This window comes from Acinetobacter apis (genome assembly GCF_900197575.1).
Taxonomy (GTDB): Bacteria; Pseudomonadota; Gammaproteobacteria; order Pseudomonadales; family Moraxellaceae; genus Acinetobacter; species Acinetobacter apis.
The window spans coordinates 1-41,292 of sequence record NZ_FZLN01000007.1 but is presented as its reverse complement, the minus strand read 5'-3'; the positions used below and the strand labels follow the sequence as shown (position 1 = coordinate 41,292).

The window sequence follows — 41,292 nt, the reverse complement described above, 5'->3', positions numbered from 1 at the left end:
TAAATTTCTATTTCTAGTCACCAATGATTCTTATATTCATTGGTAACAATCAACAAAAATCCACACAAGTTGTTCTTCATTGCTTTTAATGATTTCTCATTGATTCGTCATCAATGAGCACAAATGCTTTAAAATCTTAGTCTTAAACTAGAATTCGTATCGCATATTGCGTTGGAATGATGTGCATTATAGGGAATATATTTTGTTTGGCAAGCACATTTTTAAAAATTATTTTCAGGTGAGTGCTAATTAATCAAAACCACCTTAAAAAGGTAATCAAATTTAAGGCTAGGTTGTTTAATTTAGCACCTAAAACCACACTTTAAAATAATTTTTACTTTAAATACAATACTATATTACAATATACTTTTTATTAATTTGTTATTTAAATGAAAACCTTACAGCCTTTCTTTTTTATATCACTCATGATTCTCATACTTTCTGCATGTACTTCTAACAATACACCATCGACTGCACCCATCAGTACATTTAAAAATACAGAAGAATATTCAACCCAACTTATAGACATAATTTCAAATGAAAAAAATTTTGCACTGAAGAAAAATAGTATTTTTCGTGATGATTTAAGGTTTGATATTCGGGCGATTGATGATCATCAAGAATTAATTACTGTCACTGCTTATAAACCTGAAAATAATGAACCAGACCCAATTGGAAAAATCAAAGTTAATAAAACTGAACAGACAATTAGAAATTCTACATTTGGCGATATAGCAGCACTCACAATTAAATTGGGTGAACACACTCATTTTATTGCAGATTGCTTTTAGTTATTTAATCGACAGTGACTTGTAGCAAATCTTCAATAGGTGTAACTATACTTATATTGCCAATCGCTATGTGTAATTGAAATTTGGTTATGCATAGTAGGTTTTAATCAATATAAAACCATTTAATAATTGTTATATATAGCACGCTGCAATAAAGTGAATATGTGTCATAACCTTTAAGTCAAAACAACTTTTCCAAGTGCTTTTAAGAATTCTAAGTTTCTTTCTCTGTTGTTAAAGCGATTAATCAATAGTATAGATTGAATTGCACTCATATTTAGTATGTAACTCAATACGCATTAAACATGTCCTGACAGCACATTTGAAAATATGAATGATGAGTTAAAGATCATTCAACCTTTAATTCTGCACTATCTATTCGCATCCAACCTAAACTACCAACATATATAGATAAACTTACTGATTTGAGCCTTAAAACAACTATGCCCTTTTACTCTTTATAGAATATTCACTTTTGGTGTCTATCCTTCCGATAAAGCCAAGCCGTTTTATTTGTTTTTCACTGTCATTTTAGTAATGATAACAGGAGTTACTGGAACATTTTGATAGCGTCCTTGGGAGGCTGTTGCAACATGTGAGATCTTATCAACAATGTCCATACCTTGAGTCACTTTGCCAAATACAGCATAGCCTGTGTCATACGGGTTTTTATTTAATGCAGGATTGTCTTCAAGATTAATAAAAAACTGTGAGTTAGCAGAATTGGGATCGTTGGTTCTTGCCATAGCTAATGTGCCACGAGTATTGGTCAGCCCATTATAAGATTCATTAATAATCGGCTGACCAGCTGTTTTAGCTTGCATTTGAGCATCAAAACCACCGCCTTGTATCATAAAGCCAGGAATAACACGGTGAAATGTTGTGCCTTGATAAAAATTAGACTTCACATATTGAATAAAGTTTTTACTTGAAATAGGTGCTTGCTTGCTAAAAATCTCAACTTCTATTTTTCCAAGATTGGTGGTGATTTCTACGTAATTATTTGCTAGAGCAAATGGACTAGTACTCAATAATACACCAGCAAGTATATATTTATTCATGGCTGTACTCATTTGATATGGTGGTTCAGTAATTTTATAAACAAACAAGTATAAGTATTTTATTTTGAATAGATAGCAAGAGTTAAGCTGTCTTATTTAAGAATCAATCTAGTCAATTGGTTTTATTATAAATGTATTAAAAAAATGAGCCATCTATGCTGACCTGATTTTGCATAAATGACTCATTGAAACAGCATATAAAGCATGTTTTTAAAACACCTTTCTAATCTCTACATCTGGTGCGTAGTGATCTAATCGTTTTGATAAAATATGTAGCTTTCGTGTTGGTACAGCAGGAAATAAGTGATGCTCAACATGCAGGAACATATTGTAGGTGATCACTCTTTTAATTGGATTTCTAATTGTGCGTGCCATATAAACATGATCTTCAGTGCCATGATGAACAGTCCATACTGCAAAAAAAGCAGTCATACATTGGCCAAAAAGCATTACTAAAACATGGTATTTAAGTACAGTCACATCAATAATAAAGAAGACAAGGCCAATTAGTAAAAGATTTACGATAAGTTCAACAGTCATCCATTTTTTTTGTGTTTTGGTCGCAACTTGAAAAGCTTTTCTGTGTAGTAGTATCGGAAAAAATGGACCGAAGATAAATGCTTTCCACCACACCATTCGAGCACTTTTTGCTTCAACATCCTCTTCGCTCATACAATATTGATGATGGCGTAGGTGATTAATTTGTATTGCATGCATAGAACCTAGCATCAATAGACTGAACAAAAAGATGAAGTAATGTGTTTTTGGTTTACTAAGACCTAGCGCAAAATGAAAAGCATTATGGACTTGTCGAAGACCAGTTAAAAAAAACATAAATGAACACATTAAAGCCAAGACATACCATTGTTGATACGCTAAAAATAATGAGGAAATAAGCCATGGTGATGAGATCAATAATTCTGAGATAACATCTCGAGTATTAAGTTCTAATAAGTCTTTCCATTGCACGTTTTCTAGCATTTGACGATGTGAAGTCATAATTATCTCAAATCATAATAAAATGATATAAGAAAATGAAAGCATCCTTGCTTTTGCTTTCATTTCACCCAAAAACATGATTTAAATCATGTGTTAAATGAAGAATAAAAGAATACGTATTCAGTTATATTACCAAAATATAATATATTAAACATATCACACTATTTATAACTTGTAATGATTATTCAGCAAATTAGATGATTTAATTTTCAACTTAAATTAAGACTTTTAAACGATTATTTATTATTAATTTCATGATAAATATGAATCAAGTTCACTTGGAATTTAGTATGATGATAGAGTGAATACAGACATAATGTTATAAATAGATATCCACATCCAAAAACTATATATAGTGGATAAGTTAAAAGATATCCACAACTAACAACTAGATGTAGTGGATAACTCAAAAGATATACACAGCCTTACTGTGAATAAATAAATATTTTAATTCTGATCAGAAAGATATCCACAATATTCTTGCCAAAACGTGGATAAGTTGATTTGTTACCAAAATCACTCAACCTAATTCATTTCGTGAATTCTTGTTTTAAATAAATTAACAAGACTGAATATTGGTAAGTAATTTGAACAAGTAGTGGTAATCTACCAAAAAAATGTAATCTTCATCTAGGTTTATAAAATGAAAAAAACAAATTTAGTGTCAGTATCTGTTTTATCTGCCCTCGGTTTATTGGGTTTGCCTCTACATGCAGAATTGATCGTTAACAATGGCGCAATACAGCAGCAATCACCAATGCTTACGACGTCGCAACCTTCAAGCCATGACCCTGCTTTTTCAGCATGTTTAGCAAATTTACGCTCAAGTGCCATTCAAGCAAAAGTCAGCCCAAGTACATATGATCAATATACTGCCAATTTAACGCCTGACTATTCGGTACTTGAAAAACTAAATTATCAACCTGAGTTTTCGACACCAATTTGGGATTACTTGTCAGGCTTAGTTGATGATGAAAGAGTCCATGCTGGTCAAGAAAAGTTAAACCAATATCGTGATGTTTTAAATCGTGTTGCTGCAACTTATGGTGTTCCTGCTGAAACAGTCGTTGCAGTTTGGGGGGTTGAAAGCAATTTTGGGGATATCTCAGGTAAATATCCACTTTTACAATCTTTAGGTACATTAAGCTGTGCTGGTCGCAGACAAAGTTATTTCCGCACAGAGTTTTTTGCCACATTACGGATTTTACAACGTGGTGATTTAACTGAAGATCAGTTAAAAGGCTCATGGGCAGGTGCATTTGGGCACACACAATTTATGCCTTCCACATATGAACGCCTTGCTGTAGATTTTGATGGTGATGGTCGTCGTGATCTCGTTTCGAGTACACCTGATGCACTTGCTTCAACAGCCAATTTTCTAAAAAAAGCAGGCTGGCAAACAGGCATGCCATGGGGCTTTGAAGTGAAAATTCCAAATGGATTATCGACTCAAAATCAAGGTCGACGAGCGAAAAAACCGTTATCTGAATGGGTCAATCAAGGTGTTACCCGTATTGATGGAACAGTTCTTGTGCAAGGCAATTTAACCACTGAAACACCTGCTGGCTTATTCATGCCTGCAGGTGCTGAAGGGCCGGTCTTTTTGGTATTTAAAAACTTTGATGCAATCTATAGTTATAATGCAGCTGAAAGTTATGCCTTGGCAATTGCTTATTTATCAGACCGATTAGCCAATAAAGCAAAAATACAAACTGCTTGGCCAACTGAAGATGCTGGAACTTCACGTGCTGAACGTCGTGAAATTCAAACCTATTTATTGCTCAATGGTTATGAGATTGGTAATGCAGACGGTTTAATTGGAGACAAAACTCGCCAAGCTATTCAGCAAGAACAACAAAAAATGGGGTTAAAGGCGACTGGGCGAGCAGGGCAGTTGTTTTTACAAGCAATTCGAGCAAAAAACACCGTACGATAATATCGGAAGATGATACGTATGATATTCATCTACGTATCATCTTTTACTTATTTGGCAGGTGGTGTAAGTGCTGTCAATATATCAAATAATGCAACTGTAATATCTTGACTTAAATCATGATCATTAAAGATTTCTTTTGCTGTAATGGTAATGTCGGTATCGCTTGGTAATTCTTTTTGCTCTTCTTCAATCAAGACTTCAATTGGCTGGACGGTATGTTTGACTTCAATCCGAATTAGATCTTGGTAGTCCACAAATTCATCATCAATTTCAATTGCTTGTTGATTAAGATAAGGTAAAAAAACCAATGTAATATAATGATTTAGATCGTTTGGTTCAATGTTGAAATATTCAATATCGCGTCTTTCTTCAACTTTATTTGTTTCTTCATTGATTTCAATCGTTAGGTGATAATAACTCATATTACAACTCCAAACGTTCATATGGCATCATTCATTAATAACAAATTTTTACCATAGTTTAAAAAAGTAAGCGTCCTATCCATGTATGATAAGAATGATTTTGGATATTTGTTAACTATACTTATCTTTAAGATAAGGTAAAACAAATTGTTCAGTCAATGGAGCAAGGCGTAGCTGTTGTGAATTATTGAAATCAATCCAAGAGATTTCAGCAATCTCAGCCGAATGACAAGGATGACCTGTTATATCGACTTCAAACACATGTGCTTGAAGCTCAAATCCGACTTCATTTGCTGCTGTGGTATGTATGATGCCCAATGAATGTTTAATTTGTGCGTCGACCTGAATCTCTTCTTGAATTTCTCGTATTAAAGCATCTTCTGCTGATTCATACGGCTCAATTTTTCCTCCAACTTGCATATAAAAGACAGTACCATGTTTTCTGACAAGAAGTAATTCTTTGTTTTGATTAATGATAATTGCTGCAGAGACAGTAATCACTTTTTTTTGCGTATTAACCATAATAAGTGATCTCAATGTAATGGCGACTAAGGCTGAAAATTTCGTTATTAATTAACGTATGATTACATTCTCCTATCAAAAGTTAACAATATTCAAAGATGATAAATATCAATGATATAAAATTATTTTGAATATTAATTATACAAATGTACGACATTGGCTACATACGTAATACATAGAGTTTTATACTCTGTGTTTGCCCAACATAATATAAAAAAATAACGAACTAGAATAATAACAAAGCTATAATCAGAGGGTGGGCGACAGACCTCTTTATCTACACGATAAAGAGGTCTGTCACTTTCTAGCGTTTAGTGATTAATTATACGGCGACTCATTGCATCTACACAATACGCAATAATACAGCCAAATAGGCAATATAAAACGCGTAATAATGCACCTTCAAATGTATTGTGAGAGACATCATAGACAGTCACAATTAATAAACCTGATAATGCAATTCCGCAATATTCAATATGATTCAATACAACACAAATTATCGTCGTACAAATAATTCCCATCAAAATCAACCAATACTCTGCGTATATTAATGTATGGTGCATTGATAATTTAGAGATAATTACCCATGCAAAAATTCCTATACTCGATCCAATAAGATTACCTGTAATTTGATTAAAATTTACTTTGCTTTGAATATCCGCCTGTATCGTGAAGAACGCGGTTAGTGAGCTCCATAAGAAAAAATTTGATACTTGAGACTGATCAAAAGCAATTGATAATGCCGTGACAATCAGTGCGCATAAAGTAATTTTAACCACATAAATAAGTTTATCGACATGCTGATATGAATGATTTGGGGTCATAATTTATTCTTTTAGCAGTTCATCAATTCAAACCAAATTATAGACTTTTGGCCATAAAAAAACCGCGCTTATGCGCGGTTTTTTTTGAGATAAAAATTACTTCTTATCGTCTTTTACTTCTTTAAATTCAGCATCAACAACGCCATCGTCTGCTTTTTTGCTACCAGCACCTTCTTGGTTAAATGCATTCGGATCAAATCCTGCTGCACCACCTTGACCGCCTTGTGCTTGTTCATAAGCACGTTGAGTAATTGGCATCAAAATGTTTTGTAAGCTTTCAGTTTTTGCAGTGATTGCTTCAACATCATTTTCTTTCGTTGCTGCTTCTAACTCAGTAACTGCGGTATTTACTGCAGTTTTTTCGTCTTCAGTCACTTGATCGCCTAAATCTTTCACTGCTTTATTCGCACTTGAGATTAAAGCATCTGCTTCATTACGTGCTTTAGCAATTTCTTCAAATTTGCGATCTTCTTCTGCATTCGCTTCAGCATCTTGAATCATCGCTTCAATTTCAGCATCAGATAAACCTGAGTTTGCTTTAATTTGAATTGATTGTTCTTTGCCTGTGCTCTTGTCTTTTGCTGATACTTTTAAAATACCATCCGCATTAATGTCAAATGACACTTCAATTTGTGGTACGCCACGTGGTGCAGGTGGAATATCGCCCAATTGGAAGTTACCTAGCAATTTGTTTTGCTGTGCAATTTTACGCTCACCTTGGAACACTGAAATATCTACAGCAGGTTGATTATCTGCTGCTGTTGAGAATACTTGCGATTTTTTCGCAGGAATTGTCGTGTTCTTTTCGATGATTGCAGTTAATACACCACCCATTGTTTCGATACCTAACGTTAATGGTGTTACGTCAAGTAATAAAACATCTGTTTTGTCGCCAGACAATACAGCGCCTTGAATTGCTGCACCCATTGCAACAGCTTCATCTGGATTAACATCACGGCGTGGCTCTTTGCCGAAAAAGTCTTGTACTTTTTGTTGTACAAGTGGCATACGTGTTTGACCACCAACCAAGATCACATCAGAAATGTCACCATTTGATAAGCCAGCATCTTTTAATGCAATACGGCAAGGCTCAAGGGTGCGTTCTACTAGGTCTGCAACCAATGATTCAAGTTTTGCACGCGTCACATTAATCACTAAATGCTTAGGACCTGATGCATCTGCTGTGATATATGGCAAATTGATTTCTGTACTTGTTGATGAAGACAATTCAATTTTTGCTTTTTCAGCAGCTTCTTTCAAACGTTGTAACGCCAATGGATCGCTTTTTAAGTTCACATCTTGGTCTTTTTTGAATTCAGCAACAAGATAGTCAATTAATGCTGTATCAAAGTCTTCACCACCTAAGAATGTATCACCATTTGTAGATAATACTTCAATTTGTTGGTCGCCATCTAAGTCAGCAATTTCAATGATTGATACGTCAAATGTACCACCACCTAAATCGTATACAGCAACTTTACGATCGCCTTCTTTTTTATCCATACCAAATGCAAGCGCAGCAGCAGTTGGCTCGTTGATGATACGTTTTACATCAAGACCTGCGATACGACCTGCATCTTTCGTTGCTTGACGTTGCGCATCATTAAAATAAGCAGGGACAGTAATAACTGCTTCTGTTACTGTTTCACCTAGGTAGTCTTCTGCAGTTTTCTTCATTTTTTTCAGAATTTCTGCAGATACTTGTTGTGGTGCCAATTTTTTATCGTTGACATCAACCCATGCATCACCGTTGTCTGCTTTTACAATTTTGTATGGCACAAGACCAATATCTTTTTGTACAGCAGAGTCTTCGTATCTACGACCAATTAAACGCTTGATCGCATATAATGTGTTTTTAGGGTTTGTAACTGCTTGACGTTTTGCACTTTGACCTACCAATGTTTCGCCGTCTTTATAAGCAATAATTGATGGTGTTGTACGTGTGCCTTCAGCGTTATCAATTACTTTAACTTTATCGCCTTCAAGTACTGCAACACATGAGTTGGTTGTACCTAAATCAATACCAATAATCTTAGCCATTAAATGTATTCCTTAATTTTTACAAAATCTTTACTTGTTATCTGATATAAGATTCAATCTGTTTTTTTCAAGTATATTTGCGAAAATTCATGCAAATTATCTCGTTTTATTTGGTTATTGACCGACAGTAACCATTGCTGGGCGTAATAGACGTCCTGACAGCGTATAACCTTTTTGAAGAACATTACCAATCACGCCTGCAGCAACATCTGGTGCAATACCCACAGCTTGGTGTAATTCGGCATTAAATCCATTCTCGGTATCCACAGCAACGATGTCATGCTTTTCTAATGCAGATGTTAATGATTTCAATGTTAACTCTACACCTTCAAGTAATGGTGTTTTTTCATCACCTGCAGCTTGAATAGCACGCTCTAGGTTATCGACAGAATCAAGTAGGCTTTTTGCGAACTTTTCTAAAGCAAACTTTTTCGCGTTGTCTGCTTCACGTTCAATGCGTTCTTTTACTTTTTCTGCATCATACACTGCATTGGCTGCACGGGCTTTTTCAAGTTTCAAACTGTCTTTAAGCTGTGCAATTTCGTTTTCTAATGCATCAGTGCTTTTTTCTGCAGCTTCAGTCTGTTCATCAGCTTGAGTATTTTCAACTTGTTCAGCTTCTAATGGTTTCTCTTGAACTGAATCTTTTTGCTCATTCGCCATTGATGATCTCCGTTTAAAAAATTTTTCAAACATGTACAGCCCTCAAAAATAAAATCAGCATGCATAAAGGCTTAACTGAAGTGAACTGTCATGAGCGTCATGAAAGATAAGATTACTTAGGAAGGTCGGGTTGGAATGATAAAATTCAAGAGTAAAGTGCAATTATTTTAGTTTTTTTGCACAATTTTTTAATAAAGTGCTGTTTTGGTATGTAGAAAACAAAAAGCGACTATTGGAAATAGTCGCTTTTTTAAACATGATAGATTAAATATGAATTTGCGTTTCTTTGGTTAATGCCAAAGGTTCTGGCAAAATTTCAGCCAATTGTTGGCACAATGTTGTCAGCATGGCTGGATTTTTTGGCATAAGGGTAATATGGCCAAGCTTCCGACCTTCACGCTCACTTTTGTCATATAAATGAAGATGTGCGCCGTCTAATGCCAACACTGCTGCAACATCTGGGTGTTGTCCAATGACATTGACCATCACTGTTGGCTGAATAAGGTCTGTAGAGCCAAGTGGCAACCCTGCAACAGCACGAATGTGATTTTCGAATTGTGAACATACAGCGCCTTCAATAGACCAATGGCCTGAGTTATGCACACGTGGTGCCATTTCATTGGCATATAAACCATCAGCTGTCACAAAAAGCTCGAGTGTTAATACACCAACATAATCCAAATGGGTCAGTAAGCGTGCAATATACTCTTCAGCAACGGGTTGTAAGTCATCACTTTGTGGGGCAGGGACAATTGAATGAGATAAAATGCCTTCATGGTGATGATTTTCTGCCAATGGCCAAATTTTAATATCTCCATCTTGACCGCGTACAGCAATGATAGATACTTCTCGTGAAAAATTAACAAAGCTCTCTGCAATCAATGATTTTGCAGGACCAAGTTGCGCCCAAGCTTCCTCAATTTGTTCAGCATGACGAATAATAAATTGACCTTTACCATCATAGCCACCTGTTGCAGTTTTCAATACCACAGGTAATCCTAAGTTATCCACAGCAACTCTAAGATTATCCACACTATCCACAGGTAAAAACGGTGCAACTGGAATATCTAAAACGCGGAATAAGTTTTTTTCTAATAACCGATTTTGCGCGATCGCTAAAGCTTCTGCAGGCGGGTAAATTGTTTTATGTTCCATCAGCAATTCAACATCAGCCAACGGCGTGTTTTCGAATTCTAAACTAAATACATCTGCGCTTTGAGTAAATGGAATTAACTCAGGGTCAGCAGATGAAAATACTTTACCGAGTGCTGCAGCAGGACACGATCGGTTAGCTTCATAAAAAGTACATTGAATATTTAAAGGCAGTGCCGCTTGTGCCATCATGCGACCCAATTGCCCGCCACCAAAAATACCGATGGTTTTACTCATGTTTAACCTCGTTTTATAGTTGCCCAGGAATATTTTTACTTGATACTTTTTCAGTTTGTGCCAAACGGAAGTCTTGAACTTTTTGTGCAATGTGCGGACGGGTTAATGCCAAAATTTGTGCAGCTAAAATCGCGGCATTGGTTGCACCTGCATTGCCAATTGCCAATGTCCCAACTGCAATACCTGCTGGCATTTGAACAATCGATAATAAAGAGTCAACGCCATTGAGAATAGAAGATTTAACTGGAACACCAAGCACTGGTAGTTCAGTTTTAGCAGCACACATACCTGGTAAATGTGCAGCACCACCAGCACCTGCAATAATCACTTGAATCCCACGTGCTTTAGCTGTTTCAGCATATTCAAATAAACGATCTGGTGTACGGTGTGCTGAAACCACTTCTGCCTCAAAAGGCACATCAAGTTGTTTTAACATATTTGCGGTATGTTCAAGCGTTGCCCAGTCTGACTGAGATCCCATGATAATGCCCACTAAAGGTTGAACTTCTGCTGCGGTATTCATGAATAATTCCAATGGAGGTTAACAGTAGACGAAAATGTGCCTACTTAATGCGAAATGAAAGAATCTTAAATGCATTATAGCCTGTTTTGTTGTGTTCACTAAATAACTTAATGCACCCATTCACCCCCGTGTTTCAACATCCGTTATCTATTGATGTCTTTTTAACATTGCATACAACAATGATAAAACTACGCATTTAATACGGTATATCAATCTATTTTTAACTACAGTACACTCGAGCGTGTCAATCATTGATCAAATCACGTATATTACATGTGAAGCATATGCGATCTATAAAAAATAATTTTATAAAACAATGGTATAAAAATATTGTTTAGATATTTTTAATACATCAAAGCATCATTTTAAAATGACAATTGTATAGATGACATCATTTCGATGAACCACCATAAGCCATGAGGAAATAACAATGAAATCACGTGCTGCTGTTGCATTTGGTCCGGGGCAACCATTAAAAATCGTAGAAGTTGATGTTGCACCACCTAAACAAGGTGAAGTGCTCATTCGCATGACACATACTGGGGTATGTCATACAGATGCATTTACATTATCAGGTGAAGACCCTGAGGGTCTTTTTCCTGCCATTTTAGGTCATGAAGGTGCAGGAATTGTGGTTGAAGTGGGTGAGGGTGTGACGAGTGTCCAACCTGGAGATCATGTCATTCCGTTATATACTGCTGAATGTAAAGAGTGTTTATTTTGTAAATCAGGCAAAACCAATTTATGTACTGCAGTTCGTGCAACCCAAGGAAAAGGCGTCATGCCTGATGGAACCAGTCGCTTCTCTTATGAAGGACAACCAATTTACCATTATATGGGTTGTTCAACCTTTAGTGAATATAGCGTGGTTGCCGAAGTATCAGTGGCAAAAATTCATCCTGATGCCAATCCTGAGCAAGTCTGTTTGCTTGGTTGCGGCATTACCACAGGTATTGGTGCAGTACATAACACAGCCAAAGTTCAAGCAGGCGATAGCGTTGCCGTATTTGGTTTAGGTGGAATTGGTTTGGCTGTTGTACAAGGTGCTAAGCAAGCACAAGCTGGGCGTATTATTGTCATTGATACCAATCCTGATAAATTTAAATTGGCCAAAGAGTTTGGTGCAACTGACTTTTTAAATCCAAAAGATTATGACCAACCTATTCAGCAAGTGATTGTTGAAATGACGGGCTGGGGAGTGGACCATACTTTTGAATGTATTGGTAATACACAAGTTATGCGTGCTGCCTTAGAATCGGCGCATCGAGGTTGGGGTCAATCCATTATTATTGGTGTAGCAGGCTCAGGACAAGAAATTTCTACTCGTCCATTTCAATTGGTGACAGGGCGTACATGGAAAGGTACCGCCTTTGGTGGTGTTAAAGGCCGCTCACAATTGCCAAAAATGGTTGAAGATGCAATGCAAGGTCACATTCAATTGGCACCTTTTGTCACTCACACCATGCCGCTTGAGCAAATTAACGATGCATTTGAGCTAATGCATGGCGGTCAATCTATTCGTACAGTCATTCATTACTAATTCAAATCGGTCATGATTCAATGCAGTCATGACCGAATTTGGTATGATATCGCCCTAGTTATTCATTTAAATCTAAACTCAAATAACAGTTTGGATTGTTTTGCTTACACCGACCATGCAATACATATGATCTGCAGGTCAACATCGGATTTGGAGTAAAGGTCATTATGCATCTGCATATTTTAGGTATTTGTGGCACATTTATGGGCTCGCTTGCATTACTTGCTCGCGATTTGGGACATCAAGTTACTGGCTCAGATCTGAACGTTTATCCGCCGATGTCAACTCAACTTGAAAATGCAGGCATTACTTTAATGCAAGGTTATGATGCAAGCCATTTACAGCCTGCACCTGACTTAGTGATTGTTGGAAATGCCATGAAACGTGGTATTGATGCCATCGAATATATGCTAAATGCAGGCCTACCTTATATTTCAGGACCACAGTTTTTAGCAGACTATGTGTTACAAGGAAAACATGTGCTTGGTGTTGCAGGTACCCATGGTAAAACCACCACCACCACCATGTTGGCTTGGATTTTAGATCAAGCAGGACTTGCCCCTGGTTTTCTGATTGGTGGCGTACCACAAGGGTTTAAAGAAAGTGCACGATTGGGCGCAGGGCAATATTTTGTCGTTGAAGCAGATGAGTACGATTCTGCATTTTTTGATAAAAGATCAAAGTTTGTTCACTACCATCCTAAAACTGCCATTTTAAATAATTTAGAATTTGACCATGCCGACATTTTTGATGATTTGGCCGCGATTCAAAAGCAATTTCATCACTTAGTACGTACCATTCCAAGTGAAGGTCGTATTATTGCACCAATCACTGAATCTCATATTGATGAAGTCCTTCAAATGGGCTGTTGGACACCTGTTGTGCGTACAGCATTGCAGTCAGATCATTCTGCACATCTATGTTCGACCTTATTGGCTGACGATGGCAGTCATTTTACTGTACATCAACAGCAAGACTGCCTAGGTGAAGTGCAGTGGAATATGACTGGACAACATAATGTTGCTAATGCTTTAGCTGCCATTAGTGCAGCAGAACATGTTGGTGTTCGTGTTGAAGATGCATGCCGTGCTTTATCACAATTTGGTGGAATTAAACGACGGATGGAATTACTCGATACGATCCATGGTATTGAAGTATATGATGACTTTGCACATCACCCCACTGCGATTGCAACCACATTAGATGGTGCAAGAAAACGGTTACCACAACAACGTTTGTGGGCGGTGATTGAACCACGCTCAAACACCATGCGCATGGGTGCACATAAAGCAGGGCTGGCGGATGCTGCACGTTTAGCAGATGACGTTATTTGGTATCAACCTGAAGGCTTAGATTGGGATTTAAGTCCTGTAATTGAAGCATCGAGCAACCGTGCTGCTGTGTTTCAATCTTTAGAGCAGATCATTCATCACTTAAAAACCCATGCTCAAACAGGCGATGCGATTGTAATTATGTCCAATGGAAGTTTTGGTGGCTTACATCAAAAACTCATTCAGGCATTAAAAGCCAAAATATAATTTGCATTCAAAATATGAATCTGTCATTCTAAATAACAGATTGGATGAATTTCATCCAAAACAATATATGCAGTGAACAAGGGGAGTAGCCTCCTCCAAGCTTAACCCGTTTAAGCGTCAGATTGCCGTCAATACGCTTTGAAAAAAGTCGGTATCTGAGCATTACAATCGTGTGTTCTGTAATGTAGGCAAGACCTTGATCATGTTGTTACAGAAGATTAAAAAAATCATCTGGCAACAGGTCAAGGTTTTTTTATGCCTGATGCTAGATGGGGAGAAAATATGGACTCTATCGGAAACATTTGGTTATATCTTGTCTTTTTTGGCATTGTCTTTGTCATGCTATTAATTGACTTTTTAGGATTCAAACAAAAAAACTCAGATCAAGGCACGCAATCTGTATCTATTAAACAAGCTGCGTATTGGAGTATTGCATGGGTCAGTGTGTCATTGATTTTTGCAGGTGGACTGTGGCTTTATTTGAAACAAACCATTGGTATCGAAATTGCTAACCAAAAAACGCTCGAATATTTAGCAGGTTATTTACTTGAAAAATCTCTAGCTATTGATAATGTGTTTGTTTGGTTAATGATTTTCTCTGCATTTGCTATTCCGCCTGCGTTACAGCGCCGTGTATTACTTTATGGTGTACTTGGTGCAATTATTTTACGTACAATATTTATCTTTATTGGCGCATGGCTCATTCAAGAGTTCTCTTGGATTCTTTACATCTTTGGTGCATTTTTGGTTTATACAGGCTTTAAATTCTTAAAAGGACAAGAAGACGACCCAAACATCGAAGACATGGCACTGTTAAAATGGCTACGTAAAAAGTTACCAATTACCTCAACATTACGTGGTGAAAAGTTTACAGTTCGTGATCAAGGCAAATTCTTTTTCACACCACTATTTATTGTTTTAATTTTGGTTGAATTTTCAGATGTGATTTTTGCTGTCGATTCAATTCCAGCCATTTTTGCGGTGACCAATGATCCGTTTATTGTATTAAGTGCAAACTTAATGGCAATTTTAGGTTTAAGAGCAATGTTCTTCTTACTCTCAGGTGCAGCCGAAAAAATGCATTACTTGCCTTATGGCTTAGGTGTTATTTTATTGTTCATCGGCTTCAAAATGCTCATGCTTGATGTGTTCCATATGCCAATTTGGTTCTCATTATTGTTTATTGCTGTGGTGCTTACCATTACCGCTATTTTATCATTCCGTTATAGTAAAAACTTAGAGCAAAAGTAACCGTCTCGATCATGCACCATTTATCAATCTATAAGTGGTGCATCATACAGCACATCATTTTCGTAAACTTCAAAAAATCAGCTACAATTCATCTAAACAGTTAAGGTACATTTCTTATGGCAGACTCATCACAGCCAACCATTATTCGTGGCCGCTTTTTAGATATTCAGCACCTTGTTAGCCAGCCTGCTGAAATTAAAGAGGCTGTCCGCTACATTGAAGATGGTGTTTTAATGACTGTACAAGGCAAAATCGTTTGCTTTGGTGCATGGCAAGATCATCAAGACAATTTACCCTCTGATGTAGAAGTTAAGCATTATCCTGATCAACTGATTGTACCAGGCTTTATTGATACACATATTCATTATCCACAGACTGAAATGATCGGTGCCTATGGTGAGCAACTACTGAGTTGGTTAAACACCTATACCTTTCCCACAGAAATACAGTTTGAAGATCCAAGTTATGCCAAACACATTGCAGCATTTTTTGTCAATCAGTTATTAAAACATGGCACAACCACTGCACTTGTATTTTGCACAGTTCATCCTGCATCAGTTGATGCTTTGTTTGAGCAAGCTTCTGAAATTAATATGCGCCTCATTGCAGGAAAAGTGATGATGGATCGTCATGCTCCAGAAGCATTGTGTGATACTGCCGAATCATCTTATCAAGAATCTAAACAGTTGATTGAAAAATGGCATGGACAGGGGCGAGCTTTATATGCCATCACTCCACGCTTTGCGCCCACATCAACGCATGCTCAATTAGAGCGAGCAGGGCAGTTAAAAGCGGAGTTTCCATCAGTTTATATCCATACCCATTTAAGCGAAAATAAAGATGAAATTGCATGGGTAAAAGATCTGTTCCCGGAGCGCGAGGGTTATTTAGATGTATATCATCATTATGGTTTGACAGGGTCGCACTCTGTATTTGCGCATTGCGTCCATTTGGAAGAACAAGAATGGCAATGTATGCATGATACACAGTCTGCAATTGCTTTTTGTCCGACCTCTAATTTGTTTTTAGGAAGTGGGCTATTTCCATTGCAAAAAACATGGGATAAACAAGTCAAAGTCGGTTTAGGCACTGATGTTGGTGCAGGGACATCCTTCTCTCAATTACAAACAGTCAATGAAGCGTATAAAGTACAGCAATTGCAAGGCAATAAGCTGTCAGCATTTGAGTCGCTGTACCACTTAACTTTAGGTGGTGCCAAAGCATTGAATTTAGATCACCTACTAGGTAATTTTGACGTCGGTAAAGAAGCTGATTTTGTGGTGCTTGATCTTGCTGCAACAGAATTACAAGCATTACGCCAATCTAAACAGAAAAACATTGAAGACAGTCTTTTTGCACTATTTACCTTAGGAGATGATCGCAATGTGCTTGCAACCTACATTGATGGCAAAGAAGCCTATTATAAAGTCTAAGTGGCGTATGATCGGTTCAATTACAGTGATTACAACATGTCTTTTATTACTTAAAAGTGATACACGCACTCACAAAAGTCAAAAGGGCTAAAGTAATCTAATAATGCATCTGTTTGTTTTTTGCTTTAAACTAAAGGTCTAATTTGAGGTGTTGCAACGCAACACCTTTTTTATTCGTAGATTTAGGGTTTTGCGATGACTGTTCAAATGAATGTGATGATTTCTGCAGATGAAATTCAGGCTAAAGTTAAACAACTCGGTGAGCAAATTAGCCAATTTTATGCAAATAGTGATAAAGAATTGGTTTTAATTGGCTTATTACGAGGTTCGGTCATTTTTATGGCAGATCTTTGTCGTGAAGTAGATAAAGCACATGAGCTCGATTTTATGACAGTATCGAGCTATGGGGGTGGCACAGTATCTGGCCGTGATGTCAAAATTCTAAAAGATTTAGATGGTGAAATTCGTGGCAAAGATGTCTTAATCATTGAGGACATTATTGACTCTGGCAATACTTTAAGCAAAGTATTAGAAATTTTAGAAACACGTCAACCACATTCTATTGAGCTATGTACACTAGTAAGTAAGCCATCACGCCGTGAAATTGAACTTGATGTACGCTTTTTGGGTTTTGAAGTCGAAGACCGCTTTATTGTTGGTTATGGTTTAGATTACAACCAAAAATACAGACACCTTCCTTTTATCGGAGAGATTGGTCTTTAAATACCAAATGAGAAGCGGGCATCACCGCTTCTCATTCAACAAAATGCTACATATAATTGCAAAAATAATGCTTTGATTTACTCGAAATCATCTGATAATTAATTATAAATCAAGACACTCAGAATAAAATAATTTTGATGAATTACAATAAGGAGTTTGAACCATGTGGAACTTGATCGTCACCGTATTAATTGGTTTTTTTGCAGGTCTAATCGCTCGTGCTTTACATCCAGGCAATGACAAAGCTGGTTTTATTGTAACAAGTGCTTTAGGTATTTTAGGTTCTGTTGTTGCCACGTATTTAGGGCGTTTTCTCAACTTATATGATGCACACTCTTCAGCAGGATTTATTGCCTCTGTAATTGGTGCCATTATTATTTTGGTTGTTTATAGCTTTTTTACAAAACAAGATTAACAGGCAAATTAGAGCAGTATGAGGCCTTCATACTGCTCAATATTTATTTACTCGCTTGTATCTCTTTTAATGTGTTTTCAATGTCCTGTTTTGACATATAGCCCATACTTTTCATACCATTTGAAAAAATAATTCCTGGTGTTCCATCAATTCCAAGTTTACGACCCAAAGTTAAGTTTCGATCAATTGGATGGCTACAGTTGGCATTTGCTTGAGGTAAAATGCCTTGTGTAATCAATCGATTCCAAGCATAAGCTTTATTTGCACTACACCAAACACGCTGTGCAGGTGCAATTGACTGTTGTCGAATTGGAAATATAAAAGTATAAATAGTCACATCACTGAGCTGTGCAAGCTCTGCTTCCAATCGTTTACAGTATGGGCAGTATGGATCAGAAAAAACTGCTATTTTTCGCTGCCCATTGCCTTTAACTGTTTGAATAGCATCGTTTAAAGGTAGACTTGACCAATCTATTTTATTGATTGACATGCTTAATGCTTTGGTCAAATTCTTCTGATCTTTTAGACGAATCATAGAACCTAAAATGACATATTGCCCTGTGGGATCTAAATAAACAATTTGATCATCTAATGTGGCGCTATAGAGTTGTTTGACTTCAGTTGGCTGAATATTTTTAAAATCTAAATTTGGATACTGCGTTTTTAATTGCTGTGCCAATGTACTGTCTGCTGCATAGGTCGAATGAATTGCCATCAACGTAGCCACAATAGCGCAGAACTTTCCTAAAATTGTTTTTTTCATATCTCACCATGTTAAACATCATCTATGATTTGGCATTTGAACTCATGTGGTTTTTCGCTGAATAACCATAATGTTTCACGTGAAACATCATGGTCTATATCATAGAGTTATTTACCAATACAAAATGAACCAAAGATTTTTCCAAGTAAATCATCAGCTGTGAAGTCACCTGTAATTTCACTGAGCGAATTTTGTGCTAAACGCAAAGATTCAGCCACCAATTCACCTGCTTGATAGTCTGTCAGTTGTTCATGTGCATCAACCAAATGCTCTTGTGTACGACGCATTGCATCTAAATGACGTGTTCTTGCAATAAAGGTATCTTCTTCAGGCTGAAAGCCGACATGATCTGTGATGGTGTTAATCAATTGCTCCATACCTAAACCTTCAGTTGCAGATACTGAGATATGACGATACCCCTCATAACTCCCCACATGAAATGCATCTGTAGTTAAATCACATTTGTTACCAATTAGTATTAAACGAGCAGGGGCTTGATCATCTAAGAAATAATGTTGCGCAAGTAACAGGGGATCATCATCCGTATTTAAGTCATATACCAACAGCAGTAAATCAGCCTGATTAATTTCTTTAATTGCACGGCGTATACCTTCTTTTTCAACAATATCAACAGTTTCTCTTAATCCTGCAGTATCAGTTAAAGTAATCGGCAAGCCATTTAATGTGATTTTTTCATGCAATGTGTCACGCGTGGTTCCTGCAATATCCGTTACAATCGCGCGCTCATTGCCTGCCAAAGCATTTAATAAACTCGACTTTCCTGCATTGGGTTTTCCTGCAATAACAACTTGCAAACCTTCTCGCAGTAACTGACCTTGCCGAGCGGTTTTTTGTACGCTTGAAATTGCGTTTTGTACGCCTTTTAATAAATTTAATATTTTACCATCTGCTAAAAAATCGATTTCTTCTTCTGGAAAGTCAATGGCTGCTTCTACATGCAATCGCAAATGAATAAGCTGCTCTAAAACAGTTTGAATCCGTTTTGAAAAGTCACCTTGTAAAGAGCGTACCGCGGATCGGGCTGCAGCTTGAGAAGTTGCATCAATTAAATCGGCAATCGCTTCCGCTTGCACGAGGTCTAATTTATTATTTTCAAATGCGCGTAGTGAAAATTCACCCGCTTTCGCTGCTGTTGCGCCAAGCTCTAAAACACGCTCTAACAGCGTATTTTGGATCACAGGGCCACCATGACCTTGAATCTCGACAACATCCTCACCTGTGAACGATGCAGGCGTAGCAAAGCAAATAATTAACCCTTCATCTAACACACGTTGCTGATGATCAAAGAACTGACGAAATGCTGCCATTCTTTGCTTTGGCAACGGCTTTTGGGTCAGCTGTTCAGCAATTAAATAGGCTTTAGGTCCAGATAAACGAATAACACCAACACCACCTTTACCTGGCGGTGTAGCAATTGCAGCAATCGTTGTTAGAGTTTTCATTGAACCTTATTCTCATCTACAAAAAAACCGCTTAAGCATACCATGCTCAAGCGGTTTTATAGATGTGCTAAAAATGATTAATCAACTTTCAGCAACAGCTTCTTTCTCTTTTTTAACATTCTGTGCAATAAACCACTGCTGCAAAATAGTAATACTGTTGTTCACAATCCAGTATAAAACCAAGCCTGCAGGGAAGAACAGCATGAATACAGTAAAGATAATTGGCATTAAGCGGAATACTTTTGCCTGCATCGGGTCGTTTGGCTGTGGGTTCAACATTTGCTGTACATACATGGTTACACCCATCAGTAATGGCAAAATAAACCACGGATCCATTGCTGCTAAATCTTGAATCCAACCTAACCATGGCGCATGACGAAGCTCAACACTCTCCATTAACACCCAATATAATGCAAGGAAAATTGGCATTTGTAAGAAAAGTGGTAAACAGCCTGACAGTGGGTTAACACCTTCACGCTTATACAATGCCATCATTTCTTGAGAGAAGCGCATACGGTCTTCACCAAACTCTTCTTTCATACGTTGCATTTCAGGTGCAATAACACGCATTTTGGCCATGGAACGATAGCTTTTTGCGGACAAAGGCCAAAGAATCATTTTAACCACAACCGTGAGTAAAATAATTGACCAGCCCCAATTGCCAAGGAACTTGTGGAACGTTTCTAAACCAAGGAAAAGAAGTTTTGCAATTGGCCATAACCAACCATAATCTACAGTTTGGTTTAATCCAGCAGCTAAATCCTTTAACTCAGATTGAATTTTTGGACCTGAATAGAATGTTGCGTTCACTTCCATTGATGTACCAACAGGTACTGTAATCACAGGGGAGGTGAAGCCAATAATATTCATATTGTCTGGTGATTTACGTGACTGCAAATCAGCTGTATATGGTTTACCATCTGCTTGAGTCAATTTAAGCGTACCTGGAATCCAAGCACTCACAAAATAATGCTGTACAACTGCAACCCAACCGCCTTGAGCCTGTTGGTTTAATTTTTCATCATTAAAATTGCTAAATTTAAGCTTATTGTAATGCTCATCAGGTGTACCCCAAGCACCACCTAAATATGTTCCTAATTGGAAAATACCTTGGCTTGATTTACCTGGATCCACTGAGTCATCACGTTTGATTTGACCAAAGAACTGACCTTGCCAACTCTGTTGGCTACGGTTGATCACTTTGTAGTCAACTGTGATTGGATATTGACCTTGTGTAAATGTATATGTTTTTACAACTTCTACACCATTTGCAGTTTTATACACCATTGGTATGGTCAGTACTTTGACTGCTTGTCCAACAGTTCTTGCCGCAGCTTGTGCATCAACAAGGGTATAACTGTTTTTTTCGACTTCAAATACTGGACGACCACTGCTGCTGCTGTCAGGGCCATTGGCACCAATTAAGCCTGATTGCGCAACATAAGTTCGGTTTTTATCACTTTCAAGCATCACAAAAGGTTGATTACTGTTTTTGCTTGAATCATGATTGAGCAGTTCTAAACGAACAATATCTCCGCCTTTTGGATTAATCCATACGCGGTAAAGATCAGTTTGAACTGTCACTAATTGCTGATTTGTTGTTGCAGTGGTTTCAGCATTTGCTGGCTGATTACCTGCAACATTTGCTGCAGTTGGTACATCTGTTGCTACATTGGTTTGACTGGTTGACACATCAGCGGATACTTCATTTGATACAACAGCCGTATTTTCTGGTGTTGAATTTGTATTGCCGTAGTCTTTTTGCCAAGCCAAAACGAGTACATACGCGGTAACTAATATCGCACCAATAATCGTAAACCTAGCCCATTGTTGCATAGCTATGACCCCAAATGGTTAGAGTAGAGTTGATTCATAAAATGCACACGAAAGGGTACGATAACGTGATGCACTTGAGAATGAATTTGCTGAAATGAAATAAAACGGATTACTTTTGACGATGATGGTACAGGATCATAACCGGAACCACCCCAAGGGTGACAACGACAAATTCGCTTTGCAGTGAACCAACTTCCTTTTAACGCACCATGTTGTTGAAGCGCTTCAATTGCATATTGAGAACACGTTGGGATATAGCGACACTGCGGACCAAGTAATGGACTCATTACAATCTGATAAAAACGGATCAACCAATGTAATATATAAACCATTGGTCATCTCTACTTTGGCGGGGAAACAATCGAAGTGTGTAGCTGCTTTTTTGCCAAGCGTTGTAACTTATTCCATGCAGATTGCAACTGTTTATGTAACTCTTCATTACTCACAGTATCAATCCCTTGTTTTGGCATGACCACAATATCTAGCAACTCAAGATGATTTTGATTCAAGCGAAAACTCTCACGAGTAATACGTTTTATTCTATTTCTTTCATGTGCCCGACGTACTTTCTTTTTTGCAACAATAATTCCTAAACGACTGGTGTCTTGTTTCGAAAAAATTGCCAAAAAAAGAAAATGGGGCTGATGCACTTTAAGAAGCGCATCATCGAATACACATTTGTAATCTGAAGCACAGCGTATTCGTCGTTCAGTGCTAAAGCTATAAAGCCTCATAAAGCCAAAGCTCAAGCCATAACAGTGTGAATTACACTGTTAAGCTATGACGACCTTTTGCACGGCGGCGAGCTAGTACTTGGCGACCAGCTTTAGTAGCCATACGAGCACGGAAACCATGAACGCGTTTACGCTTTAATTCAGATGGTTGGAATGTACGTTTCATATCGAAACTCCTAAAATTGATCTATCTTAAAGGTTCGCGATTTTATGGCTCATTTGAAGAAAAGTCAATCAATTTGTCATTTGTATCCACAATTTTAAATTTAAATTCATTTTTTGTTTTCTCTTTTTTAAATTCATTTTGATTTTTTAAATTCAAATTATGCACAGGTAAGCTCGATCTTATATATAAATTTAAATTTATAAATTTAAACTTATTATTATTAGGGAGGCTTTTTTCTGTGGAAATGTATATTTTTATCATTAAAAACAGTATATTATATTGTGGATAAATATGTTATAAAAAAAATAACAAATTGTGGATAACTTATGGAAAAAATTTATCCACAAAGTTATGATAAAGTTATCCACAGTGGATAACTCCACATGAGATTGCAAATTTATCCACTTTTCTTATGACAGATGTGGATAACTTGGGTAGAATAGCCACCCCTTCTATCGAAGGATAAAAAATTTAAATGAGAGGGAGGTGATCAATGCTTTGGACAGAATGCTTAGCGCGACTCAGGCAAGAGTTATCTGACAACGTATTTGCAATGTGGATCCGTCCATTGATTGCTGAAGATCAAGGTCAGACATTATGTTTGTATGCACCAAACCCTTATTGGACACGCTATATTCAAGAGCATCATCTTGAGCTGATTTCAATTTTGGCAGAACAACTGTCTGAAGGTCGAGTAAAACAGGTCGAAATTAAGATAGATTCGCGTCCTGGCGCCATTTTAAAGGCCAATGAACAGCCAAGTAGTGGGACAGCTGTAAAACGTCCATTACAGCCCACTCAGACACTTGCAAAGAAAGAGAAAGAGCCTGTTACACAAGGACAGCCAGCACGTAATAGCAAACAGAGACAATTGAATCCGTTATTTACATTCTCGCTATTTGTTGAGGGACGGTCTAATCAGATGGCCGCTGAAACTTGCCGCAAAGTGCTAACGCACCTTGGTGCATCTCAACATAATCCATTGTTTTTATATGGACCTACAGGGCTTGGTAAAACGCATTTAATGCATGCAGTCGGTAATGCACTTTTACATGCCAAGCCGAACGCACGTGTGATGTATATGACAGCAGAAAGTTTTGTACAAGATTTTGTCAGCTCATTACAAAAAGGCAAAGTTGAAGAATTTAAAAAAAATTGTCGTTCTTTAGATTTACTCTTGGTTGATGATATTCATTTGTTGGCAGGTAAAGAGGCCAGTTTAGTTGAATTTTTTTATACGTTTAATGCACTGCTTGATGAATCAAAGCAAATTATTTTAACGTCAGATCGTTATCCTAAAGAGCTGACTGAGCTAGATCCACGCTTAGTTTCTCGCTTTTCTTGGGGACTGTCGGTGGGTGTTGAGCCGCCTGATATCGAAACAAGAATAGAAATTTTATTGAAGAAAGCAGAAAGTACAGGGATTGATTTACCGCGAAATTGTGCATTGTTTATTGCACAGCAAGTGGTGGCAAATGTGAGAGAGCTTGAAGGGGCTTTAAACAAAGTGGTTGCTATTGCGCGCTTTAAAGGCTCATTAATTGATCTTGAAATTGTCAAAGAATCCTTGAAAGATGTTTTGGCGATTCGTGCTCGAACAATCAGTACAGAAAATATACAGCGCGTAGTCAGTGAATATTTTAGAGTACCGCTTAAAGAGTTAATTGGTCCGAAAAGAACAAGAATTTATGCTAGACCACGTCAATTGGCGATGGGTATTGCTCGAGAGTTAACAGGCAATAGTTTTCCTGAAATTGGTATGGCGTTTGGCAATCGTGATCACAGTACAGTCATGCATGCATGTGAAAAAGTGGTTAGCTTAAGAGAAACTGATCCAATTTTTGATGAAGATTATAAAAACTTAATGAGATTGCTACAAAGTTAAATTGTTTATTGAATTAAACCAACAAACTGTATTCAAAATATAAACTTTTTCGGTTTATGAATATAATATATTTGCAAACATGCGGCTGAGGATTACATTGTGCGTTTAAGTATCGCAAAAGAAAGTTTATTAAATATTTTATCTCATGTGGTTGGCGTCGTAGAACGTCGTCATACGTTGAACATCTTATCCAATGTTAAGATTCACGCATCACAACAAGCGCTGACAATCACAGGTTCAGATTTAGAGGTTGAACTTGTTGCAAGTGTTCCTTTTGCAGAAGGGGCTTGCTTACAACCAGGTGAAGTGACTGTACCTGCACGTAAGCTCATGGATATTTGTAAATCTTTGCCATCAGCGGCATTGATTGATTTACAAATTACTGAGGATCAGCGTTGTATTTTAAAATCAGGCAATAGTCGTTTTGTTTTAGGTACTTTACCTGCTGAAGATTATCCATTATTAACAACAGAAGGTACGCAAGGTTCACAAATTCAAGTGACACAAAAAGAATTGAAACGTCTTTTTGAAAAAACAGCATTTGCTATGGCTGTACAAGATGTTCGTTTTTATTTAACAGGCACGTTACTTGAAATTGATGAAACTCAATTGCGTACAGTGACTACAGATGGTCACCGTTTGGCATTATGTGAAACCACCGCAGAATCTACGGTAACCCAACCTTTGCAAGCAATTGTGCCACGTAAAGCAGTCGCAGAATTACAGCGATTATTGAGTTTAGATGATCACCCGCTGAATGTCTTTATTGGTCGTGAGCTATTAAATATTACCATTAATATTCCAAGCCGTGATAAAGAGCAGGGCAATGTGACTGTACGTTTTACCACCAAATTGATTGATGGCAAGTTTCCTGATTATAAGCGTGTTATTCCGCGTGGTGGCGATAAAAACGTGGTGATTGGTCATGATGTATTAAAGCAATCGTTACAACGTGTGGCTATTTTAAGTAATGAAAAATTAAGAGGTGTATTTCTTAATTTCTCGAATGATACATTAGAGCTTAAAGCCAATAACCCTGAGCAAGATGAAGCCAGCGAAAAACTCGCAATTCACTATGGATATAGCCCATTAGATATGTCATTTAATGCGCAATACTTATTAGACGTATTAAGTGTTTTAGATGGTGAAGATGTATCAATTACGATGTCTGAAGCCAATCAATCAGTATTGGTACAAGATCCTGCATATAAAGACCAAGTTTATGTGGTCATGCCAATGCGAGTGTAAAATTTAAAATGCATTTAAAGCGCTTACATGTAGAGCGTATACGGAATTTAGAAACGGTTGCAATGAAAGATTTGCGACCGTTTACCGTTTTATATGGTGAAAATGGTTCTGGTAAAACATCTATTTTGGAATCCATTCACATCTTAGCAACGGGTCGTTCATTTCGAACTCATATGGCTAAACACTATATTATGCATGATGCACCAGATGCGATTGTCTTTGCTGAAGCCGTAAACGACAAAATTGGCATTCAAAAGTTTGTATCTGGTGAACAAACAATTAAAGTAAATGGTGATCCGATTGCTACCCAAGGGCAGTTGGCACTGATGTTACCCGTACAATATTTAGACCCACTTAGTACGGATATTATTGATCATGGCTCAAAACCACGTCGTCAACTTTTAGATTGGCTGATGTTCCACGTGGAACCTGATTTCTATTTCACATGGCAACATTACTCACGGGCTTTAAAACAGCGTAATGCCTTATTGAAAAGTAAAAAACAAATCACATTGAATCAAATTGAACCTTGGAATAATTTATTGGCTCAATATGGTGAGTTATTGCATGTGCAGCGTAGTCAAGTAATAGAGCAATGGCGAGAGTTTTTTAATATTGAAATACATGCTTTGTTACCTGATGTTGTTATTCATATGGAATATTACGCAGGTTTTCAGACACAGCATCATTTACTTGATATCTTTATCGAGCAGCATACAAAGGATTGTGATCGCCGTTACACCGAATATGGACCACACCGTGCAGATATTAAACTCAAAACTATGCATGGTTTAGCGGATGTTATTCTTTCTCGTGGTCAAAAAAAGCTGTTAATCACTGCATTAAAACTGTCTCAAATTGCGATGTTGCATGCGAGTGACAAGGAAACTGTGGTATTATTAGATGATCTAACAGCAGAATTAGATTTATCAGCGCAACAGCGTGTATTAGGACGTTTACATGAGCTAGGTAGTCAAGTTTTTTTAACTACCCTAGATCAAGTAGCAGTAGAAAAACACTTATATAATTTGGGTATTTCTTACCAGTTATTTAATGTTCATCGTGGCATGGTGTATTTAACGCGTGAAACAAACCCAACCGAGTAATCATTTTTTATATATCACTAGGGAGAAACCATGAGTTCAGAGTCTCAATCTGCTTCTCAAACAGAACTAACCGATCAGAAAGCTTATGATTCTTCTAGTATCAAGGTATTACGTGGTCTAGATGCTGTTCGTAAGCGACCGGGTATGTATATTGGTGATACCGATGATGGTACTGGCCTTCATCACATGGTTTTTGAAGTAGTCGATAATGCAATTGATGAAGCACTTGCAGGACATTGTGATGATATTATCGTTACAATTCATCAAGATGAATCGGTTAGCGTCTCTGATAATGGGCGTGGTATTCCAACAGATATTCACCCAGAAGAAGGGGTGTCTGCAGCTGAAGTGATTCTTACCATTTTGCATGCAGGTGGTAAATTCGATGACAACAGCTATAAAGTATCAGGTGGTTTACATGGTGTGGGTGTTTCAGTCGTAAATGCATTGTCTGAAAAGCTAGAACTCACAATTCACCGTGCAGGTCAAAAGCATTTGCAAGAATATCGTCACGGTGTACCGCAATATCCGTTAAAAGTGGTGTCTGAAACAGAAACAACAGGTACAGTGGTTCGTTTTTGGCCAAGTGCAGAAACTTTCACTCAAACTATTTTTAATGTAGATATTTTAGCAAGACGATTACGTGAGCTGTCGTTTTTAAACTCGGGCGTTAAAATTGTATTGATTGATGAGCGTGTTGATCTTAAATATGACTACAATTTTGAAGGCGGTCTTGCTGAATTTGTGAAATACATTAATGAAGGCAAAACGCATCTTAATGAAATTTTTCATTTCAAAGTAGAATCAGACCAAGGTATTGCTGTAGAAGTTGCATTACAGTGGAATGATTCATATCAAGAAAACGTAAAGTGCTTTACCAATAATATTCCACAAAAAGATGGTGGAAGTCATTTAGCCGGTTTTAGGGCTGCATTAACACGTGGTCTAAACAGCTATTTGGAAAAAGAGAATATTTTAAAGAAAGAAAAAGTCACAGTGTCTGGTGATGATGCACGAGAAGGGCTAACTGCCATTGTTTCGGTCAAGGTACCTGATCCAAAATTCTCATCACAAACCAAAGAAAAATTGGTATCAAGTGAAGTGAAGCCCGCAGTTGAACAGGCAATGAATGTTGCCTTTTCAGAATACTTGCTTGAAAACCCTGCGGCAGCAAAAGCAATTGCAGGCAAAATTATTGATGCAGCACGTGCGCGTGATGCAGCACGTAAAGCACGTGAAATGACACGTCGTAAAAGTGCACTTGATATTGCAGGATTACCGGGTAAGCTTGCAGATTGTCAGGAAAAAGATCCTGTGTTATCAGAGCTTTACTTGGTCGAGGGTGACTCAGCAGGCGGAAGTGCAAAACAAGGTCGAAATCGTAAAATGCAAGCCATTTTACCGTTGAAAGGTAAAATCTTGAATGTTGAGCGTGCACGTTTTGACAGAATGATTTCAAGTCAAGAAGTCGGTACCTTAATCACAGCATTAGGGTGTGGTATTGGTCGTGAAGAATATAACCCTGACAAGCTGCGTTATCATAAAATTATTATTATGACCGATGCGGATGTCGATGGTTCACATATCCGTACACTGTTATTGACCTTTTTCTTCCGTCAAATGCCTGAACTGGTAGAGCGTGGTCATATTTATATTGCTCAGCCACCTTTATATAAACTGAAAAAAGGTAAGCACGAGCAATATCTAAAAGATAATGATGCGTTAGAAGCATTTCTCATCTCAAACAGTATTGATGATTTAACGTTACATGTTGGTCATGATGCGCCTGCTATTTCAGGGCAATCATTGGCAAGTGTAATTAAAGATTATCAAACATCACAAAAGAGTTTGACTCGCTTAACACAGCGTTATCCTGCTACAGTGCTAGACGCTTTAATTGCAATTGAGCCTTTTGCCTTAGATCGTAATACAGATCAGGCTTATGTTCATGCTTGGATTGAGCAAGTGCAGGCGCATGTAAGTCATTTACAGCCAAGTTTAAGACCTGAAATCAGTGTTGAAGCTTTTGAGCGTGAAGATACTCAGGGTGTAAAATCTACAGTATATTGGCCGCGTATTACTATTTTTGTGCATAATTTGCCACAACAATACTTATTGGAAAGTGGTTTATTTGGTTCATCTGAATATAGCCGTTTACTGAAAAACTCGAAAAGTTGGTTTAACTTGCTTGAAGAGGGTGCTTACTTAGTGAAGGGTGAACGCCGTATTCCAGTCAATACATTCCATCAAGTTTGGCAGAACATTATTCAAGACTCACGTCGCGGCATGATGATTCAGCGTTATAAAGGCTTGGGTGAAATGAATGCTGAGCAGTTATGGGATACTACAATGGATCCTGAAAACCGTAATATGTTGCAAGTGACCATTGATGACGCAATTGAAGCAGACCGCATGTTTAGCTGTTTGATGGGTGATGATGTTGAGCCAAGACGTGCATTTATTGAAGAAAATGCATTGAATGCTGACATTGATATCTAATTGATTACCGCATAAAAAAAAGCATTCTTTATGAATGCTTTTTTTATGTCTATGGGTTATGTTTAGCGGACAACACCTAAAATGCCAGAAGCAAATAAATAGCCAAGGCCAACCAAGAGCACAATCCAAATAAATGCACCAGCAATGTTATACATTAAAAACAATTTATAATTCATATGGCTAGAGCCAGCAGCAAATGGTGCAAAAGAGCGAGCAAATGGAATAAAACGCGCCATTAAAATGGTTTTTCCACCATGTTTTACAAAGTAGGCTTCTGTTTTTGCTAAATATTCTTTTTTAATCCAACGTGATTCATACGAGGTAATACGGTGACCTAATACTTTGCCTGTATGATAGTTGACAATATAGCCAAGTGTAGCGGCAATAAAAAGTAAAAATATCATGTAATCAATGCGTATAAAGTCTGTTGTGGCACACATGGCACCAATTGCCAGCAGGAGACTATCACCTGGCAGAAAGAACATAAAAATAAACGCAGTTTCTGCAAAAATGATTAAAAATAATATGGCATAGATCCAAGTCCCATACTCTTGTACCAGTACAGGCAAATAATGTTCAAAGCTAACCATCAAATCAAAAAAATTCATCGGGGTAAGGTTCCCACGTTATATTTACATAATATTTTATTGAAGCAATAGCATATGCTACTTGCAATTCATACAGCAAGCTTCAATTCTAACATACATTATGAAAAAGTGAGTTGAACTGAAGTTTTGATATTCTCAACAATATCAAAATATTAAAACTAACAATATAAGATATAGAATATTTATTAGGATTATATTAAAACTGACCTTTTATATTTTACTGGTTAAAGGATCAGATTATTGTCATTTGTTTGTTGCTATATTTTTGTTGCGATGAGGTCGGGGAGTAAAGAACTCCCCATTCTCATGTTCCACGTGAAACATTTTCTTTTAGAAAGATTGCTCAAGTGTTTCAAGTGCCATCATTAGTTCAAGTAGCTGCTCTTCGTCTTGGCTCAATTGGGTATTGAGCTGTTGCTGCTCATCCATAATACGAAGCAGGTCTTGTTTTTTCTCAGCCGAATAAAGCTCTGTATCCTCTAACTGCGTTTTAATGGCATCAAGTTGAGTTTGTATTTTTTCAATATGACGTTCAACCTTTTCAATATCTTTCTTTAAAGGGCGTGTTTGTTCACGTTGTTTTGCAGTTTCTTTGCGCTGTACCTCTTTATCCGCTTTAAGCTCAGGTGTAGCAGCGACCACAGTCTCTTTAACTTTCGCTTTTTTATTTTGCGATGCGGAGTAAGCATTAATTTGTTGCTGACGTGCCTGTCTGAGCCACTGTGCATAATCTGTTAAATCACCACGGAACTCTTCACATGAACCACCATGAACCAAGACCAAGTCATCACAGACGCTAGCAATCAATTGTCTTTCATGCGACACCAAGATAACAGCGCCTTGGAAGTCATTTAATGCCATGGTGAGGGCATGACGCATATCTAAATCTAAATGGTTGGTTGGTTCATCGAGTACCAATACATTTGGACGTTGCCACACAATGAGTGCCAAGGCCAATCGTGCGCGTTCACCACCTGAAAATTTCTCACATGGGGTATCCATTCGTTCGCCACTAAAACCAAAACTGCCTAAAAATGAACGTAATGCTGCTTCACTAATTCTAGAGCCTGCAAGACGTGCAAGTTGGAGCATTGGACTGGCATTGGCATCAAGTGCATCCATTTGATGCTGTGCAAAATAGCCAATATTTAATAGATCAGATGCTTTTCTTGAACCACTTAACAGAGGTAAATCACCTACTAAAGATTTGATTAGTGTTGATTTACCTGCACCATTCATCCCAAGTAAACCAATTCTTGAGCTTGGTGTAATTTGTAAATTAACTTTTTGAGCAATTTCTTTATTTGCATAACCAATACTGACATTGTCTAACGTCAGTAAAGGCGTACTCATTTTAGTAGGCTCTCTAAAACTAAAAGTAAAAGGCGTGTCTACATGAGCAGGTGCTAAAAGCTGCATCCGTTCAAGCTGTTTAATACGGCTTTGCGCTTGACGTGCTTTGGTGGCTTGCGCTTTAAAGCGGTCAATATACTTTTGCATATGTGCACGCGCTTCTTGCTGTTTATCAAAAGCTTGTTGCTGTTGGGATAGGCGTTCACTTCGAATGACTTCAAATGATGAATAATTGCCTGTATACAGAGTCAATTTTTGGTTTTCAATATGTAGAATATGATTGGTCACAGTATCTAAGAAGTCACGGTCATGTGAAATCAGAACTAGTGTACCTGTATAATTGCTGAGCCAATCTTCAAGCCATAAAATAGCATCTAAATCTAAATGGTTGGTTGGTTCATCAAGCAACAATAAGTCAGAGCGACTCATTAAAGTTCTGGCTAGGTTTAAGCGCATACGCCATCCACCTGAAAAACTCTCTACATTTAATTGCATTTGGTGTTCAAAAAAACCAAGCCCTGCCATCAGCTGTGCTGCTTTGGCATGTGCGGTATAGCCATTGATTTCCTCAAAACGTCCATACAATTCAGCAATTTCATCGTTTGATAATGTATCGACATGATCTAATTTTTGCTGAATTTCCCAGCATTCTTCATCACCTGATAAAACAAAATCAATTGCAGGCATATCTAAAGCTTCAATTTCTTGTGCCATATGCGCAACGGTCCACCCTTGTGGACGGCTTAAATTGCCTTCATCGCCTGAAATTTTACCCAATAGCGCAGCAAACAGAGAAGATTTACCTGCTCCATTCACACCAGTTAAGCCTATTTTCCAGCCTGGATGTAATTGCAGCAATGCATCTGTTTTAAATAAGACACGACCGCCGAGACGTACACTAAAATGTTCAAGCTGGATCATAAGATGTTCAGTATCAATAATAATAAGATGGGGGTATTCTAATGCTTATAGGCCATGAAAACAAAATAAAAGCACAAAGCGAAGATATCTTGTTTATAAATAAAATATGCTATGATAGCGGTCTGTTTGGTCTTGCCAAACGATCGGTTGATTTGAGGAATGCCCATTATGACTGCTCAAGCTTTAGTATTAACAGACAATGCAGCAAAAAAAGTGCGCCAACTTCGTGATAGCGAAGGTAGCCAAGAATTAATGTTGCGTGTTTATGTCACAGGCGGTGGCTGTTCTGGTTTTTCATATGGTTTTAATTTTGCTGAAAGTGCAAATGATGATGACGCAGCATTTGAAAATGGCGATGTTAAAATGCTTGTTGACTCACTCAGTTATCAGTATTTATTAGGCTCAGTGGTTGATTATATTGAAGGACTAGAAGGTTCGCGTTTTGTGGTAAAAAACCCAAATGCAACCACAACTTGCGGTTGTGGCTCTTCATTTTCAGTGTAATTGTATACAGACTGATCCAAAGCGGCCGATATGAGCCGCTTTATTTTTGTCAATTAAACTGCAGTGATGGTGCCTAATATACGTGTTGCATCAGCCCCAGTAACAGCAGGCAAATTCCCTGTTTGCTGTGTCACAAAACGCATAGCCAGCCATGCAAATGCTGTGCTTTCTACCCATGTTGGTGAAATACCAATGACATCAGTCGTTTGTACTGTCCATTCATGTTTTCTTAAACGCCAACGCAATTGTTCTAAAATGAATGAATTATATGCACCACCACCACAGACATAGACTTCGCCATCTTGGATTCCAGACCGATAAATTGCCTTTTGAATGGCACGTACTGTTAATTTGGCTAAAGTGGCTTGGATATTCTCGGGTAAATCGTCAATTTCTTCGTATTCAGCATCATTTCGCCAATCTATAATTTGCTCATCAAGCCAATCTAGGTTGAACTCTTCACGACCTGTACTTTTAGGCGGTTTTTTCCCAAAGAAATCATGTGAATATAAACGGTCAAGCAAAGCACGAATTGGTGTGCCATTGGCAGCCCAATTACCATTTTCATCATAAGGTTGACCCGTATAACGGCGACACCAACCATCCATCAGGATATTACCAGGTCCTGTATCAAAGCCTGAAATTTGACTTTGGTTGGCAGGTAAAATACTAATGTTTGCAATCCCACCAAGATTTAAAATGACGCGGTCACGCGTTTCGTGTTGAAAAATTGCTTGATGAAATGCAGGAACTAACGGCGCACCTTGGCCACCTGCAGCCAAATCGCGACGTCTAAAATCTGAAACCACAGGAATTTTAGTGATTTCAGTAATTAAATTTGGATCACCCAACTGTAACGTAAAACCATCTTGTGGACGATGACGAATAGTCTGACCATGTGAACCAATTGCTTTAATTGTTTTACGGTCTAAATTATTTTTCTTGATTAGCTGATTAATTCCTTTTGCAATTTTTTTTGCTAAAGTCACATCAGCTTTGCCCATTCTATCAATTTCATTGTCACCTGGAAGGGTCAATGACATGAGCTCATCTTTTAAGTCGGTATCAAAAGGGATTGTCAGTGTCGCATGTAACTTTAAAGGTTCAAAAGACGCAGCGACAATGTCGATACCATCCATACTTGTTCCTGTCATCACTCCAATATAGATTGATGTCATGATTAACAAATCCTGCAATGTATTGAAAAAGTGTTAGTATATCTCACAAATTGGATAACTAATGTGTTTGGATTTTGTGATGTCAAATTTTTTATCTGCTGAAGAACAGTTGGCTCTTATTAAAAGAGGCACGCATGAGATTATTTCTGAAGAAGATTTACTGAAAAAGCTCAAAGAAAATCGCCCGTTACGTGTCAAAGCTGGCTTTGACCCAACAGCACCAGATTTGCATTTAGGGCATACTGTTTTAATTAACAAATTAAAAGTTTTTCAAGACTTAGGTCATGAGGTGTTATTTTTAATTGGCGACTACACGGCAATGATTGGTGATCCATCAGGCAAAAGTGCAACACGTCCGCCATTATCACGTGAACAAGTACTTGAAAATGCAAAAACTTATCAAGAACAAGTTTTTAAAATATTAGATTCAAGTAAAACCAAAGTGGTATTTAACTCAGAATGGTTTGCTGAAAAAACAGCTGCGGATTTAATTCAGCTTGCGAGCCAACAAACAGTATCGCGTATGCTAGAGCGTGATGACTTTACTAAGCGTTATCAAAGCCAACAACCTATTGCAATTCATGAGTTTTTATATCCATTAATTCAAGGTTATGACTCTGTCGCATTAAAAGCGGATGTCGAATTGGGAGGCACAGATCAAACATTTAATTTGTTGATGGGCCGTACTTTACAAGGTCGTTATGGTCAACAATCACAAGTTTGTATCACCATTCCAATTCTTGAAGGCTTGGATGGCGTACAAAAAATGTCGAAGTCATTGGGCAATTATATTGGTGTGTTTGATACACCTGGTGCAATTTATCAAAAAGTACTGTCTATTCCAGATACACTTATTGAGCGTTACTTTGAGCTATTAAGCTTTCAGCCTATTGATGCCATTCAAAATCTCCTTGAAGACATTAAAAACGGTCGTAACCCACAAGAAGTTAAACGAATTTTAGCTTTAGAATTGGTTGAGCGTTTTCATGATTCAGACGCTGCTGAACATGCACATAAAGGGGTTGGTAACCGTATTGTAGATGGTGAAATTCCTGAAGACCTTCCTGAAGTTGAAGTTTCTCGTGGCGAACAAGGTGAATTATTTATTGCATCTATTGTCCGTTTAGCTGGGCTCACCAAAAATGCAGCGCAAGCAAAAGATGCAGTTGCGCGTGGTGCAGTTAAAGTTGATGGTCAAGTGGTTGATGCAAGCTATGCAGTTCGTGAAAACACAACATTAATTATTCAAGCAGGCAAAAAAGCCATTGCTAAAGTTGTTTTTCAAGACTGATATTTAACCTAATAAAAAAAAGAAGCCATCTTGGCTTCTTTTTTTATTGCTGCATTTGTCATACTTTTTAAACTTAATTTGTTAAGAATAACATTTTATCGTGTTTTATTAGATTGGTTTATAAAATGAAAGCGTGGATTTTCAAGCAAAAACGAGCAATATTATGTTTAAGCGTAGCCACATTAATGTCAGGTTGCCAAAGTACTCAAGATAAACACACAGAAAAAGACTCTACAACGACACACGTGGTGACTGCACCGACAGCAGTGCAAACGCCTTATCAATTAAAAATTTTGCATATTAATGATCACCATTCACACTTAGATGAAGATCAAGTTCAATTGAAGTTTGATTTAGGTCAAGGCAATGAAGCATTTTGGGTGAAGCGAGGAGGTTTTGCTCGCGTAACCGCCTTAATGCAAGTGCTTGATCAACCTGAGCAGACCATTAAGATGCATGGTGGTGATGCAACCACAGGCGATTCATATTATACCTTAACCGATGGTGTTTCAGATGCTGTTGCTATGAATCAGATCTGTTTTGATACTTTTGTCTTTGGTAATCACGAATTTGATGCAAAAGATCAAGGCTTAAAATTCTTTATAGATCAATTGACCCAACAGCAATTGGGCAGGTGCCAAAAACCGACTCAAATTTTAGCTGCAAATGTGGTCTTTGGTCCAACCTCACCGCTATATCAAAATCAGCAAGTTAAAAAATCCACCATCATTGAAAAACAAGGTGAAAAAATTGGCATTGTAGGAATTACCATTGCCAAAAAAACAAAAAATGCAGCCCAAACCAATGCTGATACGCTGTTAACTGATGAGCTGACAGCTGCACAACAAGAAATTGATGCTTTGAAAGCACAAGGTGTGAACAAAATTATTTTACAATCGCATATTGGTTATGATTTCGATCAAAAAATTGCTCAGCAACTTACTGATGTCGATGTAATTGTTGGGGCAGATTCACATACCTTTTTAGGTCCTCAATCTTTAAATACTGTTGGGCTAAAGCCACAAGGTGAATATCCAACCCGTACCACCAATAAAAATGGTGATCCAGTATGTATTGTACAAGCATGGCAATATACCTATGTATTGGGTGAGTTGAATGTACAGTTTGATCCCGAAGGCCGTATTATCAATTGCCAAGGTACACCACATCTTTTACTTGATGAACATATTAAGCATGCCAATACGGGTAAAGAAATATCTGTAGAAGAGCTTGAAAAAATTGAACATATTATTCAAAAAAATGATTTACCACTTCGTTTTGTAACCCCTGACTTTAATACTCAAAAGGCGATTCAGCCGTTTAAAAATAGAAAAGAAATCCTCGAAAATACAGTCGTTGCAACTGCAAAAACACCATTTTGTACGCAAAATAAACCAAGCAAAACACCAAAAGAAAGTTGTGTTACTTATGGTGGAGATATTCAGCAATATGTTGCAGAAGCCATCTACCAGCAAGCACAACATTACTTCAAAGCAGATTTGTCGTTACAAAATGCAGGTGGGGTGCGTATGGCAATACCACAAGGACCGATCACTCAAGATACGGTTTATCAATTAATGCCATTTAAAAATAAGCTTGTACAACTCAGTATGACGGGCGCAGAAATTAAAGCCACGTTAGAAGATGCGATTGATGGCTCAGCAGCCAGTGCAGGTGGTTATCCTTATGCAGGTGCAATGCGCTGGGTGGTTGATCTTACGCAGCCGAAAGGACAACGTGTACAGCAGCTTGAAGTTCGTGCATCATCAGGTAAATATCAACCAATTCGCTTGAATAAAACCTATCAAGTTGCAACGAGTGATTTTTTAGCGCACGGCTATTGGTATTACAGCACTTTAAAAACAGTGACAGGATCTCGATATCGTGAATTCAATGTAGATTATACCCAAGTCTTTTTAGATTATTTAAATGCATTACCGACTGTTAAAGGGGAAAAAGTAATTCAAAGATTGCCAATTTCTGCATACAGCACACAATCTTTAATTGATGCACCTTAAGGGGATTAAAAATTAAATGCCAACACACTGACTCAGCATGATCATTAAAACAAAGAGATATTTTTACTAGAATAAGTGATTAATGTCATACAGATTAAACGCGATGCCAAGATAATGCAGTTTTTTCATGGGTTAAGTGAAGATGCATTGTTTTAAAATGACAAGCTTAAAATTATCTGTGCTTTGTGTCAGTGTGGCAGGCATGATGCTCGGTTGCCATAGCGCAAAGCAACCTCATGTTGAGCCTACTTCAGTGGTAACACCGCCACCATTTGAACTGACCATTTTACATATTAATGACCATCACTCACACTTAGATGAAGAAACTGTCAAACTAAAATTTGATGTTGGTCAAGGACCTGAAGAGTTTATGGTTGATCGAGGGGGAGTGGCACGTGTTGCAACCATGATCAAACAATTGGATCGTCCGCAGAAAAATATACTAAAAATGCATGCAGGAGATGCCATTACAGGTGACTTCTATTATACCTTGACCGATGGTGTTGCAGATGCAGCAGCCATGAACCAAATTTGTTTTGATACCTTTGTTTTGGGTAACCATGAATTTGATGCAAAAGATGCAGGATTAAAATACTTTTTAGATGCACTTAAACAACAAGGCAAATGTAAACAAGCCACGCAAGTGTTATCTGCAAATGTCACGTTTGGGCCATCTTCGCCGTTATATCAAACCAAAGATGTGCAAAAAACAGCAATATTTGAAAAACAAGGTCAAAAAATTGGGGTGGTTGGTTTAACCATTGCTGGAAAAACTAAAAATGCTTCACAACCAAATGCAGATACTATGTTTGCAGATGAAGTAAAAATAGCTCAGCAAGAAATTGATAATTTAAAATCTCAAGGGGTAAATAAAATCATCTTGCAGGCCCACTTAGGATATGATTTTGATAAAAAAATTGCACAACAGCTCACAGACGTGGATGTGATTGTAGGGGGAGATTCACACACATTTCTTGGACCAAAACAGCTTGAAACAGTAGGTTTAAAGCCTGAAGATGAGTATCCAAAACAGCTCAAAAATAAAAATGGCGATCCTGTCTGTATTGTTCAAGCATGGCAATATAACTACGTACTTGGTGAGCTGAACGTCAAATTTGACCCACAAGGCCGCGTTATACAATGTTCAGGCACGCCGCATATTTTAATTGGGGATGATTTTAAACGTATAAAAGATCCTACACATGTCATCAATCAAGCCGAGCTTGGAAAGATTAAACAGCAGATTGCACAGCAAAAACTGCCGTTTGACATCGTTGAACCTGATCTAGACATGCAAATTGCACTACAACCTTACACTTTGAAAAAGCAGTCCTTTACTTCACATGTCATTGGCTATGCTCCAGAAGACTTATGTACACAAAGCAAACCAACCCATCAACCGACTGGAATGTGTTCAACTTCAAGTGGTGATGTGCAACAGCTCATGGCTGAAGCTATGTATTTGCAAGGTAAAAAGCAATTTAAAGCAGACTTTTCTATACAAAATGGTGGTGGTGTACGGATAGAAATTCCAAAAGGGCCTGTAACAGTAGATATGGTGTATCGTTTATTGCCTTTTAAAAACAAGCTCGTGCAATTGGATATGACCGGTGCTGAAATTAAAGCAACTTTAGAAGATGTGGTCGATGCTTTGGCAGCAAACAATAAAGGCAGCTACCCTTATTCGGCAGGAATGCGCTGGCGTGTTGATAAAACATTGCCAAAAAATCAGCGTATTCAAAATATTGAAGTTAAAAATGGGCAAGGAAAATTTCAACCAATTTCACTTCAAAAAACCTATCGTGTTGCCACAATTGATTTTTTAGCGAGAGGGTCTGAATCGTATACACGCTTTAAAGATGTTACAGGAACACGCCGTCATGATTATGAAACAGACTATGCGGATATCTTTTTAAATTATGTGGATAACTTACCCACAGTGAATGGACAAAAACAAATACGCCGTTTACCTGTATCAGATTACAGCACACAAAAATATATTGAATAAAAAAGCTGTTTAATCCGGGTCAGCAGGTCATCTTATTCAAGGTGGCCTGCTTCTTTTTGAAAAGGTAGAATAAGTTGATGAATAATATCTACCATGATATTAATCACATGTTCTTGATCTTTTTTATTATCTGCAATGTAGCTTAATGAGATATTTTCGATTGCAGACCATATTGCAATACAACTGTAAAATAGATCAGCCGAATGATGCTGTACATTGGGCTGGAATAGATTCATCAGTGCAGTTGCAAAATAATGACGTATATCATGTCGTAAAGACTGATGTTCTGGATAGGCAACCAATGCAGAAACAATCATTTCATATTCAATGCCATAGTCTTGCACACATTGAAAATAGTTCTGTGCAATAATTTGAGCAGTATCATTAGTACTTAATGAAGTACTTATTGCAGTTTCAATACGTTGAATCAATTGTTCATCATAACGTCGGTACAACGCATACAATAAATTTTGTTTAGATTGAAAATGATTATACGTAATGGGTTTAGTTAACTTGGCTTCTTCCGCCAATTTGGTCAAAGTAAGGGCATCTGTGCCCTCACTTTGAATCATCTTGAATGCCAAATCGAGTAATTGTTCGCGACGATTCTCTTTTGACATACGTGAGATAGGGTGAGCCAAAATAATTTCCTAAGCACTATATTGCGCAGATAAAGGCAATCCAAAAATTTTGTCGAACGCCCAACTAAAAAAGAATGTAAAAAACATAAAAAACAGCGTTAAGCCAATATCTAAGAAAAAAGCATCAAGTAAGCTGATTTCTAACCACCATGCGAAAAGGGGTAAAGTGATGGCAACAAAACCGGCTTCAAAGCCCACAGCATGCTGAATCCTACGTTTTAAGCTTCGTCCTTTGTCTGGTTGCTTAGCTTCCCACCATTCAAAGATCATATTAAAAATAAAATTCCAGATAATAGCGAGAACGACAGTCATAGCAGCCAAGATGCCAGATTGTGTTGCATCTTTAGATGAAAATAAGAAAAAAATAGTACTGATGATTGAAAAGCTCAACAGCTCATAAAATACAATATATGTAACACGTCTTTTTAAACCTTGCATAAAACACCTCGAAATCAATTAAGAACAAATACTAAAATCTGTCTGATCGATTAAGGAGGGCAAACCATTGCATAATTTAACTGCTTTAGAAGGATCACTATTGCACCATAAGTTACTATTGGTAAATTACCAATAGTAACTTATGGTGCAATCATGTCAAGAAGAGAAAATATGTAAATAAAATAAGAAATGACTCAATTTTTTAAAATTTAAAAGCGAATTGACTTATACATGAATGGAAATTAAGCAAAAAACACATAAATTGGCTTAAAACGCACAGTAACTGACCAAGCGGAAGAAATAGTTAAAAAAAGGGGTTGCGTTGGATTAGGAATGGTCTATAATGCGAATCCATCGGCGGTGCTGTTAAATAAAACTTGTTGATAAACAATAGCTTGGGTTATTGAGTTGGTTTTAGAGACGAACTTTATAGTTTAAGAATAGGTTTAGAGATAAGGAAAAATAAATAGCACAACTGCTTGACTTCTTCGAAGAAGAGAGTAATATAGCCGACCTAGCTTACTGATGACGAGTCACTAAGTAAATCATTAAAAGCAATGAA

36 protein-coding genes are annotated in these 41,292 nt (G+C 37.5%); 16 read left to right on the top strand and 20 right to left on the bottom strand.

Annotated elements, in window-relative coordinates; translation table 11 throughout:
• The first annotated feature begins 389 nt into the window (after window positions 1-389).
• On the top strand, window positions 390-791 hold the full coding sequence (locus CFY84_RS10865; RefSeq protein ID WP_088824375.1) for a hypothetical protein: 402 nt from the start codon (window positions 390-392) through the stop codon (window positions 789-791).
• Window positions 792-1,300: 509 nt separating this feature from the next.
• On the opposite strand, the gene CFY84_RS10860 is transcribed toward CFY84_RS10865, so the two are convergent.
• A complete protein-coding gene (locus CFY84_RS10860; protein WP_088824374.1) occupies window positions 1,301-1,852 on the bottom strand; it encodes a peptidylprolyl isomerase in 552 nt (183 codons plus the stop codon).
• Between the two features lie 210 nt (window positions 1,853-2,062).
• Complete coding sequence (locus CFY84_RS10855; RefSeq protein ID WP_088824373.1) at window positions 2,063-2,851, bottom strand: fatty acid desaturase; 789 nt, start codon at window positions 2,849-2,851, stop codon at window positions 2,063-2,065.
• Between the two features lie 643 nt (window positions 2,852-3,494).
• Between CFY84_RS10855 and CFY84_RS10850 the strand changes: the two genes are divergently transcribed.
• Complete coding sequence (locus CFY84_RS10850; protein ID WP_088824372.1) at window positions 3,495-4,787, top strand: lytic murein transglycosylase; 1,293 nt, start codon at window positions 3,495-3,497, stop codon at window positions 4,785-4,787.
• 47 nt (window positions 4,788-4,834) lie between these two features.
• Here CFY84_RS10850 and CFY84_RS10840 read toward each other — a convergent pair whose 3' ends face one another.
• The 7 genes from CFY84_RS10840 to purE all read right to left on the bottom strand — a co-directional run bounded on the left by CFY84_RS10840 (window position 4,835) and on the right by purE (window position 11,170).
• Window positions 4,835-5,209: a hypothetical protein gene (locus tag CFY84_RS10840; protein ID WP_088824371.1), complete on the bottom strand. Its 375-nt coding sequence runs from the start codon at window positions 5,207-5,209 to the stop codon at window positions 4,835-4,837.
• Window positions 5,210-5,320: 111 nt separating this feature from the next.
• Complete coding sequence (locus CFY84_RS10835) at window positions 5,321-5,731, bottom strand: NUDIX hydrolase (protein WP_088824370.1); 411 nt, start codon at window positions 5,729-5,731, stop codon at window positions 5,321-5,323.
• Between the two features lie 311 nt (window positions 5,732-6,042).
• Entirely contained in the window at window positions 6,043-6,555 is a 513-nt protein-coding gene (locus CFY84_RS10830; RefSeq protein WP_088824369.1) for an aromatic acid exporter family protein, read from the bottom strand.
• A gap of 96 nt (window positions 6,556-6,651) precedes the next feature.
• The gene (dnaK, locus tag CFY84_RS10825; protein WP_088824368.1) at window positions 6,652-8,595 is read right to left on the bottom strand and encodes a molecular chaperone DnaK; all 1,944 of its coding nucleotides are present in this window, start codon (window positions 8,593-8,595) and stop codon (window positions 6,652-6,654) included.
• A 114-nt stretch (window positions 8,596-8,709) separates the two neighbouring features.
• On the bottom strand, window positions 8,710-9,258 hold the full coding sequence (grpE, locus tag CFY84_RS10820; RefSeq protein ID WP_088824367.1) for a nucleotide exchange factor GrpE: 549 nt from the start codon (window positions 9,256-9,258) through the stop codon (window positions 8,710-8,712).
• Window positions 9,259-9,522: 264 nt separating this feature from the next.
• Window positions 9,523-10,647: a 5-(carboxyamino)imidazole ribonucleotide synthase gene (locus CFY84_RS10815; RefSeq protein ID WP_088824366.1), complete on the bottom strand. Its 1,125-nt coding sequence runs from the start codon at window positions 10,645-10,647 to the stop codon at window positions 9,523-9,525.
• 13 nt (window positions 10,648-10,660) lie between these two features.
• Window positions 10,661-11,170: a 5-(carboxyamino)imidazole ribonucleotide mutase gene (gene purE, locus CFY84_RS10810; RefSeq protein WP_088824365.1), complete on the bottom strand. Its 510-nt coding sequence runs from the start codon at window positions 11,168-11,170 to the stop codon at window positions 10,661-10,663.
• Between the two features lie 430 nt (window positions 11,171-11,600).
• On the opposite strand from purE, the gene CFY84_RS10805 reads away from it, so the two are divergent.
• The 6 genes from CFY84_RS10805 (at window position 11,601) to CFY84_RS10780 (ending at window position 18,070) form a co-directional block, all read left to right on the top strand.
• Entirely contained in the window at window positions 11,601-12,710 is a 1,110-nt protein-coding gene (locus CFY84_RS10805; RefSeq protein ID WP_088824364.1) for an S-(hydroxymethyl)glutathione dehydrogenase/class III alcohol dehydrogenase, read from the top strand.
• 167 nt (window positions 12,711-12,877) lie between these two features.
• Complete coding sequence (gene mpl / locus CFY84_RS10800) at window positions 12,878-14,248, top strand: UDP-N-acetylmuramate:L-alanyl-gamma-D-glutamyl-meso-diaminopimelate ligase (RefSeq protein ID WP_088824363.1); 1,371 nt, start codon at window positions 12,878-12,880, stop codon at window positions 14,246-14,248.
• A 282-nt stretch (window positions 14,249-14,530) separates the two neighbouring features.
• Window positions 14,531-15,499 carry a TerC family protein gene (locus CFY84_RS10795; RefSeq protein ID WP_088824362.1) on the top strand — a complete coding sequence of 323 codons (969 nt, stop codon included), beginning with the start codon at window positions 14,531-14,533 and terminating at the stop codon, window positions 15,497-15,499.
• Between the two features lie 116 nt (window positions 15,500-15,615).
• Window positions 15,616-16,932, top strand: coding sequence for a guanine deaminase (guaD, locus tag CFY84_RS10790; RefSeq protein WP_088824361.1), 1,317 nt, complete (start codon window positions 15,616-15,618; stop codon window positions 16,930-16,932).
• A 195-nt stretch (window positions 16,933-17,127) separates the two neighbouring features.
• On the top strand, window positions 17,128-17,655 hold the full coding sequence (gene hpt / locus CFY84_RS10785; RefSeq protein ID WP_088824360.1) for a hypoxanthine phosphoribosyltransferase: 528 nt from the start codon (window positions 17,128-17,130) through the stop codon (window positions 17,653-17,655).
• 163 nt (window positions 17,656-17,818) lie between these two features.
• Window positions 17,819-18,070 (top strand): GlsB/YeaQ/YmgE family stress response membrane protein, encoded by a 252-nt coding sequence (locus tag CFY84_RS10780; protein WP_088824359.1) that lies wholly within the window; start codon window positions 17,819-17,821, stop codon window positions 18,068-18,070.
• A gap of 43 nt (window positions 18,071-18,113) precedes the next feature.
• Here CFY84_RS10780 and CFY84_RS10775 read toward each other — a convergent pair whose 3' ends face one another.
• From CFY84_RS10775 to rpmH, 6 genes are all read right to left on the bottom strand, one after another.
• Window positions 18,114-18,785 (bottom strand): DsbC family protein, encoded by a 672-nt coding sequence (locus CFY84_RS10775; RefSeq protein WP_171289082.1) that lies wholly within the window; start codon window positions 18,783-18,785, stop codon window positions 18,114-18,116.
• Between the two features lie 155 nt (window positions 18,786-18,940).
• A complete protein-coding gene (gene mnmE / locus CFY84_RS10770; RefSeq protein WP_088824357.1) occupies window positions 18,941-20,296 on the bottom strand; it encodes a tRNA uridine-5-carboxymethylaminomethyl(34) synthesis GTPase MnmE in 1,356 nt (451 codons plus the stop codon).
• A gap of 81 nt (window positions 20,297-20,377) precedes the next feature.
• Window positions 20,378-22,132 carry a membrane protein insertase YidC gene (gene yidC, locus CFY84_RS10765; RefSeq protein ID WP_088824356.1) on the bottom strand — a complete coding sequence of 585 codons (1,755 nt, stop codon included), beginning with the start codon at window positions 22,130-22,132 and terminating at the stop codon, window positions 20,378-20,380.
• 2 nt (window positions 22,133-22,134) lie between these two features.
• Window positions 22,135-22,464 (bottom strand): membrane protein insertion efficiency factor YidD, encoded by a 330-nt coding sequence (yidD, locus tag CFY84_RS10760; protein ID WP_088824355.1) that lies wholly within the window; start codon window positions 22,462-22,464, stop codon window positions 22,135-22,137.
• A 9-nt stretch (window positions 22,465-22,473) separates the two neighbouring features.
• Entirely contained in the window at window positions 22,474-22,866 is a 393-nt protein-coding gene (rnpA, locus tag CFY84_RS10755) for a ribonuclease P protein component (protein ID WP_088824354.1), read from the bottom strand.
• Window positions 22,867-22,897: 31 nt separating this feature from the next.
• Window positions 22,898-23,032: a 50S ribosomal protein L34 gene (gene rpmH, locus CFY84_RS10750; RefSeq protein WP_000831329.1), complete on the bottom strand. Its 135-nt coding sequence runs from the start codon at window positions 23,030-23,032 to the stop codon at window positions 22,898-22,900.
• Between the two features lie 493 nt (window positions 23,033-23,525).
• On the opposite strand from rpmH, the gene dnaA reads away from it, so the two are divergent.
• The 4 genes from dnaA (at window position 23,526) to gyrB (ending at window position 29,770) form a co-directional block, all read left to right on the top strand.
• Window positions 23,526-24,917 (top strand): chromosomal replication initiator protein DnaA, encoded by a 1,392-nt coding sequence (gene dnaA, locus CFY84_RS10745; protein ID WP_088824353.1) that lies wholly within the window; start codon window positions 23,526-23,528, stop codon window positions 24,915-24,917.
• 99 nt (window positions 24,918-25,016) lie between these two features.
• Window positions 25,017-26,165 (top strand): DNA polymerase III subunit beta, encoded by a 1,149-nt coding sequence (dnaN, locus tag CFY84_RS10740; protein ID WP_088824352.1) that lies wholly within the window; start codon window positions 25,017-25,019, stop codon window positions 26,163-26,165.
• An 8-nt stretch (window positions 26,166-26,173) separates the two neighbouring features.
• Window positions 26,174-27,271, top strand: a complete 1,098-nt coding sequence (gene recF, locus CFY84_RS10735) for a DNA replication/repair protein RecF (protein ID WP_088824351.1) — start codon at window positions 26,174-26,176, stop codon at window positions 27,269-27,271.
• A 30-nt stretch (window positions 27,272-27,301) separates the two neighbouring features.
• Window positions 27,302-29,770 carry a DNA topoisomerase (ATP-hydrolyzing) subunit B gene (gene gyrB / locus CFY84_RS10730; RefSeq protein WP_088824350.1) on the top strand — a complete coding sequence of 823 codons (2,469 nt, stop codon included), beginning with the start codon at window positions 27,302-27,304 and terminating at the stop codon, window positions 29,768-29,770.
• Window positions 29,771-29,832: 62 nt separating this feature from the next.
• On the opposite strand, the gene CFY84_RS10725 is transcribed toward gyrB, so the two are convergent.
• Both CFY84_RS10725 and CFY84_RS10720 read right to left on the bottom strand, forming a co-directional pair.
• A complete protein-coding gene (locus tag CFY84_RS10725) occupies window positions 29,833-30,378 on the bottom strand; it encodes a VTT domain-containing protein (protein WP_088824349.1) in 546 nt (181 codons plus the stop codon).
• Between the two features lie 330 nt (window positions 30,379-30,708).
• Entirely contained in the window at window positions 30,709-32,652 is a 1,944-nt protein-coding gene (locus tag CFY84_RS10720; protein ID WP_088824348.1) for an ATP-binding cassette domain-containing protein, read from the bottom strand.
• Window positions 32,653-32,820: 168 nt separating this feature from the next.
• On the opposite strand from CFY84_RS10720, the gene erpA reads away from it, so the two are divergent.
• Window positions 32,821-33,156: an iron-sulfur cluster insertion protein ErpA gene (erpA, locus tag CFY84_RS10715; protein WP_088824347.1), complete on the top strand. Its 336-nt coding sequence runs from the start codon at window positions 32,821-32,823 to the stop codon at window positions 33,154-33,156.
• Between the two features lie 53 nt (window positions 33,157-33,209).
• Here erpA and CFY84_RS10710 read toward each other — a convergent pair whose 3' ends face one another.
• The gene (locus tag CFY84_RS10710) at window positions 33,210-34,334 is read right to left on the bottom strand and encodes an anhydro-N-acetylmuramic acid kinase (RefSeq protein WP_088824346.1); all 1,125 of its coding nucleotides are present in this window, start codon (window positions 34,332-34,334) and stop codon (window positions 33,210-33,212) included.
• A gap of 61 nt (window positions 34,335-34,395) precedes the next feature.
• Here CFY84_RS10710 and tyrS point away from each other — a divergent pair, with 61 nt between their 5' ends.
• The 3 genes from tyrS to CFY84_RS10695 all read left to right on the top strand — a co-directional run bounded on the left by tyrS (window position 34,396) and on the right by CFY84_RS10695 (window position 39,651).
• Window positions 34,396-35,625, top strand: coding sequence for a tyrosine--tRNA ligase (gene tyrS, locus CFY84_RS10705; protein ID WP_088824345.1), 1,230 nt, complete (start codon window positions 34,396-34,398; stop codon window positions 35,623-35,625).
• A 125-nt stretch (window positions 35,626-35,750) separates the two neighbouring features.
• Window positions 35,751-37,643, top strand: a complete 1,893-nt coding sequence (locus CFY84_RS10700) for a bifunctional metallophosphatase/5'-nucleotidase (protein WP_228149644.1) — start codon at window positions 35,751-35,753, stop codon at window positions 37,641-37,643.
• A gap of 157 nt (window positions 37,644-37,800) precedes the next feature.
• The gene (locus CFY84_RS10695) at window positions 37,801-39,651 is read left to right on the top strand and encodes a bifunctional metallophosphatase/5'-nucleotidase (RefSeq protein WP_228149643.1); all 1,851 of its coding nucleotides are present in this window, start codon (window positions 37,801-37,803) and stop codon (window positions 39,649-39,651) included.
• 32 nt (window positions 39,652-39,683) lie between these two features.
• On the opposite strand, the gene CFY84_RS10690 is transcribed toward CFY84_RS10695, so the two are convergent.
• Both CFY84_RS10690 and CFY84_RS10685 read right to left on the bottom strand, forming a co-directional pair.
• Entirely contained in the window at window positions 39,684-40,292 is a 609-nt protein-coding gene (locus tag CFY84_RS10690) for a TetR/AcrR family transcriptional regulator (RefSeq protein ID WP_143218787.1), read from the bottom strand.
• A gap of 9 nt (window positions 40,293-40,301) precedes the next feature.
• A complete protein-coding gene (locus CFY84_RS10685; RefSeq protein ID WP_088824342.1) occupies window positions 40,302-40,730 on the bottom strand; it encodes a PACE efflux transporter in 429 nt (142 codons plus the stop codon).
• Between the last annotated feature and the right edge of the window lie 562 nt (window positions 40,731-41,292).

Bases quoted from the DNA above. Each gene is read 5' to 3' on its own strand.
- CFY84_RS10865 (WP_088824375.1), top strand. From the start codon at position 390: ATGAAAACCTTACAGCCTTTCTTTTTTATATCACTCATGATTCTCATA.
- CFY84_RS10860 (WP_088824374.1), bottom strand. From the start codon at position 1,852: ATGAATAAATATATACTTGCTGGTGTATTATTGAGTACTAGTCCATTT.
- CFY84_RS10855 (WP_088824373.1), bottom strand. From the start codon at position 2,851: ATGACTTCACATCGTCAAATGCTAGAAAACGTGCAATGGAAAGACTTA.
- CFY84_RS10850 (WP_088824372.1), top strand. From the start codon at position 3,495: ATGAAAAAAACAAATTTAGTGTCAGTATCTGTTTTATCTGCCCTCGGT.
- CFY84_RS10840 (WP_088824371.1), bottom strand. From the start codon at position 5,209: ATGAGTTATTATCACCTAACGATTGAAATCAATGAAGAAACAAATAAA.
- CFY84_RS10835 (WP_088824370.1), bottom strand. From the start codon at position 5,731: ATGGTTAATACGCAAAAAAAAGTGATTACTGTCTCTGCAGCAATTATC.
- CFY84_RS10830 (WP_088824369.1), bottom strand. From the start codon at position 6,555: ATGACCCCAAATCATTCATATCAGCATGTCGATAAACTTATTTATGTG.
- dnaK (WP_088824368.1), bottom strand. From the start codon at position 8,595: ATGGCTAAGATTATTGGTATTGATTTAGGTACAACCAACTCATGTGTT.
- grpE (WP_088824367.1), bottom strand. From the start codon at position 9,258: ATGGCGAATGAGCAAAAAGATTCAGTTCAAGAGAAACCATTAGAAGCT.
- CFY84_RS10815 (WP_088824366.1), bottom strand. From the start codon at position 10,647: ATGAGTAAAACCATCGGTATTTTTGGTGGCGGGCAATTGGGTCGCATG.
- purE (WP_088824365.1), bottom strand. From the start codon at position 11,170: ATGAATACCGCAGCAGAAGTTCAACCTTTAGTGGGCATTATCATGGGA.
- CFY84_RS10805 (WP_088824364.1), top strand. From the start codon at position 11,601: ATGAAATCACGTGCTGCTGTTGCATTTGGTCCGGGGCAACCATTAAAA.
- mpl (WP_088824363.1), top strand. From the start codon at position 12,878: ATGCATCTGCATATTTTAGGTATTTGTGGCACATTTATGGGCTCGCTT.
- CFY84_RS10795 (WP_088824362.1), top strand. From the start codon at position 14,531: ATGGACTCTATCGGAAACATTTGGTTATATCTTGTCTTTTTTGGCATT.
- guaD (WP_088824361.1), top strand. From the start codon at position 15,616: ATGGCAGACTCATCACAGCCAACCATTATTCGTGGCCGCTTTTTAGAT.
- hpt (WP_088824360.1), top strand. From the start codon at position 17,128: ATGACTGTTCAAATGAATGTGATGATTTCTGCAGATGAAATTCAGGCT.
- CFY84_RS10780 (WP_088824359.1), top strand. From the start codon at position 17,819: ATGTGGAACTTGATCGTCACCGTATTAATTGGTTTTTTTGCAGGTCTA.
- CFY84_RS10775 (WP_171289082.1), bottom strand. From the start codon at position 18,785: ATGGCAATTCATTCGACCTATGCAGCAGACAGTACATTGGCACAGCAA.
- mnmE (WP_088824357.1), bottom strand. From the start codon at position 20,296: ATGAAAACTCTAACAACGATTGCTGCAATTGCTACACCGCCAGGTAAA.
- yidC (WP_088824356.1), bottom strand. From the start codon at position 22,132: ATGCAACAATGGGCTAGGTTTACGATTATTGGTGCGATATTAGTTACC.
- yidD (WP_088824355.1), bottom strand. From the start codon at position 22,464: ATGGTTTATATATTACATTGGTTGATCCGTTTTTATCAGATTGTAATG.
- rnpA (WP_088824354.1), bottom strand. From the start codon at position 22,866: ATGAGGCTTTATAGCTTTAGCACTGAACGACGAATACGCTGTGCTTCA.
- rpmH (WP_000831329.1), bottom strand. From the start codon at position 23,032: ATGAAACGTACATTCCAACCATCTGAATTAAAGCGTAAACGCGTTCAT.
- dnaA (WP_088824353.1), top strand. From the start codon at position 23,526: ATGCTTTGGACAGAATGCTTAGCGCGACTCAGGCAAGAGTTATCTGAC.
- recF (WP_088824351.1), top strand. From the start codon at position 26,174: ATGCATTTAAAGCGCTTACATGTAGAGCGTATACGGAATTTAGAAACG.
- gyrB (WP_088824350.1), top strand. From the start codon at position 27,302: ATGAGTTCAGAGTCTCAATCTGCTTCTCAAACAGAACTAACCGATCAG.
- CFY84_RS10725 (WP_088824349.1), bottom strand. From the start codon at position 30,378: ATGAATTTTTTTGATTTGATGGTTAGCTTTGAACATTATTTGCCTGTA.
- CFY84_RS10720 (WP_088824348.1), bottom strand. From the start codon at position 32,652: ATGATCCAGCTTGAACATTTTAGTGTACGTCTCGGCGGTCGTGTCTTA.
- erpA (WP_088824347.1), top strand. From the start codon at position 32,821: ATGACTGCTCAAGCTTTAGTATTAACAGACAATGCAGCAAAAAAAGTG.
- CFY84_RS10710 (WP_088824346.1), bottom strand. From the start codon at position 34,334: ATGACATCAATCTATATTGGAGTGATGACAGGAACAAGTATGGATGGT.
- tyrS (WP_088824345.1), top strand. From the start codon at position 34,396: ATGTGTTTGGATTTTGTGATGTCAAATTTTTTATCTGCTGAAGAACAG.
- CFY84_RS10700 (WP_228149644.1), top strand. From the start codon at position 35,751: ATGAAAGCGTGGATTTTCAAGCAAAAACGAGCAATATTATGTTTAAGC.
- CFY84_RS10695 (WP_228149643.1), top strand. From the start codon at position 37,801: ATGACAAGCTTAAAATTATCTGTGCTTTGTGTCAGTGTGGCAGGCATG.
- CFY84_RS10685 (WP_088824342.1), bottom strand. From the start codon at position 40,730: ATGCAAGGTTTAAAAAGACGTGTTACATATATTGTATTTTATGAGCTG.